General features: G+C 48.5%; 45 protein-coding genes, 1 CRISPR repeat array and 1 riboswitch. Of the genes, 6 read left to right on the top strand and 39 right to left on the bottom strand.

The features are described 5' to 3' along the window. Positions 1-20: 20 nt before the first annotated feature. Positions 21-3,099: direct repeats of the CRISPR family, unit length 29 nt; unit sequence CGGTTCATCCCCACGGTCGTGGGGAACAC. Positions 3,100-3,182: 83 nt separating this feature from the next. The 15 genes from cas2e to MPL1_RS13300 form a co-directional block, all read right to left on the bottom strand. Further along, positions 3,183-3,485: a type I-E CRISPR-associated endoribonuclease Cas2e gene (cas2e, locus tag MPL1_RS09830; protein WP_009726982.1), complete on the bottom strand. Its 303-nt coding sequence runs from the start codon at positions 3,483-3,485 to the stop codon at positions 3,183-3,185. A gap of 6 nt (positions 3,486-3,491) precedes the next feature. Then, complete coding sequence (gene cas1e, locus MPL1_RS09825; protein ID WP_040577067.1) at positions 3,492-4,421, bottom strand: type I-E CRISPR-associated endonuclease Cas1e; 930 nt, start codon at positions 4,419-4,421, stop codon at positions 3,492-3,494. Continuing rightward, positions 4,414-5,244, bottom strand: coding sequence for a KilA-N domain-containing protein (locus MPL1_RS09820; protein ID WP_009726980.1), 831 nt, complete (start codon positions 5,242-5,244; stop codon positions 4,414-4,416). The genes cas1e and MPL1_RS09820 overlap by 8 nt, the downstream gene beginning before the upstream one ends. A gap of 53 nt (positions 5,245-5,297) precedes the next feature. Next, entirely contained in the window at positions 5,298-5,912 is a 615-nt protein-coding gene (cas6e, locus tag MPL1_RS09815) for a type I-E CRISPR-associated protein Cas6/Cse3/CasE (protein ID WP_009726979.1), read from the bottom strand. Beyond that, on the bottom strand, positions 5,899-6,552 hold the full coding sequence (gene cas5e, locus MPL1_RS09810) for a type I-E CRISPR-associated protein Cas5/CasD (protein WP_009726978.1): 654 nt from the start codon (positions 6,550-6,552) through the stop codon (positions 5,899-5,901). Before cas5e ends, cas6e begins: the two co-directional genes overlap by 14 nt. A 9-nt stretch (positions 6,553-6,561) precedes the next feature. Further along, positions 6,562-7,710, bottom strand: a complete 1,149-nt coding sequence (cas7e, locus tag MPL1_RS09805) for a type I-E CRISPR-associated protein Cas7/Cse4/CasC (RefSeq protein WP_040577066.1) — start codon at positions 7,708-7,710, stop codon at positions 6,562-6,564. Positions 7,711-7,736: 26 nt separating this feature from the next. Next, on the bottom strand, positions 7,737-8,180 hold the full coding sequence (casB, locus tag MPL1_RS09800; protein WP_009726976.1) for a type I-E CRISPR-associated protein Cse2/CasB: 444 nt from the start codon (positions 8,178-8,180) through the stop codon (positions 7,737-7,739). Then, entirely contained in the window at positions 8,173-9,663 is a 1,491-nt protein-coding gene (gene casA, locus MPL1_RS09795) for a type I-E CRISPR-associated protein Cse1/CasA (RefSeq protein WP_009726975.1), read from the bottom strand. The genes casB and casA overlap by 8 nt, the downstream gene beginning before the upstream one ends. Beyond that, complete coding sequence (gene cas3 / locus MPL1_RS09790) at positions 9,660-12,365, bottom strand: CRISPR-associated helicase/endonuclease Cas3 (protein WP_009726974.1); 2,706 nt, start codon at positions 12,363-12,365, stop codon at positions 9,660-9,662. Before cas3 ends, casA begins: the two co-directional genes overlap by 4 nt. A 63-nt stretch (positions 12,366-12,428) precedes the next feature. Then, positions 12,429-13,391 carry a helix-turn-helix transcriptional regulator gene (locus tag MPL1_RS09785; protein WP_009726973.1) on the bottom strand — a complete coding sequence of 321 codons (963 nt, stop codon included), beginning with the start codon at positions 13,389-13,391 and terminating at the stop codon, positions 12,429-12,431. Between the two features lie 74 nt (positions 13,392-13,465). Next, complete coding sequence (locus tag MPL1_RS09780; protein WP_009726972.1) at positions 13,466-14,041, bottom strand: hypothetical protein; 576 nt, start codon at positions 14,039-14,041, stop codon at positions 13,466-13,468. Between the two features lie 47 nt (positions 14,042-14,088). Further along, positions 14,089-14,316: a VF530 family protein gene (locus MPL1_RS09775; protein WP_009726971.1), complete on the bottom strand. Its 228-nt coding sequence runs from the start codon at positions 14,314-14,316 to the stop codon at positions 14,089-14,091. Positions 14,317-14,349: 33 nt separating this feature from the next. Further along, positions 14,350-14,967 (bottom strand): beta-alanine-activating enzyme beta-propeller domain-containing protein, encoded by a 618-nt coding sequence (locus MPL1_RS09770; protein WP_009726970.1) that lies wholly within the window; start codon positions 14,965-14,967, stop codon positions 14,350-14,352. Further along, a complete protein-coding gene (locus tag MPL1_RS09765; RefSeq protein WP_009726969.1) occupies positions 14,955-15,455 on the bottom strand; it encodes an outer membrane protein assembly factor BamB family protein in 501 nt (166 codons plus the stop codon). Before MPL1_RS09765 ends, MPL1_RS09770 begins: the two co-directional genes overlap by 13 nt. A gap of 145 nt (positions 15,456-15,600) precedes the next feature. Next, complete coding sequence (locus MPL1_RS13300; RefSeq protein ID WP_152417642.1) at positions 15,601-15,909, bottom strand: hypothetical protein; 309 nt, start codon at positions 15,907-15,909, stop codon at positions 15,601-15,603. An 821-nt stretch (positions 15,910-16,730) separates the two neighbouring features. On the opposite strand from MPL1_RS13300, the gene MPL1_RS09755 reads away from it, so the two are divergent. From MPL1_RS09755 to MPL1_RS09735, 5 genes are all read left to right on the top strand, one after another. Next, the gene (locus MPL1_RS09755) at positions 16,731-18,503 is read left to right on the top strand and encodes an HAD-IIB family hydrolase (RefSeq protein ID WP_009726967.1); all 1,773 of its coding nucleotides are present in this window, start codon (positions 16,731-16,733) and stop codon (positions 18,501-18,503) included. Further along, positions 18,496-19,737 carry a glycosyltransferase family protein gene (locus MPL1_RS09750; protein WP_009726966.1) on the top strand — a complete coding sequence of 414 codons (1,242 nt, stop codon included), beginning with the start codon at positions 18,496-18,498 and terminating at the stop codon, positions 19,735-19,737. The genes MPL1_RS09755 and MPL1_RS09750 overlap by 8 nt, the downstream gene beginning before the upstream one ends. After that, positions 19,730-21,472 (top strand): sugar phosphorylase, encoded by a 1,743-nt coding sequence (locus MPL1_RS09745; protein WP_009726965.1) that lies wholly within the window; start codon positions 19,730-19,732, stop codon positions 21,470-21,472. The genes MPL1_RS09750 and MPL1_RS09745 overlap by 8 nt, the downstream gene beginning before the upstream one ends. A 140-nt stretch (positions 21,473-21,612) precedes the next feature. Further along, positions 21,613-22,461 carry a UTP--glucose-1-phosphate uridylyltransferase GalU gene (galU, locus tag MPL1_RS09740; RefSeq protein ID WP_009726964.1) on the top strand — a complete coding sequence of 283 codons (849 nt, stop codon included), beginning with the start codon at positions 21,613-21,615 and terminating at the stop codon, positions 22,459-22,461. Positions 22,462-22,487: 26 nt separating this feature from the next. Then, a complete protein-coding gene (locus tag MPL1_RS09735; protein ID WP_009726963.1) occupies positions 22,488-23,015 on the top strand; it encodes a diguanylate cyclase in 528 nt (175 codons plus the stop codon). 51 nt (positions 23,016-23,066) lie between these two features. On the opposite strand, the gene MPL1_RS13295 is transcribed toward MPL1_RS09735, so the two are convergent. The 21 genes from MPL1_RS13295 to lepA all read right to left on the bottom strand — a co-directional run bounded on the left by MPL1_RS13295 (position 23,067) and on the right by lepA (position 42,825). Then, positions 23,067-23,282, bottom strand: a complete 216-nt coding sequence (locus MPL1_RS13295; protein WP_161604020.1) for a hypothetical protein — start codon at positions 23,280-23,282, stop codon at positions 23,067-23,069. A gap of 5 nt (positions 23,283-23,287) precedes the next feature. Next, complete coding sequence (locus MPL1_RS09730) at positions 23,288-24,364, bottom strand: HipA domain-containing protein (RefSeq protein WP_009726961.1); 1,077 nt, start codon at positions 24,362-24,364, stop codon at positions 23,288-23,290. Between the two features lie 2 nt (positions 24,365-24,366). Beyond that, positions 24,367-24,621 carry a helix-turn-helix transcriptional regulator gene (locus tag MPL1_RS09725; protein WP_009726960.1) on the bottom strand — a complete coding sequence of 85 codons (255 nt, stop codon included), beginning with the start codon at positions 24,619-24,621 and terminating at the stop codon, positions 24,367-24,369. 169 nt (positions 24,622-24,790) lie between these two features. Then, a complete protein-coding gene (locus tag MPL1_RS09720) occupies positions 24,791-26,023 on the bottom strand; it encodes a DNA polymerase Y family protein (RefSeq protein ID WP_009726959.1) in 1,233 nt (410 codons plus the stop codon). A 5-nt stretch (positions 26,024-26,028) separates the two neighbouring features. Beyond that, positions 26,029-26,643, bottom strand: a complete 615-nt coding sequence (gene lexA, locus MPL1_RS09715) for a transcriptional repressor LexA (RefSeq protein WP_009726958.1) — start codon at positions 26,641-26,643, stop codon at positions 26,029-26,031. A gap of 622 nt (positions 26,644-27,265) precedes the next feature. Then, positions 27,266-28,402, bottom strand: coding sequence for a DNA alkylation repair protein (locus tag MPL1_RS09710; protein WP_009726957.1), 1,137 nt, complete (start codon positions 28,400-28,402; stop codon positions 27,266-27,268). A gap of 82 nt (positions 28,403-28,484) precedes the next feature. After that, positions 28,485-29,189 (bottom strand): choice-of-anchor K domain-containing protein, encoded by a 705-nt coding sequence (locus MPL1_RS09705; RefSeq protein ID WP_009726956.1) that lies wholly within the window; start codon positions 29,187-29,189, stop codon positions 28,485-28,487. 282 nt (positions 29,190-29,471) lie between these two features. Beyond that, positions 29,472-30,194 carry a choice-of-anchor K domain-containing protein gene (locus MPL1_RS09700; RefSeq protein ID WP_009726955.1) on the bottom strand — a complete coding sequence of 241 codons (723 nt, stop codon included), beginning with the start codon at positions 30,192-30,194 and terminating at the stop codon, positions 29,472-29,474. A gap of 258 nt (positions 30,195-30,452) precedes the next feature. Then, positions 30,453-31,154, bottom strand: a complete 702-nt coding sequence (locus tag MPL1_RS09695) for a choice-of-anchor K domain-containing protein (RefSeq protein ID WP_009726954.1) — start codon at positions 31,152-31,154, stop codon at positions 30,453-30,455. 17 nt (positions 31,155-31,171) lie between these two features. Then, a riboswitch (cyclic di-GMP riboswitch) is annotated at positions 31,172-31,249 on the bottom strand. A gap of 96 nt (positions 31,250-31,345) precedes the next feature. Next, positions 31,346-32,677, bottom strand: coding sequence for a 23S rRNA (uracil(1939)-C(5))-methyltransferase RlmD (gene rlmD, locus MPL1_RS09690; RefSeq protein ID WP_009726953.1), 1,332 nt, complete (start codon positions 32,675-32,677; stop codon positions 31,346-31,348). Positions 32,678-32,773: 96 nt separating this feature from the next. Further along, a complete protein-coding gene (locus tag MPL1_RS09685) occupies positions 32,774-33,373 on the bottom strand; it encodes a YdbL family protein (RefSeq protein WP_009726952.1) in 600 nt (199 codons plus the stop codon). A 14-nt stretch (positions 33,374-33,387) separates the two neighbouring features. Further along, positions 33,388-35,460 carry a hypothetical protein gene (locus MPL1_RS13715; protein ID WP_009726951.1) on the bottom strand — a complete coding sequence of 691 codons (2,073 nt, stop codon included), beginning with the start codon at positions 35,458-35,460 and terminating at the stop codon, positions 33,388-33,390. Further along, complete coding sequence (cysM, locus tag MPL1_RS09675) at positions 35,460-36,347, bottom strand: cysteine synthase CysM (protein WP_009726950.1); 888 nt, start codon at positions 36,345-36,347, stop codon at positions 35,460-35,462. Before cysM ends, MPL1_RS13715 begins: the two co-directional genes overlap by 1 nt. Before the next feature lies 1 nt (position 36,348). Next, positions 36,349-36,729 carry a holo-ACP synthase gene (gene acpS / locus MPL1_RS09670; protein ID WP_009726949.1) on the bottom strand — a complete coding sequence of 127 codons (381 nt, stop codon included), beginning with the start codon at positions 36,727-36,729 and terminating at the stop codon, positions 36,349-36,351. Then, positions 36,726-37,457, bottom strand: coding sequence for a pyridoxine 5'-phosphate synthase (pdxJ, locus tag MPL1_RS09665; protein WP_009726948.1), 732 nt, complete (start codon positions 37,455-37,457; stop codon positions 36,726-36,728). Before pdxJ ends, acpS begins: the two co-directional genes overlap by 4 nt. A gap of 8 nt (positions 37,458-37,465) precedes the next feature. Next, positions 37,466-38,200: a DNA repair protein RecO gene (gene recO / locus MPL1_RS09660; RefSeq protein ID WP_009726947.1), complete on the bottom strand. Its 735-nt coding sequence runs from the start codon at positions 38,198-38,200 to the stop codon at positions 37,466-37,468. Positions 38,201-38,277: 77 nt separating this feature from the next. After that, a complete protein-coding gene (gene era / locus MPL1_RS09655) occupies positions 38,278-39,183 on the bottom strand; it encodes a GTPase Era (protein WP_009726946.1) in 906 nt (301 codons plus the stop codon). Beyond that, on the bottom strand, positions 39,180-39,863 hold the full coding sequence (rnc, locus tag MPL1_RS09650; protein WP_009726945.1) for a ribonuclease III: 684 nt from the start codon (positions 39,861-39,863) through the stop codon (positions 39,180-39,182). The genes era and rnc overlap by 4 nt, the downstream gene beginning before the upstream one ends. Continuing rightward, the gene (locus MPL1_RS09645) at positions 39,860-40,240 is read right to left on the bottom strand and encodes a DUF4845 domain-containing protein (RefSeq protein WP_009726944.1); all 381 of its coding nucleotides are present in this window, start codon (positions 40,238-40,240) and stop codon (positions 39,860-39,862) included. The genes rnc and MPL1_RS09645 overlap by 4 nt, the downstream gene beginning before the upstream one ends. A gap of 10 nt (positions 40,241-40,250) precedes the next feature. Further along, positions 40,251-41,012 (bottom strand): signal peptidase I, encoded by a 762-nt coding sequence (gene lepB / locus MPL1_RS09640; RefSeq protein WP_009726943.1) that lies wholly within the window; start codon positions 41,010-41,012, stop codon positions 40,251-40,253. Positions 41,013-41,028: 16 nt separating this feature from the next. Continuing rightward, entirely contained in the window at positions 41,029-42,825 is a 1,797-nt protein-coding gene (gene lepA / locus MPL1_RS09635) for a translation elongation factor 4 (RefSeq protein ID WP_009726942.1), read from the bottom strand. 205 nt (positions 42,826-43,030) lie between these two features. On the opposite strand from lepA, the gene MPL1_RS09630 reads away from it, so the two are divergent. Beyond that, positions 43,031-44,398: an MATE family efflux transporter gene (locus MPL1_RS09630; RefSeq protein WP_040577064.1), complete on the top strand. Its 1,368-nt coding sequence runs from the start codon at positions 43,031-43,033 to the stop codon at positions 44,396-44,398. Between the two features lie 55 nt (positions 44,399-44,453). On the opposite strand, the gene MPL1_RS09625 is transcribed toward MPL1_RS09630, so the two are convergent. Genes MPL1_RS09625 through MPL1_RS09615 form a run of 3 tightly spaced genes read right to left on the bottom strand, consistent with a single transcriptional unit; the run spans position 44,454 to position 47,283 of the window. Beyond that, positions 44,454-45,869 carry a DegQ family serine endoprotease gene (locus MPL1_RS09625; RefSeq protein WP_009726940.1) on the bottom strand — a complete coding sequence of 472 codons (1,416 nt, stop codon included), beginning with the start codon at positions 45,867-45,869 and terminating at the stop codon, positions 44,454-44,456. Then, the gene (locus tag MPL1_RS09620) at positions 45,869-46,291 is read right to left on the bottom strand and encodes a SoxR reducing system RseC family protein (protein ID WP_009726939.1); all 423 of its coding nucleotides are present in this window, start codon (positions 46,289-46,291) and stop codon (positions 45,869-45,871) included. The genes MPL1_RS09625 and MPL1_RS09620 overlap by 1 nt, the downstream gene beginning before the upstream one ends. Next, the gene (locus tag MPL1_RS09615) at positions 46,288-47,283 is read right to left on the bottom strand and encodes a MucB/RseB C-terminal domain-containing protein (RefSeq protein WP_009726938.1); all 996 of its coding nucleotides are present in this window, start codon (positions 47,281-47,283) and stop codon (positions 46,288-46,290) included. The genes MPL1_RS09620 and MPL1_RS09615 overlap by 4 nt, the downstream gene beginning before the upstream one ends. Between the last annotated feature and the right edge of the window lie 172 nt (positions 47,284-47,455).

The following is a 47,455-nucleotide window of genomic DNA, read 5'->3' as shown; positions in this document are numbered from 1 at the left end:
TCAGGGACTCGGAGGGAGTTCGGTTCATCCCCACGGTCGTGGGGAACACAAATGGCCGCAGGTCTCGGAAGCTGCCAGCTGCGGTTCATCCCCACGGTCGTGGGGAACACGTTCTGGTAGGTGCTGGCGAAGCTGCAGGCTGCGGTTCATCCCCACGGTCGTGGGGAACACAAACTGTGCTTACTGGACTTCGACACCAACAGCGGTTCATCCCCACGGTCGTGGGGAACACGGAGGGGTTTCGTGATTTACCTGTAACAGTTCCGGTTCATCCCCACGGTCGTGGGGAACACTATTCCTATTGGCACTACTGCTCCTGTTATTACGGTTCATCCCCACGGTCGTGGGGAACACCAACCCACAAAGGCTATAAAATGAACCCCACACGGTTCATCCCCACGGTCGTGGGGAACACTGTTCCTAATTGATACGAGGACAACTCTTCTTCGGTTCATCCCCACGGTCGTGGGGAACACACATTCATCAGGCGATTATTTCAGTGTAGATTCGGTTCATCCCCACGGTCGTGGGGAACACTTCGTGTTCATTCAATCGTACCGTCTGATGTGCGGTTCATCCCCACGGTCGTGGGGAACACTGTCTTTCAATAATGCCAGGTATTCTGCGTGGCGGTTCATCCCCACGGTCGTGGGGAACACCTGGTAAGTTTCGTAGTCAAGACCCCCAATCTCGGTTCATCCCCACGGTCGTGGGGAACACAGCTGTCCAGGTCGCACATCTTCATGGCACACCGGTTCATCCCCACGGTCGTGGGGAACACTGCGTCATGTCGGTTACCCCTGTATAGGTGCCCGGTTCATCCCCACGGTCGTGGGGAACACTCAAGGCCGTTCGGGTTCACCTGGCGATTGACCGGTTCATCCCCACGGTCGTGGGGAACACTGATGCGTAATCCTCTGGATTCTCCAGCAGTCCGGTTCATCCCCACGGTCGTGGGGAACACATCATAAATACGCTCAGCCATAATGCTGACGGCGGTTCATCCCCACGGTCGTGGGGAACACCCATTTTCCAGAACAAACGTTGCTCGCACTCTCGGTTCATCCCCACGGTCGTGGGGAACACATGAACCACTCGCCTGCTGACTGCCGTTCATTCGGTTCATCCCCACGGTCGTGGGGAACACGTGATATTCGTGCAAGTCGGATTGATAAGGCGCGGTTCATCCCCACGGTCGTGGGGAACACTTGCTCAGGCTCCATTTCTGGTTCTGGTGGTTCGGTTCATCCCCACGGTCGTGGGGAACACTTGGGCAACTCGCTGGGCAAAAACAAATAATCCGGTTCATCCCCACGGTCGTGGGGAACACTTTGTCATTAACTCTAAACCTTAGTTCAATTTCGGTTCATCCCCACGGTCGTGGGGAACACCTCTGGCTTCGCCTGCTCTGGCGCTGGCCCGCCGGTTCATCCCCACGGTCGTGGGGAACACAATTTCATTTATCCTATTGAATATCACCAACGCGGTTCATCCCCACGGTCGTGGGGAACACTGTCAAAGTCATCGAACAGATCACCCTGACCGCGGTTCATCCCCACGGTCGTGGGGAACACAGACTGAAACAAGTTACAACAAAGGCACGAGCCGGTTCATCCCCACGGTCGTGGGGAACACAGTACCGAAAAATCCAGGAGGCGTTCTGCCAGCGGTTCATCCCCACGGTCGTGGGGAACACAGTAACGCCAGGCATTACATTAACTCCTGATTCGGTTCATCCCCACGGTCGTGGGGAACACTGAACGGTATGAGGATGTGCGCGGTTCTGTGCCGGTTCATCCCCACGGTCGTGGGGAACACACTCACGCAGAGAATCAGAAATCACCCAATTACGGTTCATCCCCACGGTCGTGGGGAACACTTGATTCCGGTTTTTCTCTCAGGCGACGTTGCCGGTTCATCCCCACGGTCGTGGGGAACACTCAATCGGCACAGCCACAACTTTTGAGCCGAACGGTTCATCCCCACGGTCGTGGGGAACACTTCATCAGCGAACCAGGATCACTACTCAAAGCCGGTTCATCCCCACGGTCGTGGGGAACACTTACGATGCACATCACGCTCGCCTGTGGCGCACGGTTCATCCCCACGGTCGTGGGGAACACAAGAACAGAAACAGGAAGCAGAGTTTTTAAAGCGGTTCATCCCCACGGTCGTGGGGAACACGGGCAAATCATCCCCCAGTGCATCGGCCAGCCCGGTTCATCCCCACGGTCGTGGGGAACACACCTTGGCTAACCTCTCCCAGTAACGCCTAGCCGGTTCATCCCCACGGTCGTGGGGAACACAGGTGATGTTGAGTGCGTAGCACTCAAACTGGCGGTTCATCCCCACGGTCGTGGGGAACACTGCAACGTGGGTTCCGCCTGAGTCGGCGGCACCGGTTCATCCCCACGGTCGTGGGGAACACCTTGTTATGACGGTGCCATTATTGCCATTTGGCGGTTCATCCCCACGGTCGTGGGGAACACCAATAAATCAATATCTTAATGGACGCATTCCGCGGTTCATCCCCACGGTCGTGGGGAACACGCTACGCGCCCAGGCCAGGAAGCCAATCTGACCGGTTCATCCCCACGGTCGTGGGGAACACGCGGATCGCAGATAATCAGCTGCCGCTTAATGCGGTTCATCCCCACGGTCGTGGGGAACACACAAAGACGATCTGATGCTCAGAGTTCAAAGGCGGTTCATCCCCACGGTCGTGGGGAACACCTCATACACTGGCTGTTTCTCTATAACAGTGACGGTTCATCCCCACGGTCGTGGGGAACACATCACCATCAGTACCGCTACAACACCGCCTGACGGTTCATCCCCACGGTCGTGGGGAACACCTGCTCAGATAAATTCTGCTGGTGAGCTGACCCGGTTCATCCCCACGGTCGTGGGGAACACATGTTAAGACCAGCCAAATTTGAGAATGCATACGGTTCATCCCCACGGTCGTGGGGAACACGTCTGCCAGCTTGAGCTCTTTGCCCGCCATCTCGGTTCATCCCCACGGTCGTGGGGAACACAGCGGTTTCAATAGTGTCAGCAAAGCCATATTCGGTTCATCCCCACGGTCGTGGGGAACACTCTTGTTGCATCCAATTGATTTACCAAATAAATTTTTGCTATTTATTTTCTACCAATTGAAATGCAACAAATTTTTCTTTTTGTTAAAGATCAGTATTGTCTTCGGCTGGTAGAAACGAAACAAGCCTCAAACCGTCCAGCTCTACAGGATGGCGTCTGTTTTTCCCTATGGTTTGAAAATCAAAACCAGACTCCGTATTAGTAGCCCACGCCATAACGATATTGCCTTCATCACAATACGTCTCACATTGCTGCCAGATCATTTCTCTGATCTTCTTGGAAACATCACCCACGTAGACGCCTGCCCGCACTTGTAACAGCCAGATAGCTAGCCGTCCTCTCAAACGATCTGGCACGGTTTCTGTTACCACTACCGTCATTGCCATAATGTATTAATCACTCCGATGTCCTTCATCACCAAGGTTCTCAGCCGGTGGTATAGCCGGTGGGACGGACTCTTTGGGTGGCTTCGGTGGAGAAATGCCACCGGCAGACAGAACCTCTTCAATTAACGGGATAATTCGAGCTAATGTTTTTTGATCCCGAAAAACATCGCGGCAGGCTAACCTCACTTGCTTGTCTGGCTCCGTTGGGTGTTGAGATGCAATTCGAAATGCCAGTGGCACTACCGTATCAAATTTAAAAATGTCGGCAATATCGTAGACAAAAGAAAGTGGCTTACCGGTGTGAATAAATCCCACTGCTGGTGCATAGCCAGCTGCCAGAATAGCGGCCTCGGTGATACCGTATAAGCAAGAAGTTGCGGCACTGATACATTGATTAACCACGTCCCCAGCCTGCCAGTCTTTGGGGTCATAACGTCGACCATGCCATTTCACACCATATTGCTTTGCTAGCAGTTGATAAGTCGCTCGGACCCTGGCGCCTTCTATCCCTCGTAACTGTTCAATACTGCGACGCTGTGGTGCTGATTCGCCAAAACGCAGTTCATACATTTTCCTGACCACTTTCAGCCGTAAATCATCTTCCAGTGCAAGTTTGGCTTGATAAAGCAAACGGTCTGAACGAGCGCCACCAGGCTGACCGGAAGCATACAACCTTACACCCGCCTCCCCGACCCATACCAACAAGGTACCCACCTGGGCAGCCAGTCGAACGGCTGCATGCGAAACTCGCGTACCAGGTTCCAGCATGATGCAGGCAATACCACCCACCGGAATATGTGTGCGCACACCGTTTTTATCTATCAGAACGAAAGCACCATCCTTGACATCAACCTGACCATATTGAAGAAATATCATCGAAACCCGATCTTTCATCGGGATGGGTTTTAATGGAAGGTAAGACGAAGACTCAGCCATTCTTGTTTTCACCCCGGAACATCAACGAGCTTTCGTTCGACACTAGAATCCGCATTTGCCGAATCGCCACCTCGTTCAAACTGACTAGCCTTTCAGTCTGACTTTGGCCCAGTTCAATGAAGTGGGCATTTAATGCCTCCAGATTTGCCAGACACACCAGTTGATGCACATTGGCATGATCACGCATATTGCCACTGGCTTGAGGATTTGCTTCACGCCATTGCTTGGCTGTCATGCCAAACAGTGCCACGTTGAGCAAATCAGCTTCATTGGCGTAAACATAATTAATCTGTTGTGGCGTCAACGTGTCCGGTATCAGGTTTTCCTTGATGGCATCGGTATGAATCAGGTAATTGACTTTGGCAAGATTACGGCGAATATCCCAGCCAAGTTGCTGAAACTCCTGCTCCTTTAACCGCTGAAACTCTATGATGAGGTATAGCTTGAACTCAACCGAAACCCAGCTAGCAAACTCGAAAGCGATGTCTTTTTGGGCGTAAGTACCGCCATAGCGCCCAGGACGAGAGATCAGGCCAATAGCTGCGGTTTTCTCGATCCACTGCTTGGGAGTAAGCGTGAAACTGTTTAATCCAGCTTCTTGTTTAAACCCGTCGAATTCCACGGGTTTAAAATCCGGGTTGTTCAACTGCTCCCATATTCCCAAGAACTCAATGGTGTTGCGATTACGTAACCAGTTTCGAATCAGGTCGTCAGTACGATCACTGTTTTTGTAACGAGCAATATCGGTAATACAGATGTATTCAAAACCGTCCTTGGTAGTGGTCGATATTTCCTGTTCCAATACCTGTAGCTTGGCTTTCATGACTCCTCCCTGAGTGTCCGCTCTGATGTGCACTTATAGTCGGCGAATTAACATCAGGCAGTTGCTAAAGATAGCAATCCACAACCAAAAGACTTGGCTGGGCCGATGCCTTCGTTCATCAGTTTCAGCAATGCTTCTGGACTTTTAACTGTAAATATTCCTTCAAATAACACAGGCTGAATCTTCCCACTGCGTTGTTCTTTCTGTTTACGAAAATTCAAAGGCAATTCTGGTTGAATAGTAACGGTATGCAGCAGAACAGCATCACTCAGTTTCCGCGCAAGCCAGGATTTTTGTTGATCTTCATGAATCAAGGGGACACGAACAGATCGTTTGTAGAGCCTGCCATTTTTTATTTGCTCACCTTTGCGTTCATCTTTAATGGATTTTATCGGGTTAGCTCGCAGGCGAAAACGCAATCGCTGACCTGCTTGAAGTGATAAATGTAACTCTCTGGTCGCCAATAGCTCCACAGCATCACTAGGCTGTGGTTGCCATTGTGACTGAACGATAACATCGGCACCTTGCCCTTTAACGTACTTTTCTACACGAAAGAGAAAGTCACGTGAATCTTCAGATCGGTCAGGAAATAGTAACCATAACGCACGATGTTGTTCATAAGGATTTTTTGCCTGCGCCCAATTCAATTTCACTTTACTCAGGTACATGCGCATCTCCTTTTGCCCGACTCATATACACCATCCGACTGGCAAATTGTCGCGGTTGCTGAATAATGGGCACATCACGCGTTTTCAATGGTCTGGCACCCTCAGTGTTTTCATCCGAATAAATCGTTCCTCCCACAGGGCCAACCAGACTCAATGCATCTAACGCTGTCTTGGCAAGCACTTTTGTCTCATATAGCGGTCTGGTAAGTGGACAACTTCGTCGTCCCAACACTGGGGTGTATTTGGGGTTTTTAAGCGCCCACTCCAGTTCATCTATGGTTATTCTTGCATCATCATCCATCCAGGCAACAACTGTGTATTTCGCATCCTGCCAATATTCTCGCCATGTCTGAATCGTTTCGTGACTTTTTAAACCACTGTATTCGACGCGAGCATCTTTCACCGTGTGGTAGTCAGTTAATTTCTGCCCTTGCTGGTCAACTCTTACAGCAAAATGAATGCAACTTGCCAAACGATATTGTGCTGCTTGGTCATCACGCTCAACACCCAAACAAGCACCTAGCAATCCCAATAAAGCACTTCGACCAGGGTAGAGTTCAGATGGCCTTAACCCTTCAAAACTCTCCCGCCCCCATGCCTGCAACGGACCTTGCAGTTTGAGTACCAAATAATCCTTCATGGCTATACCTTATGCGTTGTTTTCAACGGGGCCATCGTTACGAACCCATTCCTCTAACGCCGGCAATGACTCCTTACGAATCATGCCATCAGGCAGCTCAATAGGTTCCAGCGAGAATTCAGCACATCGCTCATCCAGTCCATAGCCGCGATGAATTTTGTCCCAGTAGTCATTCAGCTCTTTTGCAGACGGCATTCTGAAGCCACCTTGTTGGTCTGCTTTCACTGGTTTTTCAAAAGCATTCGCCAGTGATATAGGCTGGTCAGAAAATGACACCAAGGCCTGATCGGCCAGATTATGTGCAGCGAAGCTTTGTTGTTTGGCACTGGGCACCTCGGTTGCCAGCATGTGCAATACATGAGCTGCTATATCCAATGCCTTTTCACGTGATACATCGCCCAGATTTTTCTGTAATTGAGTAATATTCAGGCTGGCATAGCGATAAAACACACCGGAAGAAAACTCCTGAGTATCAAGGTGGCCAGATCCTTGTTCGCCTTTTCCTTCCTCCAAAGCACCTATTCGACGATGATCTTTTTCCTCCTGAACCAAATCATCTACAGCAGTAAACCAATCAATATCAGCATCAACAGCATGTGTTGTAATCGCATGCGCAACAGCCAAAGCACCATCCACATTTGTCATCAAACCAGATGTTGCCATACGGCCCGAAAGGGCAATATCCAAAGACTGACTGGCAGCAGCAATAAAAGGTTGAGCATCCTTTTCTACCTGTTTCTTCAATTTAGCCAAGTCGATTTCTTCACCCGCGTCTTGAATAGCCTGGCAAAAGCACGCTACCTCTTCTAATGCCCAAGGTGCAACAGCAATCCCTTTGGTCGACAGATCGGGCAACCCCTCTTTACCAGAAATCCACTCCAATGCTTTGACAATAATGTCTTCGGGGAAACGCTCTGATAACCCTTCAACGTACCTAGATTGAACTTTTGCCAAGTCCCTTGTTCGCAACGACGGTTGCCCCAAATTCTCTTTATAGTAATCACCTTGACGCATGGTGCGCTTTAAGCTTTGGCTAGAAACCCGAACCCGACGTTTACCACCAAACATCGCCGACTTCTGCATATTCATATCATCTCGGTTTAAACAAGACGGGCTGTGAGAGATTAATACGTGAAAGTTAATAAAATTCTTATTCATTGGTTCATCCTTAATTTTTCAATCGCTTATGCAGCACTGTTGTTTTGATAGTAAAAGTAATCTTCCAGCAATTTACGTTTACTGCTTTCGCCCCAGTAGTAAATTGTAGGTGCGGCTTTTAGCCAATCCAGTGTTGGCTGAGCCATTTTTAATAGACGCCGAAGTTGAATCAAATCGTTAGGCGTCTCGGAACGCAGCACCATAAATAAGCGCTTTTCACTGATATTGGCTTTTGCCAGTGCCTGTCCAAGGCCATAGCCTTCCGCCTGATGTTTGATAACGGGAAGGCAATACACCAGCCGTTGCATCCGACCATCAGCCTGATGTCCTTTTAACAATTGATAAAACGCAGATACCTCAAGAAGATCAGCAGGTTTGACCGCCCGGCGAAGCTCCGCCTGGGAGCCAGGTTTCAATGCCTGATATTGTTCATAAATCGCCAGAAAGTCCGGCGCTTTTTCATTACTCATGGTTACCTCCGTGTGGTTCCAAGTCTTTTAAGTATTTGTTTAACAGTCGTCGAGAAGAAGCCAGCGCCTTAAGCATTTTGGGCTCTTGTCGGTAGGGGAAGATGGCTTGATCAAAGAGTTGAGTTACTCGTGCTTTTAGGGAAGACGATAGTGAATCTAATGCAGAAGAAGGTTGCGTATAACTGATTTCAGCCAGAGTATCTTGTATAAGTTGCTCGGTACTTTGGTAAAACACCGCCTCGTATTGGTCTGTCAGGTTGACACCAGCACCAGCAAAACTGTCTTTTACGCCTTCGCCGAATAGATACAGCGCTTTTCGCAGTGCCTTTTTATATTCCTGTGCCAGAGTGATTAACTCATCCACTAAACTTGTGTTTTCCTGCCAGTCACTTGCCAGGCTATACATTTCATGGCGGCGCTCCAAAACAGTCGCCTGGTTATTTCGATAACCTCCCACCATCAGGTTCAGGCGTTTGGCACCAAAGGATTTTAATTGCGTAATAACAGGAGCCGGGTGATAACCTTCTTTGCCATTATCTTTATCTACCACCAATTTAGCTAGGTGAACCCAGCTTGGCTGCGAAGTCGTAAAGGATGGAAATTTCTCTTCCTTTTGCCCTGCTTTAATAGTGAAAGTTCTAGCCGAAAGCGGATGAGGCCAAACACCCTCAATGGTGTAACTGAATTTTTCTTTTTTAAACCCGGTATACAGTGGTAGATTTTGGCCACAGCAACTACATACCCCCTCACCCTCAATCGGTGCCAACTCAAAGCGTGCAGGCTGCCAGAATAAGCCTTTTGCTAATCCTATTGTGCTTGCTGATAGCTTGCTGTCTTTACGCAAACCTTCGATATAGTTTGGAAGAGTTATATCGGATGGCTCGTAACATGGCATTTCTCGTTTTAAAGACGCTGCTGTCAGTACGTTATGCCACACTGTCTGACTCAAATTGTCACCACGAATCAACACAGTAATGGGTGTACTGCCACGCATACCAGATTTAAAACCACCGCCCATGCTCGGGCAGTTATAAGCTGTGTTGTAGAGAACAATGGATACACACCCTGCACACAGTCCCTCGATCAATCCCTGAGGGTTAACAAAGGTTTTATTGGTGCCATCTGCCACGCCCGCCATTAGCTTATCCATGGGGGTTAATTCTTTTGCGTTCACACCACGGAACTGCATAAAAGGCGTTTCAGGATGATCAAGATCAAACCAATCCAATTTACCTTCACAACCATCATCATACTCACTTCGAGTCAGCGGCTGCTTGAGACGTTGTACCAATTGCGCTTTATCGGCAGGGGGAAACAATACCTGCGTGATGGCAACCAGAAGTTGCAGGCAAGCAAATTCCATATCATCACGAGGCAGACACAACTCGCCTTGTTTTTCGTTACAGAGCAGTTGTTGCAAGGTGATTTTTTCCATCAACCCCGCTTGCTGAACCGGTATCCAGGCATCTTTTAATAAATTCATTTCATTTCCTTTGGGGCGTTATCCACTCGTTGAAATCCATTCTGACTTGAGTAGCTATACTGCCAAATTCCAAATTCACCACAATAGCCACGATGTTGTTTTTGCATCTCCAGCCAAATCAAACCATTGCTATCCGGCTCTGGCAGTTGACCAGACTTTCTTCCCCAGCTGTGAGGTACAGGAATGGTATTGAGATTGATAGCCTCAAATCGTTCGGCCTCTTCCATCTCATCCACAGCCTGACCATTTAATAAACAACGATTTCCATCGGTACTAACGACATAAGGCACCAAGCTCAGACTCATTTCCCCGTCACGAGTTAACAAACTGACTTTAGCGTCGTCATCATTCAAAGGATTCATACCTGAGTTCATTAAAGCCTTGGCATTGCATTTTGAAGCAAACGCGTTTTCTGAGAATTTTTCATAACTTGCTTTGACAATTTCAGGCTCATCATTCCACTCGTCTTCCTGATACACAGGTTCTATCCAGGCCCGGTAGGCGGTTGGAAATTCGATCTGTCCACCTTGCTGAACCGTTTTTTCCAGCAATTGATGCGTGCGCCATAGTACCCGGCTATTACCATATATAAGCTCATGTAATTGATAATCCAAAGAGTCAGGTACCAATATCGTGCACAGTCGTTGCTCAAAACCAATAGGACGTTTTCTCGAATGACGGTGTAAGCGCCCCATTCTCTGGAATAGCAAATCGACTGGACATAATTGCGTTAACAACCAGTCGAAATCGACATCCAATGATTGCTCGACAACCTGCGTAGCTATTAGCACATGACCCTTATCGCGGGCATTTTCCGGTTTGGGTTTTACACCAAAGGTATCCAGCACTGATTGCTCTTTTTGTTGGCGATCGGTAAAGGTAAATCGCGAATGAAACAAGCTGATTTGGTCTTGATTAATACCAGGGTATTCATCCATTCGCTCAGAGAGTATGCGGTAAATCTTTTGTGCCACATCTACTAGATTACAAACCAGGCATACCTGCGCACCCTTGGACACAGCCTCCATTATTCGCCGCAATAATTCCTCATTTGGTAATAATGATTCGTCCTTAATTAACTCAATACTAACGAACTGCTTTTCTGGTTGGGGTTCAGGCAAATGTTCAAGATCGAAAGTCTTCACTTGATTCTGCTGACAATGGGTGATGAGTGGATAGTGGTTAACAGTCTCATCTAATTGACATTGCCAGGCATCAGCCAGTGCTTGTTTTTGATGGGCAGGTAGAGTGGCCGATAATAATACGGCACTACCTCCTGAAGCTCTTTGTTGTTGCAATACTCCAGTAAGCAAGCCATACATGTAACTGTCATAAGCGTGTACTTCATCCACGATTAAAACACTGCGCCCGATACCGAAACCTCGCACAAATTTATGCTTAACCGGCAGTACTGATACCAACACCTGGTCGACGGTACACACACCAATCTGCCCAAGAAACACGCGCTTTCGGCTTTGCGCCAACCATTCTCCACACTGAACCCAGGCCTCTTCTTTACCTTGCAGGATTTGCCGTTTTCCAATTTGTTTCATGCTTTTAAATAATTCTTGATATCTAGCTTTGCCATGCGCTAACACCAAGTTAGTTTCCTGCCGAAAAATCGTCTCCGCCGCTCTTTCCAATCGTGCGAACATAGCATTAGCCGTCGCCTGAGTAGGTAAGGCGAAAACAATACTATCTGCTAACCCTTGGTTCAGCAGTTTCCAGGCATAAGCCAGAGCGGCCTCTGTTTTACCAGAGCCGGTAGATGCCTCGATTAGCGTCAGGCTTTGCGTTAACGGCAAATCATCAACTAAGCATTGAATTTGTCTTGGCAACTGACCTGCACCTAGTAGTTTTTCTATCGATGGTTTCGGCTGGGTATGAGATAGAACCCCCGCGGCAATTAATGATTTCTCGGCATATTTAAAACGATGCTCATACCAGTCCTTAAGTGTTTTTTGTGGCTTTGGATACTCAGACACATACGGAAAGAAATCCGACGAGCCCAACCAATCACAGACTGAACAAAAGCCTGCCAACATAATTTGGCTTCGCTCATCTAATTCCGGCGGATTGTCCGCTAGACTTAGTCCGGCTGGTTGCAGATATAGTGTTTCAAGTTCTTCCAGCCACGCCAGGCGTGCTGCTTTTAGTAGAGGTTCTGCGTCCTGACATCGAATCGGTAAGCCAGCCTCATCAGGTTGAGACTTCGGTATGTGTCCATGATGACCCGCAACAGCGGCTAACCAACCACACCAATGTGTCCAATCCTCAGAGCCTTTATCCATCCAATCGCTGGTTGAAAAGCGATTCTCATTATCTCGATAAAACCAAGCCAAGCCTTCCGGACCATGAAAATAGGTTTTAATCTCATGCTCTGAGAGAGGCAAGTCAAATACTGCTAAGTCTGGGTTCACCGCATCCCATACCATCGGAGCTTTGCGCTGAAAACGCAGATCCCATTTCCCATAGTCATGCAATGCAACAAAAAATAAGACCCAAGCCTTAATTCGAGTTTCGTCTAGCCCAGAAAGCTGTATAAAAGCATTCTTTATCGCTGAACTTTGAGTCCACCACATATCTGCTACCGCGGCCACATCCAAACAATGGTATGGCAGCAAATGAAAGTCAGGCCCCGACTGTTCAGGATCTTTTCTGGCCTTACCCCAATAACGAAAATAGCTTGGTATTTCGGTCATCTTCGACTCATTCCCCTGTTGTACATACCCATCCTCTCATCCTTAAGTCCCAAAACCTGACACTCAACAATATTTTTTTAATGTTTTTTGCAATTCATTTTTGATTTCTTCACGAAGTGATTCTGGCTTGATGACTTCAATATCGCTGCCGAAGCGCAGGATGTCGCGGATAAGTTCACGGGGGTCGCTGTATGGAACAGATAGCAGATATTCGCCTTGTTCGGTCCAGTTAGCTTGTTGGTCCGGGTGCCAGCTTTCCCGGCTGGTGCGTTTGGAGATGGCTTTGGAAAACTTGAGTTCTGCTATGCCCGTGACATCACCTGCAAAAATCCCGTAACCGGGCATTACGTGGGCATTGAGTTGGTCTGGATCGATATCTTTGGCGATTTCAGATGTTTTTTTGCTTTGGTGGATGGCATCTACAGAGAATGTCCGCAGGGCTTCACGTTTATGGCACCAGGCATCCAGATACCAGTTATCACGGTAGTAAACGAGGCGTTGCGGGCTGATGATGCGTGTTTCGGTGCTGTCGGTTTGCCATTGCCAATAGTCGATTTCCAGTTGTTGCCTTTTCAACAGGGCGTGAGCCACGTTGATAAAGTGTTCTGGTTCGCAGATGCGTTGCCACTGGCTGGCGACTTTGATGCGGCTTTGCCAGTCATGTTGACTGATATGTTGCTTGTCAAGCAGTTGATGCAGACGTTCGGAAACGGGTTGTAGCAGTTGTTTGACGACATCGGGTTGCAGCGTTTCGCTAAGTTGTTCGAGTAATGCGAGGGAGATAATCTCTTTGGCGCTAAACCAGAGGCCCGGCAATTCGTAGCTTTCATCCGATTTCAAATCGTAGATATAACCCTCACCTCGCTGGTTGGTGATGGGTGCTCCCAGATAGTCGGACATATGCTCACGGATACGGTGAAAGGTTGATCTGCTGCACTCAAGTTTGTGCAGGATCTCGTCCAGCGGTATGGGATACCGTCTTCCTTTGAGTAACTTGTGTAGCTCGTAGATATGGGCAAAATCCATCGCCAATGTCCTTAAACCTGAGGGGTCTTTGGGACACTAAATCAATGCTGACCTGTTGTCGAGCTATCAGGTGTTTAACGACTGAATGAATATCGGCGTTGCACAATCAGCATTATCAGCAAAACACAGGCGAATCCAGTGGCGGCAGGAAACAGGGTTGTGGTCACGGAATAATGTTCAAGCGCCAGTACAACCAGCAGATTTCTCAGGGCAAACAAACTGAAAAAGCCGATGTTTTCCTGATATGGCAGGTAGAAGGCTTTTCTAAAGGTCGGGCCAAAGCCCAGCAGGTCAACAAAGGTCAGCAGGATCACCGCCCACAATGGATTGGCCGTGAAATACCACAACGGCAATGACAGTATGGCCATGAGCATGAAGATTTGATCGGTTCGGGTAATGCTGTAATCGGCCCGGTATCGATAGGCCAGCCAGGCCACCAGCAAGGTAATGACACCTGAAACACCAATCGGCCAGGCACCTATGCCAGCCCCATCTTGCAGTTGTGCAAAAAACACAATCAGCGTGGTGCTGCCCCAGATAATCCAGGAAAACACATGCGGCCGGGTATGGCCACTGATGATCGATTTGATATAGGGAATAAAAGCAAAAAAGGTGATGGCGATCGCCAGACCGCTGAGTAAGGTTTTCATTGATAACTTGATGGATGGGACATGGTCAGCTCATGCACAACGCTTATTTATTGAGGCTTAACAAATGTACTTATATATAAGGCCTCAACTTTATCCCGGGCCCATTGTGTCTTGCGCAGGAACTTGAGCGATGACTTGATGGATGGCTCATGACTGAAGCAGTTGATATTGATTTTTTCGTGCAAGCCCTGCCAGCCGTAATGCTCATACAGTCTGGTCAGAATTTTTTCCAGGGTAAGCCCGTGTAATGGGTTATTGGCTTGAGTTTCAGTCATCACGCATCTTGTTCCATGTGGCCTTGGACTTGCTCAACGCAAGGCAAACAGCTCACCATCGTCAGTGTTGAAATACAAGACACCTTCCGCCAGGAACGGCGATGCCACAATCGGCCAGCCAGCATCAAAACTTGAGAGCAAAGCGCCATCTTGCAAACTCAGGTTATGCAATTGTCCGCTCATGGTGCCGGCATAGACCATATCGTCAGCAATCGCGGGCGATGAAAAAATCGCACTGCCCAAATCTCGTTGCCAGATGACTTGTCCGGTCTCCAATTCGATAGCGTGGATTTCGCCACTGGTCGAGGCGATGACCACCTGCTCATCAAATACTGCAGGCGAGGCAAATAGCTGTCCCGTCACTTGAATCTGCCATTGCAGTTCACCTTGTTCAAGGGATAACGCCGTGAGTTTTCCTGCTTCATCGGCGATCAGGATCTGATCATTGTGAATTGCGGGTGCGGCATCAATTGCAGCGCCGGTTTCAAACTTCCAGCGTAATTTGCCTTGAATGCTGTCCAGTGCGTAGAAATAGCCATCATCACTACCGAAATAAATCACACCATCCACAACCGCTGGCGATGAATCCACTGCCGCACCTGTTTCAAAATGCCAGAGTTCACGGCCTGTCGATTCACTCAGTGCATACATATTGCCATCAAGCTACCCACATAGACCGTGCCACCATAAACCAGTGGAGATGAAAATACTTTATCGTTGGTTTTATATCGCCAGCGTTGTGCACCGGTGCTGATATCGAGTGCATAGACAAAACTATCGTCACTGCCTATATAGACACTGGTAGCCGTCACCGCAGGGCTGGCAAATACACCGGCACCGGTTGCAAATTGCCAAAGCAAGTCACCTGAACGGGCATCAATGGCATAGACGTCGCCTTCATAAGCCCCGGCAAAAACAACGCCGGCATTCACAACAGGAGAAGATGCCAGTCCCTGATCGCCTTCAAAACGCCAGACCAGCGCTTGTTTGTCGAGTTGAACCGGGCCATGACTGACAAAATATCCGGTGCGAAACAAATCACCCCGAAACAGTGAGGCTTCGCCGTTGCTTGACGACTGGTGACAACCAGCAAGTCCTGACAACAGCAAAACACACAGCAACCCGAAGACTTTGTGCATATTCATTCCTTAAATGGATGCTCACATAACGAGCAGATCAATGCATGTTTTCTGTGAGACACACGATCATCAGCAGGCAACAGCCACATTCAAGCGGACAATGCTATCACCCCTGCCCCGGTTTCTGCCAAGTACCACAGACGATTCAGTCGTCAGTAGTTGCATTTAACAGCCACTGGCGAACATCGGCATTTTGTCCCGAAAAAATGAACGGCAAAATGACTCGCTGAGATTGATGAATGAAAGGCGAAACGGGATATCCTTCTACGAACAACTCAGCACTGGCTCCACAGATTCGCTTGATGGCTTCGACATAGCTGGGCATATCAGCGACTCGGGCAGCATCTTCACCCAGTCGCCAGTCACGCGTTTGCCATTCCTGAAAACAATCATTTGTCAGTTGCTTGATTACAAAATCATCTTCAACGGCCACGACAACTGTCAGCGGCGACATCAAAACCCAAATCAGTAAATGTTGTATTAATAAGTGCTTTGCTTTCATTAGGCTATTGACACGTCCAGCAGACAAAATATTCCTGTTTGCCAAAACGCGCGATACCAGTGCAGCTGCACCAAGAGAACGTTTGTTTTGGTGCAGGATTCCCCATAAAAATCATTTCAAATCAACGCAAAACACACTAAACCATTGTTTTTGATTGAAAAATAAATATTGGCATCATTCCTGCTAAATCATATCTGTACATTCAGTTGCATGTTGTTCTCTCTCGTCTGCGTGCTGAGCCTTGGGCAAATCTTCGGATTTGCCCTTTTTTGCCTCTGTGAAATAAGCCCCCAACTTGTGTATCTCTGATTTGACGTGCTGATTCAGTGCAAACCACTGTTCAAAGCGCAGCCCTTTGGTGCAGTTGCTTATCTATATAATCACCTACTCTTGGCCATAAACACCCTATATCATTGTTTATAAATGAATAAATAATATTGGCATCAATAGTGCAAGTACCTGTTTGCGATTTAATGTTGCGTGTTGTTCTCTCTCTCGTCTTGATACCAAGACTTTGGGCAAACCTCCGGGTTTGCCCTTTTTTTTTTGCCTCATCCCAGCATCTATGCAGACAACTCACAGTCATTGTCTATGAATTGGATATTCCAGCTGGTCTGTTTGTCCCAGTTTAGATAAAGGCTTGTGCGGTATAGGATTCCTGCCAAATTCCCGTTTTTTTGCGGCACTATTTCCCGAAAGATCGCGTGGTTTTTCAGTGACCGGTACGATAATTGCGTTACCCCCTCGGAGTTTGTTTTCAGGTTTTTATTTTTATGGTCCGCAATGACAGCGCCATCCAACAATTTGTCGTGCAAAACCAATTACCCGCCAGTTATTCAGCGGTCATCGAACAATACTTTGCACCGCTTGCAGAAGCGATAATTTCGCACCATAACAGTGCAAAACGTCCATTTGTGATTGGTATTCATGGTGCACAAGGCTCGGGCAAAACTACGCTGGCGTCTGTGCTGGTGATGTTGTTCAAGTCGTTCTATCAGAAATCAGCGGTCGATATATCACTGGATGATTTTTATTTGACCAAGGCTGCGCGAGAGCGGCTTGCCAGGACTGTGCATCCCCTGCTGATGACTCGGGGTGTGCCTGGGACTCATGATGTCAGACTGGCGGTAGATACCTTGCGAGCTTTGACACAACATCAGGGACTGGTGTCTGTTCCCAGATTTAACAAGGCCACAGATGACCGCTTCTTGCAGGACAAATGGACACAACTGCAAACACCTCTCGACGTGGTGGTGATTGAAGGCTGGTGTCTGGGTGCTTCGGCACAGACTGACACACAGTTGCAATCACCTGTGAATACACTCGAAGCTGATGAAGATGCCGACGCCACTTGGCGTAACTATGTGAATCAGCAACTCAAACTTAACTATCCGGCTTTATTTGACTGCATCGATGTCTGGGTGATGCTGAAAGCGCCTGATTTCTCCTGCGTATTTGACTGGCGTATGGAGCAGGAAGACAAGTTACGCATGGCCCTTGCTGATGAAGTTTCCCGTCATTCAGGCGTAATGAACCCACAGCAAATGCGCCGATTTATTCAACACTATCAACGTATCAGTGAGCATTGTATGAGCAGTTTGCCGCAAAAGATGGATTATCTCATCGAACTTGACCAAGACCGCAACATCATTCAGATGACCGAACAGCCGCGCCAAGGGTTGAAGACCGCGCCGCAGCTGTTGATTTTTACCGATCTGGATGGTTCATTGCTGGATCATCACAATTATCGACACGATGAAGCTGATGAACTGCTGAGCCGGCTGGAAAACCAGGCTGTTCCGGTAATTCCGGTCAGCAGCAAAACACAGGCTGAGATTGAGCTATTGCGTGACAGTTTGAGTAACCAGCATCCCTTTATCGTCGAAAACGGTGCTGCGGTGTTTATTCCCGTTGGTTATTTTGCACAGCCACCCGAGGATGTCACCACCATTGGTGGCTACTGGGTTAAACAATTTGTTGAACCTCGCAGTCACTGGCAACAACTGATCAAATCTATCAGCGATGATTTCGCTACTGACTTCACCACTTTTGCTGAAGCCGGCATCGACGGCATCATTGCCATGACCGGGCTGAATGTTCATGCCGCCGCCAGAGCCGCCCGACGTGGTTATGGCGAGCCTGTGGCCTGGCATGGCAGTCCGGGTCGACAAAAACAATTTATCGAAGCCCTCGAACAGCAAGGTGCACGTGTGTTGCATGGCGGTCGATTCATGCATGTTTCCGGTGATTGTGACAAAGGTAAAGCCCTGCAATGGCTGGTTTCAGAGTTTCGACGCAATGATCCTGAACAACGATTTATCAGTCTGGCTGCCGGTGATAGCCAGAATGACTGCGCCATGCTGGAACAGGCGGATCTGGCATTGCTGATTCGCTCACCGGTGCATGGTCTGCCAGAGCTGCATCGTCAATATGGCGTTTATATTTCAAAGGACACCGGACCCAGAGGCTGGTCACAAGGTGTCCGGGACATTGTTGTGTCCAATGATATTCAAGTAAATCTCAACGAGGAGACTCCCGATGGCTGATTTTTATCAGAACGGCATTATTACGACCCTGCATAACCTGACACACCGGCATCTGGCCGATTTGGAACAGGATCTGACTCAATTCAGCAAACGTCGCCCAATGGGCTTGCTGTTACCCTCGTTATATTCTGAATTACAAGGCGAGGCGCTTCCCAAAATCATTCGTGAACTTAAATCAGTGCCTTATCTGTCTGAGATTGTCATCGGGCTGGATCGGGCTGATGAAACCCAGTATCGACATGCGTTGCAATTTTTCTCCGAACTGCCGCAAAACCACCGGGTGCTCTGGAATGATGGCCCGAGACTGCGCGCTATAGATGAAGAACTACAAGCCCTGAATCTGGCCCCCAAAGAGGCAGGAAAGGGTCGAAATGTCTGGTATTGCATGGGTTACATTCTGGCTTCAGGCAAAGCTGAATCGGTCGCTTTACATGACTGCGACATCACAACCTATACCAGTGAAATGTTGGCACGGCTGATTTATCCGGTCGCTAACCCAACCTTTAATTACGAGTTCTGCAAAGGCTTTTATGCCCGTGTGGCAGGCGGCAAACTCAATGGTCGAGTCAATCGCTTATTGGTGACACCACTGATTCGTGCACTTAAGTCAGTCCTTGGCCACAGCGATTATCTGGACTATATGGATAGTTATCGCTACCCACTGGCTGGCGAGTTTTCATTCCGGCGAGATGTACTCAGTGATATTCGAATTCCCAGTGACTGGGGACTGGAAATTGGCGTGTTGTCGGAAATGCACCGTAATTTTGCCAATAATCGCCTGTGTCAGGTTGATATTGCTGACATTTATGATCATAAGCATCAGGAACTGTCACTGGATGATCAGCAAGCCGGATTGTCCAAAATGTCGATTGATATTTCCAAGGCCTTATTCAGAAAACTGGCCACCAAGGGCACGGTTTTTAACGCCGAATCATTCCGCACCCTCAAAGCCACCTACTATCGCATTGCACTGGATTTTGTCGAAACCTATCGAAATGACGCGATTATGAACGGTCTGCAGTTTGATATTCACCAAGAAGAAGCCTCGGTTGAAATGTTTGCCAAAAACATTATGGATGCGGGGCAGATGTTTCTGGAAAACCCGATGGAAACGCCATTTATCCCCAGCTGGAATCGTGTGCAAAGCGCCTTGCCAGATATTTTTGAACGCCTTTATGAGGCCGTAGAAGCCGATCATCGTGACTTCCAAGCACAGGATGCCCAACATGGCTGAACAGAATCCGGTGCGGCAAGCGGTGCTGCATCATTTGCATAGCATCTACAAAGACAGTCTGGATGACGATGGCTATGCACACTTGCTTGAACAACTGATCGAGCTGATGCGACTGCCCGACGATACCCGGCCGATGACGCCCTATCAGAACAAATGGGATCAGGCCGATATTGCAGTGATTTGCTATGGCAATAACTTGCTGAGCACTGAGCAACTGCCTCTGCAAAATCTCAAACAGTTTCTTGATCAGCATCTACACGAATGCATCAATATCGTGCATATCTTGCCATTCTTCCCCTTCTGTTCCGATGATGGTTTTGCTGTTAAGGATTATTTTCAGGTGAACCCTGAACTGGGCGACTGGACCCACATTCAGGAGATTGCCGGCCAGTATAAAGTGATGGCTGATCTGGTGATCAATCATGGCTCCAGCAGCAGCCAGTGGTTTGCCAACTTTATGGCTGGTGAAGGTGAAGGACACGATTTTTTCTACACCAGCCATGCCAACGCGCCAATCAGTGATGTGGTTCGACCTCGCACATCACCTCTGCTCAGACCCACTGAAACAGCCCATGGACTGCAACATGTCTGGTGTACCTTCAGTCATGAACAGGTAGATTTCGATTTTCGTAACCCGGAGGTTTTAAAAACCTTCGTGCGAATTATTCGCTTCTATCTGGATCAGGGCGTGCGGCTGTTTCGCCTGGATGCCGTGGCTTTTTTGTGGAAACAACCCGGCACCAGCTGTTTGAATTTGCCAGAAACTCATGAGGTGGTTCGGCTGCTGCGATTATTGGTCGAACAGGCGCAATCTGACGCCATCATCATTACCGAAACCAACATCCCCAATCGTGAAAACCTGAGTTATTTTGGTAATGCCAACGAGGCGCACTGGGTGTATAACTTCTCATTGCCGCCGTTATTGCTCAACACCATGATCACCGGCAATTGCGGTTATTTAAGACAGTGGTTAATGAGCATGCCTCCCGCACAAAATGGCACCGCTTACTTTAACTTTATCGCCTCGCATGATGGTATTGGCCTGCGACCGGCTGAAGGCTTGCTGAGTGACTCTGAGATTGCGGCGCTGATCACCACCATGCAGGGGTTCGGCGGCGAAATATCCTGGCGAGCCGCAGAAAATGGCATTAAAAAGCCTTATGAAATCAACATTGCCCTGTTTGATGCTTTGCAAGGCACGATTGCCGGGCCGGATCAATGGCAAATTCCACGCTTTCTCTGCGCACATGCAATCATGATGGCACTGGAAGGCATACCGGCATTTTATATTCATAGCCTGCTGGCAACAGGCAATGACTATGAACGTTTGCAACAGACCGGTCACAGCCGGGCGATTAACCGCCACCAGTGGCAGATGGAAACATTGGAAGCAACGCTGGCAGCGCCGCAGTCAGCAAACTCACAAGTGTTTCGTCAGTTACGCAGCCTGATCGAACTCAGGCAACGCCAACCCGCCTTTCATCCCAATGCCACGCAATTCACATTGCAACTTGGCGAACATTTATTTGGCTTCTGGCGGCAGAGCATGGATCGCCGACAGAGTATTTTCTGCATTTTCAACGTTCACAATCAGCCTCATGCTTTACGAGTGGCTGATCTGAACCTGGTGTTGACCGATAACTGGCACGATCTGGTGTCCGGTGACGTACTTGAACCCATGACCGAAACCATTGAACTCTCACCTTATCAGGTGCTCTGGTTAAGCAATCGCTAGCTGATTTTAACGGGTAGTCATGATAATTTAATGATATTCACATAGGGTCTGCTTATCTTTCAGTGGCTGCAAGCACAGCCGTGAAAAATAAACAGACCAGAATATTTAACGATTGAACACAGATTGAGGATAAAGCACTTATGTCAAGGAACGCCCCGCTTCGCAAATGTCTCTTTCCAGTCGCCGGTTACGGCACTCGCTTTTTGCCAGCCACCAAGGCAATGCCCAAGGAAATGTTGCCCATCGTTAATAAACCATTGATTCAATATGGTGTTGAAGAAGCGCTGGAAGCCGGTTTGACGCAAGTAGGCTTTATTACTGGTCGGGGAAAACGGGCGATTGCCGATCATTTTGACACCAGCTATGAGCTTGAACATCAAATTAAAGGCACCAGCAAGGAAGCACACCTGCAAGATATTCGTAAACTGATGGATAGCTGTGATTTTATGTTTATTCGCCAACGTGAAATGCTGGGTCTCGGCCACGCCATTTTGACCGGCGAACCCATGATTGGCGATGAGCCCTTCGCAGTCATTCTGGCAGATGATCTCTGTGCTGCGCCTGTCGAAGCAAAGTCACGCAGAGCCCTGTCACAGCTGGTCGACTTGTACAACCAACACCACTGTACGATTATCGCTATCGAAGAAGTCCCACCTGAAAATACCAGCAGTTACGGTGTAATTTCCGGTGACGAAATCGAGCCCGGCGTTTATCGCATCACCGACATGGTTGAAAAACCAGCTCCCAAAGATGCCCCTAGCAATCTGGCCGTCATTGGCCGGTATGTGCTGACACCCGACATTTTTGAGTACATTCGCAACACCCCGCCTGGTGCCAATGGTGAAGTACAGATCACCGATGCGCTTAAAGCGATGGCACAGGATAAAAAAGTACTGGCCGTTAAATTCAAAGGCCAGCGCTTTGACTGCGGCAGTATCGGAGGTTTTGTTGACGCTACCAATTATTACTATCAGCGTGATTTTAAATAAATTTTAGCCGTCATCACTATCCAATCATGAGCAGACGCAGCGATACTGAGAATCTGTCACCACACCATGGTGTGGTGACGCAATCAGCGTTTATCGAGTTGCTGGCATCACACTGGCAAAACGCGCAAAAGGCACAGTACTCGCTCAGTCTCTTTGTCATCGACATTGATCATTTCAACAATCTGACCGACAAAGCCAGCATCTCACATCAGGTGTTCGAAACGCTCGGGCAATTGTTTCACAGGAAAACAGATGCTCTGACACGTTTTGGTCGCAACAAAATACTGTTAATGACCACCGAGCTTAGCTTCAAAGAAGCCGGCCTGATGGCACAACGTATTCACCAGGCTATTCAAGCATTAGCGCTGACCTCACCGCAAACCCCGTCAGGGCAAGTCACGGTCAGCATTGGCCACACAACCTATACTCCAGCACAGGAAGATGATTTTGGTGTGCTGGATCAACTGTCCGAAACGCTTAAACATCAACAAGCAGCCAGCGACCAAGGTGGCAATACCAGTCATACACGTCTTTACAGCCAGATCCTCAAATAACTCTGCTTAGAGTTGTGCTTGAACACAAAACCGGTCGCGCAGCGATTGCTGCTAAAGACTCGCGATCACTGGCTTAAACTCGGCCACTTGCTGCTCAAACCAGTCATTACGTTTCAGGATGAAAGCAATGAGTGCGTTGGCGTAGTCTTGTTCGGCCTCGGTCAAGCCATCAAAACTCAACAGACCTGCCAGCTTTTTCACTTTGCCACACATCAAAGCCAGTCGACGTTTGAGCAGATTCCGGTCTATGCCAACCTCATCAGCCATCGTGATCAAATGGTAGGCGGTGATTTTATCTGCATCGAACTCATCACCAATGGCCATTGCCAGATTATCGTCAATATCCGTGGTTTGTCTGGCTTCAAAACACACTGACACCAGATCATATAAAGGCGCCATCTGAAAACCAGTCCTATCAGCCTGAAACTCACATTTTTGCCGTGCGCATCGCTGTTACCGATAATCAAATTAAATAGAATCATGTCGAGCAACTGCATTCTTGCCTTAGCCGGTATCAGGCTCTTATTAATGGCCTCAAACAACAATGGAATGCTTGCACCATCACGAATATGTCTTACATCTCTGCCCACACCATGAATCTGCTCATATTTGTATTGCGGTGGCAGATCCAGCAACTGGCAACCATCAATCACATGAAGCCTGCGCTGCTGACCGGTCAGTGTGCCATCTGCGAGTTCCCGGTCAAATCGTCTGACCATTAATGATCGATGTGCACCGAATTGCAGACACTCGACCTCGGCAACTTCAAGTCCCACGGCCTGAGCAAGACGCATGCAAACAAACTCATTGACTATCAGGTAGCGATGTTGAGGTTTGGCAAACTTCAATAGATGCGTACTTGCCAGGCTGCCATCCGCCAGAAAAAAATTATCTTCCGCTAGCACAATGTTCAATTTCATCTGAACACCGGCCAGGCTCAAACGGTATTTACCATCCCAGACAAGGATTTGTGCTGGATCGCCGCTATCAAGCTTAGCTGCGAGTTCTTCACTGGTGACGCGCCGTAAATGATTTTCACCAACATGCTCCGCGCCATAAGCCATTGCTCCAGGGGCATCCATGCCAATCACTGAGAGTATTGCCATCATGTTGCTTTTGCGGATTTGCATACTACGCAACAGCACGTCCAGCTGATCGCCTTCAGGAAACAAGTTACTCAGAAAATATTCGATAGAAAGTGGTCGGGCACTGCCATCAAGTGGAATATGGGGAGACAGTGCGAAGCCTGTCTGAAGCCAGCGCTCATCGTATTCGACAAAAAACTCATGATCACGCACACCGATGGTGCCGACAGGTTCATCATTGAATGTAATCGGTAATGAAACCATGCTCACAGCCCAGGTAATTCAATTTTGAGTTTGATGCCAAGGCTTTCCATGACTTTGAACATGGTCTCCATTCGCGTCCCCGGTTTTGCTCTTTCCAGATCGTTTAATGTTTGCTTGGAAACACCCGCGAGTGCCGCCGCATCTTCAATGGTTAAGCCCGCGGATGTTCGGACAAAACGTACCGCTGCTCCAAGTAATTTTGGGTCTGTGGCTAAGTCTGTTTCTGGTTTATCTGAGAGCACAATGCGCTTTGCCATACATTTAATCCTTTTAATTTAGGATTATTATAGTCGCAACACATGAATATTTGAATAGTCCTATTTTTCTAGGATATATAATTGAATAATGCTAAAAACGAATATTAATCCTAGAAATATAGGATATTTAAATTGGCCGCTGTTGCACGCAAAAAAGTTCATCCTGTAACTAAACCGTTTTTCGATGTCCGGAAGGCTGCCAGGCAGGGGCAATCACATTGGGCATTTCGGAGCGCTCCAGCAAACTAGCCGGGGCAACGGCAAACTCACCAAAGCGCTGATTAATACTATCGATCGCTTCATTGATTTCATGGCGTGCCCGCTGTTCGTCAAAATTCATAAACAAATCATATTGCTGACCCTGTCTGGGTGATAGGGCAGTGACTTGCACCTGCCATACGCCCTGACCTTGCCAACACTGATGGATAAACTGCCGACACATTTTGTAGATTAGTCGACCGTCATCAGTATAAAACCCACTGCTCAGCGTCTGTTTTAACCAGCCATTGCTGGTTTTGATGCCGATAAAAAACCATTCTGCCTGCATCTGGTGTTGACGCAATCGCCCCGCCACTTTCTCTGACATATGTTGCAAATAAACCAGAATCAATCGTTTGTCTTTGGTCTCCGGCGGCATCACCTTGCCATGACCGATAGATTTTGGTGCACGATTTTGTGGCTGTACCTTGTCCGGGTCCAGTCCCTGTGCCATCAGCCAGATTCGGCGTCCCGGATTACCGTAACGTTGAGCCAGAATCGAAATAGGGATCTTGTGCATATCACCACACAGCACAACACCGTATCGACGCAAAAAACTGGCAATGCCTTTATTGATACCGCTGAGTTCAGTGACTGGATACGGCGCCAGTACTCGCGCGGCATCTTCAGGGTGAATGATTGTCAAACCATCTGGTTTTCGCCGTTTAGCCGCAAACTTGGCCGTTGTTTTATCACCACTGATTCCGACCGAACACAACAAACCGCCCGAGGCCTGTTTGACCAGCTGTTTGATACGCTGGCCTATATCTCTGGGGCCTTGGTATAACTGCTGACACCGCGTTAAATCCAGAAAGGCTTCATCGACACTGAACACTTCCAGATCCGGCGTGATCTGTTGCAAGGCATGCATGATAGCCGTGGATGTTGCCGCATAGACCTGCGGTCTGGAAGGCGCTTGAATCAAGCCAGGACAATATTGCCTGGCTTCACGCAAACGCATACCAGTATGAACACCAAAGGCACGTGCTTCGTATGAGCAGGTAATGATCGTGCTACCAAGACGGCCATTGGTCACAGCCACAGCCTGACCACGCCACGCATGATGATCTCGTTGCTCAATCGCGGCAAAAAAGCAGTTCATATCGACCAAAGCAATCATCTTTGGCCAGATACTGACATTCATGCCCGTCACTCAAGGTAAGTACGCAATTGCCCAACCACGACGCCCTGAATACTGACACGTTGGGCAGGCAAGGTCACAGGTTCGTAATTCACATTGGCCGGCATCAGGGTAATCGTGCCATCATCATTGAGCAGCATGGTTTTTAATGTGGCATCGTAGCCATCCACCAATGCCACCACGATATCACCATGTTTGGCATGACGTTGTGACTGCACCACCACATAATCGCCGGACATAATGGCTTTATCGATCATTGAGTCACCGTTGACCTTGAGCACAAAGCGCCCAGATCCACTGAACATTTGTGACAGATCAATTTCAGACTCGTCGGCAACAGCTTCTATCAAGCGTCCCGCAGCAATCCGGCCCATCACCGGTAACACAACTGGCGCAACATCATCATAATCGGTCAACGACTCTGCCAGCTTGATGCCGCGAGTGCGTCCCACCAGTCGTTGCAGATGCCCCGCATCCACTAAGGCCTGTATATAACGATGAGTCGTACCTGGAGACTGAATTCCCAGCCCTTCGGCAATTTCAGTCAGTAATGGTGAACGTCCATGTTCTCGTACATATCGTCGAATAAAGTCCAGCGTATCCTGTTGACGTTCTGTCAGCATCGCAACACTCCTCAATTAATACGAGAAAAAACCGAGAAGAGAAAATATAGAGAAAATAATGACGCCTGGCAAGCACAAATCTACATCGGCTTTGTTTCGCAGATGACCGACTGGCAGGAATCTTCCGTGGACGTGAATATTGCGCGTCCAAGCCCAGATTGCCGACCATTCATAGGAACTTTTTGCGCACAAATTAGCCAGATAATGGACAACCTGAAAACAGGAAATCTGGCCGGAATGGCTCAATCCTGTTATTATTTTCGGTGAAACCTATAACAATTGTTTTAATTTGCGAGAGACTGAGTTATGTGGAAAAAACTGGATAAATTGTTGGTCGAAAAATTTCCTTACGTGATTTTTGCCTTCACCTTTTTTTGGTTAGGCATTGTACTGTTTGGCTTGATTGCTTCACGCTAAAGTATCAGCAGAACAGACCATAAAAAAACCGGTCCTTGACCGGTTTTTTTATGGTCTCGAGTTTGATCCAGATCAATGCCAATCCTGTTGAGCAGGCGGAGAATAGTTTCCGTAAGCATTTTGAATGTAGCTCGAACAGGAGGCCAAAATGAAAAAACTGGAACAATTTATCAGTGACCGCTTTACTGAAATTACTGTTGTAATGTCAATCGCCTGGATTGCCTTGATCGCCTTTGGCTTTATCATGTCGTAATTCAATTTCTGCCCGGCCTGTCACCTGCCCATTGATTAACACCTCCAACAGGTGCGGGCCGGGATAGTATTTACGGGTCGATAATGTTTTGAAGGCGTGTGTTTTGCTTATCTGCAAACATTGCTCTGCCGCCAGCGTCAGTATTTTCCATTTAAAAACCTTGCGGCTATGACTGCCATTGGCCTTGACGTGCCACACGGCATAATCAATGACCAGATCCTGTGCTGACGTTGCTTCTGACTGTAAGCTTAGTGTGATTTCAAAGCTGTCGCCCAAAGACACCTCCGCCTTATTCAGCTGCAACTGACTTTGCAAGGCAATTGTTGGCGAGTAATCCAGCAACTCAAAGACTTCCGGAACACCTTGCTTGATGAGACTACGCAGTCCATGACGTATGATCCAGCGCCGTTGTTTACTGGCCTTTGGCAACCACTGACGTACCAGCGCTAATACCCTGTCCGGATTATCTTTACTGATATCGTTCAGATTATTGGCAACAGACTTTTGCACATAGACTGAAACATCATCCTTGAGCAATTCAAGCACCTTCAAAACCGGCTCAGGGTCGCGTTGAAAACGTTTCAAGTGTCCACCCCACGGTAGCCGGGGTCGAATGCATTCAGAAGCCAGGCGGCGCACATGAGGATGAGGGTGCTCGGTCCAGCGGATAATCCTGGGATACACCACCTCAAACTGCCGATCTAAATAGGGTCGCATGGCAAATTCGGCAGTAAACAAGGGCGTTAATCTTTCCAGCACGTCCAGTGCTCGTAATGGACTGGACCAGCCCGCATGCCCTGCATAATCAATCAGCGGCCATGCCGAAAAACTGTGCCAGCTTGATTTGTCATCCTCATCCACAGGCCAAACATCGGCAAGTCGTATCAGAATATCAGCACTCTCGGAAAAGTCCGTCGGCAAATGTTTGTGCAATTGTTCGGCAATATGAGTAACGCGCTGTTTCAGCTCCATCGCCTCAAGCCCCTGACAGGCACCGCGAGTAAAACCTTCTTTATCAAATTCGGGCCATGCGGCTACAAGGCTGTCGGCAAGATAACTAATCGCGTCAGCATTCAAATATTGTTTCATTAACAATCACCTGTTTTGCCATTTCAGCCATAAAAAAAGCCGCAGTATACACTGCGGCTTTTTTGTCGGACTTGATGCCAAATTAGGCAATTGCGTTCATTTTGGCGCGTCTTCTGAAAGCCATGAAGCCCATCAGACCAGAACCAAACAGCCAAACAGCGGCTGGCAGCGGTACTTCAGAAGGAATTGAAGTGAACTGTCCCAACAATGTGACTGTTTTATCTTCCAGCTCTTTAGCAAAGACGGTGTCTAACACTTGGCCATCATAGCTAAAGCCGAGCAGTTCAAAGTAGTAATGATTACCGGCAAAGCTGTAAAAGTACTCTGGTGCTGTCGTCAGAATGGTCACAGTTTCACCATCTGAGTTGAATGTGTTTTCCAAAGAGAAATTGTAGCTAAATGTTTCCTGAAAAATGTTTGGTGCTGCGAAATCAAACGTCAGGATAAAATCAGCGGCAGACACTCCGGTGCCGTCATAGATAGTACCGTTGTAGAAGTACATGCTTCCAACCTGGAACTGTTGATCAACATCAGTGGCAAAGCCTTGTCCGTTAAAGCTCAATTGACTTGGGTCAGAAGTTGACCCGAAGCAAAAACCCGGAAATAGACAACTACCCAGAAAAACACCTTCGCCCCACTGCAAGGCATTGGTATCAACACCCGTGACTTGCATATTTGCAGCACCTGCTGGATTGGTAAAGATTCCCGAGGTTGAACCTTCGAAGAAGGCTGCATTGGCCGTCAGACTCGTGACAAGCAATGACGCAAACATAAAAACTTTTTTCATAAAACATCCTTTTTGGCACTACAATCCCGACCTCTCTACCAAAGAGGTGTGGCTTTCCATCGCTTGACTCACATCAAGGTTGGCACAATCTAACTATCGAGTTTTACTGATCGTCTGCTGCTTCAATCAGTTATCAGCATATTTATATACAAGTCCAAGTGACACAATTGTACTTTGGTGCAGGACATTAAAGTTTTTTATAAATCAAAGATCGTGATTGCTAAATATAAAAAAACCGCAGTATTGCTACTGCGGTTTTTCAGGTGCATTAAGCTGGTGCGATTAAGCAGCAGCGTTAGCTTTTGCGCGTCTTCTGAAAGCCATGAAGCCCATCAGACCAGAGCCAAACAACCAAACAGCGGCTGGCAGCGGTACTTCAGAGGGAATTGAAGTAAATTTACCCAGCAACTGAACGGTTTTGCCTTTCAGTTCTTTAGCAAAAATTTCGTCGAATACTTTGCCGCCATAACTAAAGCCCAGCAGCTCAAAGTAATAATCATTACCTTCAAAGCTGTAGAAATATTCAGGCGCTGCAGCCGCCAGTGTTACCGTATCGCCTTGTGGGTTGACGGTGTTGTCCAACGCAAAATTGTAGGTGAATGTTTCATCAAAGCTGTTAGGTGCTGTGAAATCAAATGTCAGTGAAAAATCTACGCTAGTGGCTTCTGTACCTGCATAGATAGTACCGTTATAGAAATACAGATTACCGACCACAAAAGCACTGTCTACATCGGTATTAAAAGACTGACCGTTAAAAGTCAGGCTGCTGGGATCTGAGTAATGGTGCTGTTTATATGGAAGACAGAAAAAGCAGTTTTTCGCCCAGCTGTAACCAAGATAAGCGCCCTCGCCCCAGCTGAAAGAATTAGTACCTACGCCTGTCACCTGCATATTGGCAGCGCCGACCGGGTTTTCAAATGTTCCAGAACTTGAACCTTGGAAGAATGCAGCATTGGCAGAAATAGATGCCGTCATTAACGATACAAACAACAACAAGTTTTTCATGATATGTCCTTATTAATAAATCTCGGCACCACTTTTGGTTATCCCGCCAGCGTTCCGTGGTTAACTTCATCAAGCCGGTAAAAATGAAACAGTAGACCTGACCTGTTGATGCTAATAATACGGAGACTTGATAAAGCAAACTACTGTACTTTGGTACACAATATTAAAAATTTTTATAAACTGCTGCCCAGAAATGCTAAGCATAAAAAAACCGCAGTATTGCTACTGCGGTTTTTCAGGTGCATTAAGCTGGTGCGATTAAGCAGCAGCGTTAGCTTTTGCGCGTCTCCTGAAAGCCATAAAGCCCATCAGACCAGAACCAAACAACCAAACAGCGGCTGGCAGTGGTACTTCAGACGGAATTGAAGTGAACTGACCCAACAGTTTAACTGTTTTGCCTTTCAACTCTTTAGCAAAGATGGTGTCGAATACTTGGCCACCATAGCTGAAGCCCAGCAGTTCGAAGTAATAGTCATTGCCTTCGAAAGTGTAAAAGTACTCTGGCGCCGCAGTCAGAACGGTTACCGTATCACCTTGTGGGTTGACAGTATTATCCAGGGCGAAGTTATAGCTGAAAGTTTCTTGAAAAGCATTTGGCGCTACAAAATCGAACGTCAGGTTAAAGTCAACAGATGAAGCTTCGGTACCGGCATAGATGGTACCGTTGTAAAAGTACATGCTACCAACTTGGAACTGTTGATCAACATCTGTGGCAAAGCCTTGACCGTTAAAGCTCAACAGGCTCGGATTAGAAGTTGGCCCCCAGCAAAAACCCAAGAAGCAACTACCCAGAAAAGCACCTTCACCCCACTGCAGGGTATTAGTACCTTCACCAGTGACTTGCATGTTTGCAGCACCTGCTGGGTTAGTAAATGTTCCGGAAGTGGAACCTTCAAAGAAAGCAGCGTTGGCAGTCAGACTTGTAGCAAGCAATGACGCAAACAAAAGAATTTTTTTCATGAAAACATCCTTTTCGAAACTGCAACCCGGCCGTCTCTCCCAGAGACCCGTGGCTTTCCGTCGCTTGACTCGCATCAAGGTTGGCACATTATCAATTATTGTAATGAAACTGATCTGCCTGCAGCTTCAATCAGTTATAAACCAGTCTATACACAACTAAAAGTGGCGCAATTGTACTTTGGTACATGAATTCAAATTTTATTGAAAACCGCGATGGATTCTACGTGTGCCGTGTGTGGAAACATATCCATCACGCCGGCAGCATCAAGCTGATAGCCATGTTTATTGACCAGTTCACCGGCATCTCGCGCCAGCGTTGCAGGGTTGCAAGAGACGTACAACAATCGCTCTGCACCCAGATCGGCAAGTTGCTCAAGCACTTCAAAGGCTCCACTGCGGGGCGGATCCAGCAAAATTTTATTAAAACCTGCTTTTGCCCAGGGATAATCTTTGAGGGCCGTTTTTGTCAGATCCGCCTGCTCAAACTCGGCATTCTCCAGTTGATTGAGCATGGCATTACGTCGTGCATGACTCACCAGTGAGGCATCACCCTCCACTCCGATGACCGAAGCGACTCTGCTAGCCAGCGGCAAAGTAAAATTACCCAGACCACAGAACAGGTCGAGTACACGATCTTCAGCTTGAACATCAAGCAATTGCATCGCCAGCTGGATCATCTTTTCATTGATACCTGAGTTCACCTGGGTGAAATCGCCCGGCGCAAAGTCCAGCGTTAAATGCGGTTCGGGACGATAACGCAATTGTGGCGATTCAGGCCACAAAGCGCTGACGGTGTCTGGCCCACCTGGCTGCAGATAAATCCACAAATCATGCTGTTGTCCATAGCTGATAAGTGCCTGCTGATCGGCTTCGGATAAAGGATCAAGGTTGCGAAATACCAGAGCGACATGCTCGGCATCCATTGCCACTTCGATTTGTGCGATTCGTTGAAAGGCTTCCAAAGATTCAATTAAACGACCCAGCTCATCCAAACGTTTGCCTACACGTGGGTCAAGCACTTCACACTGATTAAGTTCGGCAAGGTATGGAGAAGCTTTTTCACGAAAGCCAACCAGTACCTTGCCCTTTTTAGTGACATATTTGACACCCAGTCGGGCTTTACGACGATATCCCCATAATGGTCCGGTCAACGGCGGCAGCCACTTTTTCGGCGATAGCTGACCAAAGTGCTGGAAATGCTCAGCCAATGTGGCTTGCTTATGGCGTAACTGTGCACCTGGGTCCATATGCATCAAACTGCAACCGCCGCATATGCCATAGTGCTGACATCTTGCTTCGACTCTGTCTTGCGAAGCCGTCAGTACCTGGATGGTGCGTCCTTCATCGTAGTTCTTGTGCTTTCGAGTGTAGACAAACTCAATCTGTTCTCCGGGCAATGCCCCATCAACAAATACGGTCTTGCCTTCAATACGCGCTATTCCCCGCCCATCATGCGATAGTGATTCAATGAGGCTGTTCACCGGGGTGGTAGGAAGTTGTGCGCTTCGTCTGCGTCTTGCCATGTGTTTCTCTAGATTGTGTTTGTCTGCAATAAAAAAGTCCGGCCATGTTTCAGCATGGCCGGACTCCAGGGCCTGTTGACCTTTCGATGATGATTGTTATTTTTGTTGCCAGTTGCCACCTTGCTGATACCACCAGCCAGAAGCTGCATTGCTAATCCAGCGGCGGGCAAAAGTCTCCTGAATATCTGACTGCCACTCGGGTCGGCCATTGGCACGGGCAATTTCAGCATACAGTGCATTACGGTCTTTGTTTTCATCAGCGACCAGGGAGTTGACAGCATTTCTCTGCGCCAGTGGAATGCTGCCAGCATCGCGGACTGTCACCAAGCCGTTGGCGGTGAGGCCCACTGCACCACTATCATAATGAGGACGCAGTTGATCATGACGGCTGCGCATTCTGCTTTGAATGGCACTGATGGCAGGTGAATTCACGTTCAAATCAGCCTGAGCCTCGGCAGGTGAAACTACCCACTCAAGCATTCTGACGAATACCGGTCTGTCGGTTTCTATCATTGATTGCGGTTCTGATGACGCAGGCTGCTCAGAACGCTTGCCATCCGGTCCCCAGACATCTTCAATGATACGGTCCGCGGCTTGCTCAGCCGCCGCTGCAGGAAAATAAATATTAATTGTCACGCATGACATCAAAAACAACGCCATTGCCGCTACCGAAATTTGTTTATATCCATGCATCATTTTGTTTACCCTCATCACTCAATCACAGGTCCACTGCTGTGCCGAACGGCTTGCAATCTTTCCAGCAAATCTGGCCAATCAACGCGCCGAGTATACCCCACCACATTAATCCAAGGCGGTAAAATCCCGCCGCCTTGCACAATATAATAGCCATGCTCTGCATCTGCGACACCGGACATCTCGCAAACAGAATTGCGCAGTCTACAACTTAGACCCAGTTGCTGATAGGAAAAGTCCTCGAAAAACCGCAAAAAACTCCGTGATAATACGCCACTGGCACCGCCACCAATTTGTGACAGATTATCCACTGCCTGCTGACTGATGCGTCGCCGACTGCGATCACCCTGCGGTGTTGCAAACTGCGCATCGAACTGCACCGCTTGCCAGCCAGCCAATCGCAACTCATGAATGCGCCCATCGAGTCTGCCGCTAATCATTCCAAAATCAAACGCCTGGGTCAGTAACTGCAAATCCAGTCCGGTAATATCAACATTGGCTGACAACTGCGGCAAGGCACCAAAAGGATCTTGCAAGCGTAAATCCCTGATGACGGTGATGCCGTCAAACAATCTCAACATCAAAGCACCATCTACTTGGACTTGCTGATGTTGATAGCGAACCTGGGGGATCACACCAGACAACCGACCATACAAAGTTGGCCAGCCAAGCGCTTCGCTCACCGCCTCCATAGACACTGGCGTCAGCAATCCATCAAATTGCCAACTGACGGCCTGCTCTTGATCCAGCGCTAATGAAAAATCATGAATCTGCAAGGCTCCATCCATCACCGGCAATACAAACGGTTGAGTTAATCTGAAACCTGAACTTGTCGAAACGCCGTCGATTGCCGAGGCTCCCAGCGGCAGTGCATAGAAATAGATCTGTTGCCACGATAAAGCCGTGTGTTGCGGCTCAACCGATCCTGTCCAGGCAAACTCCCCGGTTAATCCCGCTAATGAAAAGCGCTGCTGTTGATCATCGATATCTACGTCAGAGAATGACAGGCTTAACTCTGGAGACTGGCCGTACTGATAATCAATGTCAGCACTCAACGAGCCATCCAGCGTCAGACTATCAGCTGCTGTGCCCAGCAAAAACGGTTGCAACCAGGTGTTATAAACATTGTTCAGTTGTGCTTTGACCAGCCTGATTTGCAATGAAGTGACTTGCTGTTGCTGGTAGTGCAGACTGACACTGCCCTGCAAAGTCCCGCTATGATCAAACTCCGGGATATTCAAAGTGATGCGGTCATTGTCGGGTGACCAGTGGCCGTCACTTTTCCAATGCATGCCAGACTGTTCAAAATCGAGAAAAACTGGCTCAAAATAAGCTTGACCGCCATGCAACGTCATAATGTTTGACCAGCGCCATTCGCCTGCTTGCTGTCGCGCCTTCAGTTGCACTCTGGCATTGGCTGCCTCGGTCACATAGCGGCTTTGTGGATCACTGACCGACCACTGATGCAACGCCAGATCAGTCTCAATGCGACTGATATTGGAAGCATCTCCAGCCATCATTAACTTGCCGTTCAATTCACCTTGCAGTTGCCAGCCTTGTGCCAATTCGATGAGGTCTTCTGTCAACATCGACAAGGCCAGGGATTCCAGCGACTCAAGTGTGACTGAGTGGCTTTGAATATTCGCTTGCCACACCTCGCCATCCAACTCGGCTTGAATATCCAGTGTGCCATCAGCCAAGCTGAGGCCTGAGACCTGTATTTGGTAATGCTCTTCTTCATAGCGTGCTTGCAGTGAAAATGTCACTGTCTGATCGCCCAAGTGGGCATGGGCAAAACTGACCTGACCTTTGGCACAACTTATCTGTCCAGATTGAAGCCTGGCTTGTTGGCAGTGCAGCTGGATATTGTTCACTTCGCCAAAAGGCTGAGCAAGCTGCAGTGTGGCGATGCTTAATTCAACCGCCAAACCATTTGCTGTCAGCTGGAGTTTTAGCTGAGAATCTTTGGCTGATATGTTGGCGTATTGCCAGTCACCTGCCAGTAGCTGCAATTTTTCGATTGCGTGGGCAGGGCTGACAATCAGTAGAAGTATTGCCAGGCACCAACGTCTGAAGAGTGATGAACGCATCACTCAGCCGGAAAAACACCTGTGGACAGATAACGATCACCACGATCACAGATAATGCATACGATGGTGGCATGACTCACTTCAGCAGATAATCTTAATGCTGCCGCCACGCTGCCGCCGGAGGAAACGCCACAAAATATGCCTTCTTCACTGGCCAGCCGACGCATGGTGTCTTCAGCAACACTTTGCTCCATATCGATGATTCGGTCGACTCTTTCCGGTTCAAAAATATCTGGCAGATAGGCTGCTGGCCAACGACGAATGCCGGGAATACTGGCACCCTCAACTGGTTGCACCCCCACAATTTGCACCTGACTGTTTTGTTCCTTGAGATAACGCGACACTCCCATAATGGTGCCTGTTGTGCCCATGGCACTGACAAAGTGAGTCACCTGTCCATGGGTATCACGCCAGATCTCAGGACCCGTGGTTTCATAATGAGCCAATGGATTGTCGAAATTGCCAAACTGGTTCAACACTTTTCCCTTGCCATCAGCCTGCATTTGCAAGGCCAGATCTCTGGCAGTCTCCATACCATCGGTGAGAATAATTTCTGCGCCATAAGCCCGCATTGAAGCGCGTCGTTCCACACTCATATTGCGAGGCATGATCAACACCATTTTGTAGCCCAAAATGGCCGCCACCATGGCCAGTGCAATTCCTGTGTTGCCACTGGTGGCTTCAATCAGGGTGTCTCCTGGCTGTATTTCACCCCGCTGCTGAGCATGACGAATCATGCTGACAACGGGTCGGTCCTTGACTGAACCGGCAGGGTTGTTGCCTTCAAGCTTAGCCAGAATGGTATTGCTGGTATTGCCCGGCAATCGCTGTAATCGAACCAGTGGGGTATTGCCAATACAGCGGTCAATGGTCGGATAATCAGTCATTTTAGCGTTCCGTTAAAATCACATACGCACTGGCATAGTCGCCATCATCACTCAGACTCAAAAACGCCCGGCTTGCCTTCAATTCAGACATCCTGTGTTGAGCGACCTCAATCAATTTTAGCTCTGGTTTACCAAGTTCATCCTTGCGAACAGCAATATGTTGCAGGCTGAGTCCATCGCGAAAGCCGGTACCCAGCGCTTTGGCAGCCGCTTCTTTAGCAGCAAAACGCTTGGCCAGAAAAGCCGCCGGCATACTGCTCTGTTGAAATGCCAAAAACTCTTGTTCATCCAGAATTCGTCTGGCCGCTTTGTCGCCAAATTTTTCCAGCATCTGACTGATGCGAGGGATAAACACCAAATCAGTGCCAATACCACAAATCATTGCTGTCTGGCTGCCAACATCAGCTGTTTCATTTCTCTAACCGCAGCCTGAAAACCGGTAAACACCGAACGCGCGACAATTGCATGACCAATATTTAACTCTCGCAGTTCGGGAATCGCCGCAATCGCCGTCACATTATGATAGTTCAAGCCATGTCCGGCATTGACCTGCAAACCTTGTGCATGAGCATATTGGGCAGCTTTGCAAATAATCGCCAACTCGTGTTTTGCTTCGGCAGCTGTCTCGGCATCGGCATAGCGTCCGGTGTGCAACTCAACCACCGGTACTTTGCAACTCACGGCCGCATCAATCTGATCCTTATCGGGGTCGATAAATAATGAAACTGTGACATTGGCTGCAGCCAGACGAGCACAGGCAGCTTGCATACGTTCAAGTTGACCGAGCACATCCAGGCCGCCTTCAGTGGTCAGTTCCTCACGACGCTCTGGAACCAGACAACAATCAGCCGGACGATATTTCTCGGCCATGGCAATCATCTCATCGGTCACAGCCATTTCAAGATTGAGTTTGGTCTGACTTATCTCGGTAAGCAATGCCAGATCGCGCTCCTGAATGTGTCGGCGGTCCTCGCGAATATGCAGCGTAATACTGTCAGCTCCGGCCTGTTCAGCCTCTATCGCGGCTTGAACCGGATCTGGATAACGAGTCCCCCGTGCCTGTCGCAAAGTGGCAACGTGATCAATGTTTACCCCTAAAAAAATCGACATACTGCTGTTTACCTTTCTGTTTCTGATGTAGCCGGGTTTGCATAAAGTTGCATCTGGGCAAACAACTGCCGGCTTTTAAGTGGTTTTCCGTCCAGATAATAATTTAACACCGTTCGCATCATCTGCTTGATTTCAGACAAGCTGACAAGGTCAAAATCGCTTTCCTGTTCAAAATGCCTGAGGCTTCGGCCAGAAATAGTCTGACCTGGAATGGCCTTATCACTGACTATCAGTCCATGCTCTGGCAAATAGCGATAATAGTTGTCATCCGTGACCGGCAGCCCACTGCTCGCTTCATGGGTCAGCGCCAAGCCATAGCCCATGGCTGCCAGTAAATGCTTTTCAAATATTCTCAGAGTAATTTCACAGGAATCGCTATGCTCGAGTTCCGATAGCGCCTGCTGATAGGCATCAAATATCATCGGCTCGCTTTGGTGCAAACCTGTCAGCCGAATCAGTAATTCGTTGATATACAAACCACATAACGCCGCGTGACCTTTCAGCCAATAACGTGGTTGGTGGTGCTCAACATCCGTCAGTGTCTGCAATTCACCTCGGCCAACCCAACTGAGCCAGAGCGGCTGAAACAATTGCAGCTGATGTCCACCACGCTTGCGCTTTTGCCTGACACCTCGTGCCACCAGGCTGACTCTGCCATAGTCACGACTGATCACATCCAGTAACAGACTGGTTTCCCGGTAGGGTCGCTGATGCAGCACAAAAGCCTGTGTCAGACTCATCATTTCAGATCAGCCTGTCTGACTGGAGGCTGTTGATGTTTTCATAGCCGCCTCTGTTGTGACTGAAAATGCAACAAGCCCTAAAGATCGTCGTTATAACCCAGATTTCTGAGCATACGCTCGTTGTCTGCCCAACCTTCGCGTACCTTGACCCACAACTGTAAGAACACCTTGCAGCCAAACAGGTCTTCCATATCTTTTCTTGCATCCTGGCCGACCTGTTTCAGTAACTCGCCCTTCTTGCCGATGACAATGGACTTTTGGCCACTTCGTTCGACGTAGATAACCGCGCTGATTCTGAACATGCCGTCATCGTCTTCAAACTGTTCGATATCAACAGTCAATGAATAGGGCAATTCCTGTCCCAGATGACGAAACAATTTTTCCCTGACCATTTCAGCAGCCAGAAAGCGAGAGCTTCGGTCAGTCAGTTGGTCTTCATCAAAAATCGCTTCGCCTTCGGGCATCAGCTTTTCAACTTCTGCTTCCAGTTGTTCGATGTTAATGCCTCGTCGTGCTGAAACAGGCACCACCGCAGCAAATGGATATTTGGCGGCAAGTTCTTCCATTTGTGGCAGTAAGGCCGCTTTGTCTTCCGCCTTGTCCACTTTGTTCAACACCAGAATGACCGGTTTGTCAGCATCATTTTGCAGGCGTTTCAATACGCGTTCGTCGTCATCACTCCATCTCAGGCTTTCGATGACAAACACAATCACATCAACGTCATCAATAGAGGCGGTTGCGGCGCGATTCATGTAGCGATTCATGGCACGTTTGCCATCACTGTGCATGCCAGGCGTATCGACATAGACCAGCTGAGCATGATCGGTGGTTTTGATACCCAGAATCCGATGACGTGTCGTTTGAGGCCTACGCGAGGTAATACACAGTTTTTGACCCAGAATACGGTTAATCAGCGTTGATTTACCGACGTTGGGACGACCGATAATGGCGACATAGCCACTACGATAGGGCTTTTCAGTCATAGCTTGCCTTCAATCAGGGTGAGTGCACGTTCAGCAGCTTTCTTTTCGGCCTTGCGGTGACTGCTGCCTCGGGCCACGACCACTTTATCCAGTAATTTGACCTGACAGGAAGCTTCAAACTCAGGTTGTTCCTTGTCAGACTTCACTTCTTTGACGCTATAGATGGGGAGTGGCTGTTTTCGGCTTTGCAGTAATTCCTGTAGCCGTGTTTTGGGATCTTTGACCGTTTCAGTAACGTCAATGGCTTCAATTCTTTCTTGATAAAGCTGCACAATCAGCGCTCTGGCAGGTTCAAAACCGCTATCAAGATACAGCGCACCAAACAGTGCCTCCAACGCATCCGCCAGAATTGATTCACGTCTGAAGCCGCCGCTTTTCAGCTCTCCTGGCCCCAACACCAGTACTTCTCCCAATTGCAGGGCACGTGCGATTTCCGCCAGTGTCTCCCCCTTAACCAGAGAAGCTCTTAGTCGGCTCAGTTTGCCTTCTTTAACTTGTGGAAAACGAGTGAACAGCGCCTCGGCGATGACAAAGTTGAGTATGGCATCACCCAGGTATTCCAGTCGTTCGTTATTTTTGGGGTCGGCACTGCGGTGCGTGAGTGCCTGAATCAATAGCGCGGTATCGTTAAACTCAATCTGCAGTGATTTGCAGAGCGCTTTTTGTCGGGTGGTCATCATCGCGTGGGCGGCTCTACATCTATTTCCTTGCGGAAGTGGCCAATCAAATCAATATGTGCGATGAAGGGTTTACGTACTTCATAATCAACGACGATGCGTGTGACATAAGCCGTATCTCGTCCGCGGCCGATTTCAACATTTTCCGGTTTGACGCTACTGATATAGCCGGTATTGAAGCGACGCTGCATCATCACCATGACTTGTTGACGGGTCATCTGATTGTTGCGGATTTCATGTTCCATGGAGTTCATGATCTGCACAACGGCGTAATATTCCTGATACATCGGCACCAGGCGCATTGCAATCGTTGCAAAAAACGCAATCAAGCCGAGCACAAAAACCCAGCTGATTAAAGTCATGCCTTTTTGGTGTTTCATGACGCGCTCCTTATTCAATAGTCTGACCTACCCGACCCCACATAATGCCACCAGCATTTCGATTCCAGCTCATCCATATCAGGAAAGCTCTGCCGACCAGATTTTCTTCAGGTACTGTACCCCAGAAACGGCTGTCATTGCTGTTATCCCGGTTGTCGCCCATGACAAAAAAATGTCCCTCTGGCACAACGGTTTCACCTTCGATCAGGTTACGCCGTGGATCAAGCAAAATGTTATATCCCTGTTGATGCAGGAATTCTGTGCGCATGTCTGCGCGGGCGCTCACCATACCGGTCAGATCATCATTTCGTTCGGCATCTTCTTGTTCGATTGCCTCACCGTTGATGTAGATGACCTTGTCAAAGTAACCGACCCGATCGCCGGGCAGACCAACCACTCGTTTGATGTAATCAATTTCGGTGTTCTCAGGATAACGAAATACGATGACATCACCCCGTTCAGGTGTACCGGTTTCAAAGATTCGGGTATGTGTTACTGGCAGCCTGATGCCATAAGAAAACTTATTGACCAAAATAAAGTCACCGACATGTAAGGTCGGCAACATGGAGGCTGACGGAATACGAAACGGTTCTACTACAAACGAACGAATCACCAATACCAGCAAGATAATCGGAAAAAAAGAGCGCGCGTATTCGACGATGACCGGCTCCTTGCTGTCCATGCCTCTTTTGGGCGCCCACACCCATTTATCCATCAACCAGATCAAACCGGTCAGAACGACCAACAACACCATCAACGCCGGAAAACTCACCGCACTCTCCTGTTATTTATGACTTCTTGGATAACTGCAATACCGCCAGGAACGCTTCCTGAGGCACATCCACTTTGCCTACTGACTTCATCCGTTTTTTACCGGCTTTTTGCTTTTCAAGCAATTTACGTTTTCGGGAAACGTCACCACCATAACATTTGGCCAGTACATTCTTACGCATAGCCTTAACCGTTGAACGCGCAATGATGTGTCCGCCAATCGCCGCCTGAATCGCAATATCAAACATCTGTCGGGGAATCAGCTCCTGCATCTTCTCGACCAGTTGACGACCACGAGACACGCTCTGCTCTTTGTGCACGATCATCGACAAGGCATCCACACGCTCGCCGTTAATCAACACATCCAGTTTGACCAGATCCGCAGCCTGAAAACGAATGAAATGATAGTCAAGCGAGGCATAACCCCGACTGACCGACTTGAGCCTGTCAAAGAAATCAATCACCACTTCATTCATTGGCAATTCGTAGCTGACTGCGACCTGTTTGCCCATGTATTGCATGGTTTTTTGCACACCACGCTTTTCCACACACAGCGTAATAACCGCACCGAGATAATCTTGCGGCACCAGCATGTCCGCCATCACTATCGGTTCTCTGATTTCGGCAATTGAACCCGGATCGGGCAACGCTGCCGGGTTTTCGACCTTGATCACCTCGCCTCGTTTGTCCAGTACTTCAAACACAACGGTAGGTGCGGTGGTGATCAGATCAAGATCATATTCTCGCTCCAGTCGTTCCTGGATAATTTCCATGTGTAACAGACCAAGGAAACCACAGCGAAAACCAAAGCCTAGCGCCTGTGAATTTTCTGGCTCGTAAAACAACGAAGCATCGTTCAGACGCAATTTACCAAGCGCCTCGCGAAAAGAATCATAATCATCACTACTGACAGGAAATACACCGGCATAGACCTGAGGAGTCACTGACTTGAAGCCGGGCAGCATTTCTGTGGCGCCCCGATGTGCATGGGTCAGGGTATCGCCAACAGGTGCCCCATCAATTTCTTTAACACCTGAAATCACATAACCGACTTCACCACAATTCAGTGCAGGTCGCTTGCTGCGTTTGGGAGTAAATACACCCACTTCATCGACTTGATACTCATGGCCGGTAGACATGACTTTAATTTTGTCTTTGGCCTTGAGACTGCCTTGTTTGATGCGTACCAGTGAGATGACACCCACATAACTGTCAAACCAGGAATCAATGATCAGTGCCTGTAACGGGCCTTCAGGGTCACCTTCTGGCGGCGGCACTCTTGCCACCAGTTCCTCCAGCACTTCATCAATACCCAGCCCGGTTTTAGCGCTGCATCGCACAGCATTCATGGCATCAACGCCGATGATGTCTTCAATTTCCTGAGCGACCCGGTCCGGTTCAGCGGCAGGCAAATCAATTTTATTTAATACCGGCAGCACTTCCAGGCCGAGTTCAATCGCGGTGTAGCAGTTGGCAACACTCTGCGCTTCTACGCCTTGCGCCGCATCAACCACCAGCAATGCGCCCTCACATGCCGCCAGTGAACGTGATACCTCATAAGAAAAGTCCACATGGCCGGGCGTGTCAATGAAGTTCAACTGGTAGGTTTCGCCATTTTTGGCGGTGTAATTAAGCGAAACGCTTTGTGCCTTGATGGTAATGCCTCGTTCCCGCTCGATATCCATCGAATCCAGAACCTGTTGTGACATTTCCCTTTCTGTTAAGCCACCACATATCTGGATGAAGCGGTCGGCAATAGTGGATTTTCCGTGATCAATGTGCGCGATGATTGAGAAATTTCGTATGTTTTTCATTTAGTTATCTGCAAGTGGCATATCTGAACATGCCGATTAATATGTGATTCTCTGCAAAATCATGGCGTCGATAGAAGAACTTCACGCCGCGCAGGCTGCAAATGGTGTTGTATTATACGCACTTCAGCAATCTAACACGATAAACCATGTTGCATCGCTGGTCTGTAACAAACACAGACCATTGCCTTAGTTTAAAGTCACCCTGATGTCTCAACACACTCATGACCCCGCCATTCTCAACGGGCCAATTCCAGGCACGTTTGTGCGTTATATGATTCCATCGATACTTGGTTTGATGGCCATCACCACAGCAAGTGTGGTTGATGGCATGTTCGTTGGTCAGTTTGTCAGTGCTGAAGGTCTGGCCGCCATCAACCTGCTAATCCCCTATCTGTCCCTGTTATTTGGTCTGGCGCTGATGATTGCCATTGGTGGGGCTGTGCGTGCCGGTCATTATCTTGGTGAAGGCAATCATTCAGCGGCTTCAGGGCTAATGGGCCTGTGCCTGTTGGCCATCACGATCATCGCGCTGGCTTTCATGAGCATGAGTTTGCTGGCCGGGACACATATCCTGCGTTTTCTCGGAACTCCTGATTCACTACTGCCATTGATCCAGCCGTATTTTCGCATTATCAGTGCCGTGCTTGTTTTGCAGACATTAACAATGGTGCTTTATTACTTCATTCGCCTGGATGGCGGTCAACGCCTGGCAACCACGGCACTGACCATTGGTGCATTGGCAAATATTCTGCTGGATGCATTACTGATTATTGTTTTTGAAATGGGCTTGCTCGGCGCGGCCTTTGCAACCGCAGTATCGCAGACGGTTCAATTGATTATCTTGTCAGGTTTTTTCCTGCGTAAACATCGCCGGCTGCAATTGCAGTTCCCTTGGGCTCAATGGCGTCAGCTCATCAAAGTGGCCTTTAATGGGCTTTCCGAGTTGGCCAATGAAATCTCTGCTGGCGTGGTTATTCTGGTACTCAACCTGATTTTGGTCAAACAACTTGGCGTAGAGGGCGTCGCCGCATTTGCCGTAGTGAACTATCTGATTTTTGTCAGCCTGATGCTCTACTACGGCATTGCCGATGCGCTGCATCTGCTGGCGAGTCAGAATCATGGTGCAGGACAGTTTTTGCGCATTCAGGGATTTGTTCGAACAGCACTCACCATGGTGTTGATCGTCAGTGCCTGCATAACAGCCATGCTGCTCATTTGGCCTGAAAAAGTAAGTGGTATGTTCATCAGCGATGCTTCTGAAGATGCGTTGCAGTTGTCTGCAGCTTATATTTCGCTGGTCTGGCCCTTGTTTGTGATAAATGGCATCAATGTAACACTGGCGATTTATCTCACAGCTATGCAACAGCCGGTTCCCTCGATGCTGATTGCTTTAAGTCGCGGCCTGGTGCTTCCGGTGAGCCTGTTGTTGAGCCTGTCTGCCTTATTGCCGCAACCCTTGTTTTTGGTCGCCTTGCCTATCGCCGAATGGCTGACTTTTATTCTGGCAAGCCTGCTGTTTTGGCAGTACCGGCCATTACATCGTCGCTGGCAGAAAACAAAAAACGCAGCCTGAGCTGCGTTTTTTTGTTGTTTCTTATTTGGCCTTAATCAAGCCACTACTGATCTGATTACTCTTCATCTATGCGAAGTGCCAGGAACTGCGAGTTACCTTCACGATGAATCAGCACAGGCACCGATTTTCCTGCTTCCAGTGATTTTGCGACTTCAAGAAACTGCTGAACACTTTCGATTTGAACATTGTTCAGATTTGAAATCACATCACCCGGACGAATACCGGCGCGCAGCGCAGGACCTGTTTCAACTTTCATGACGTAAACACCGCCGCTATCCAGACCTGCTTCCTGACGTTGCTCGTAGGAAACCTCAATAACTTCGATAGCAAGACGGTTGTCCGTACTACGCTGAGGGCCGACGCGAGACAATGCAACCTGATCTTCATCTGGCAACTCTTCAACGACCACTTTGATGGTTTGACGTTTTTGCTCGCGCATGATCTGCACATTGGTTTCTTTACCGACCGCAGTTCGACCAACAATCGGTGGCAGATCAGAGCTTGTAACAACATTTCGACCATCAAATTCGAGAATGACATCACCGGCTCTGAAACCTGCTTTTTCGGCAGGGCTGTCAGGAATAACTCGAGACACCAGTGCGCCCTGTGGACGACTCAAACCAAAAGACTCTGCCAGTTCACGAGTGACATCCTGAATCACAACACCCAGCCAGCCGCGGCTGACATAGCCTTGAGCTTTGATTTGCTCAACGACGTTCATGACGACATCAATGGGAATCGCAAAAGATACGCCCATGAAACCGCCATGACGGCTGTAGATTTGAGAGTTTATACCAATGACTTCGCCATCAAGATTGAACAGTGGGCCGCCCGAGTTACCCGGGTTGATGGCAACATCTGTCTGGATAAACGGTACGTAACTGTCACTAGGCAGGCTACGGCCGAGCGCACTGATAATGCCGGCAGTAGCTGAGTAGTCAAAGCCAAATGGTGAACCAATTGCCAGCACCCACTCACCTACTTTCAGATCATTCGAGTCACCAAGCTGCAATGTCGGTAGCCCAGTTGCTTCAACTTTCAATAAAGCAACATCGCTGCGCTCATCACCACCCAAAACTTCAGCCACCAGTTCAGTTCTGTCACTGAATCGGACGATGATTTCATCGGCATTTCTGATCACGTGGTAGTTAGTCAGGATGTAACCATCTTCTGAAAGCACAAAACCAGAGCCCACGGAGTTGTGTGGACGTGAACGAGGTTGGTTGGGATTCCCAAAGAAGCGACGAAAGAAATCGTCAAACGGTGTGCCTTCAGGCACTTCCATACCAGGCGGCAGCATCTGCTGAGATGGGGCGTCGCGCTGAGTTTTGGTGCTGATATTGACCACGCCATCAGCATTTTTTTCTACCAGGTCGGTGAAATCAGGAAGGCCTCTGGCATGAGCGCTTGCGCTTAACAAGAACCAGGCGAGAATGACACTCATCAAAGACCACGTTTTCGTATGTATCATCATTTTTCCTCTATGATTTGCGTGTCCAGCTGAACAGCATGTGTTTTTAACCTGAATCGCACCCAGTAAAACCCTGCAGCAAGCCCGGCTATCCCTGCACCGATTTCTGCCAATTCGCCCCATCCCAACGTTCTTATTGTCACTACTGCGGCAAACATAGACAGAAGCGGCAGCATGTACATCAATGCAGCGCCCTGCAGAAGTGCTTCTTCGGGGATTGAGACATTTACCTGCTGACCCGGTTCCATGTTTTCGGTTCGAGGTACAGCAATTCTTGAAAACTTTTTGCCTACATGTTTTGCAAGTAAGCCGGTACCACAACCTTGTCTGACGGCACACTGACTGCAAGTGGACTGGCGTTCAGCCTGAACCCAGGCAATTTTGCCTTCGAGTTCAACGATGGTCGCTTTTTGTTCGATCATGGCTGATCGAGATCAACAAACTGGATCGATGCGCCGATTTTCTCGACTGTTCGGCCTGGCACTTCGCCTACCACCGTGATGAAGTGAGAATGAATAATGTTGCCATAGGCGTTGATGCCGCCCATTTGGGTCGCACCTTGCAAATGACGATGCTTGGAAAGGATCTTTTCGATAAACACCGAGACTGAACTCATACCGTCGCTGTAGACACGCTGTTCGACTTCGGCTCCGTTGCTTGCTCTGAGTCTGGTCTGAAGCGCAACCAGGGAAAACCCCTCAGGCAACCAGGTGACATCCCAGCGTGACAGACGGCTTTGCTGCTCAATATCAGATGATGATTGTTTGTCTGTTCGGTTCAGAACCATTTCATCGCCATCGAGTCTTGATTGCAACTTTTCATCAGCGATCTCGACATCAGTTTGAATCGAAGAAAAGGCAAACATTTCGAGCACTTCACCATCGGTTGCCAATAGTTGAGTCTTCAGCAACAGATCAGTTTCAGTGTCTACCCACAGCCGGTAGCCGTAGCGGTACTCGTCAACAGGGGAAATTAACAGCTCGCGAGCATTGCGACCGGCAACACGGCTTTCTCCTTGGAATGACAGCTCGTAGTAGGGCAAGGCGGAGCTGACTTTGCGTGGCAAATCACTGGGGAATCCGCTGCCTAGTGGTCGTGGACTGATATTAATCTGGCGACCTTCAGGATTGATACAAGTGACCTTATCATTTGTTCGAATGACCTCACGAGCAGGGCCATTCAGTGCAATCAAGCGCTCGAGTTCACCGTCCTCGTCTGCACGATGATAAATTTTTATTGATTGAAGATTGCGACCGGCCTGATAAGAAAATACACCTTGGTAGTTGAGAGTGCGTGCTGCATGATTCATACGCTCAAGCAGCTCAACGGCCTCATCAGCGGCATGTGCTGTCGGCAACAACATCATCATGCAAACCGATAACCAAAACGGTATCAACTTGTGTATCAACTTCATCACTCAGTACCGTAGGAAACAACCCGACCATAAGAGAACACGCCCGAAGTTCCGGCATATTCATTGTGGTCAACGAGATAGGTATTCAGACGATCTTCAACTTCCTGCTCGGCAACCGTCCAGCGGTTGCCTGTGACCGGTGCAGTTTGCTCGGCAAGCGTGGTCACACCCG

Origin of the sequence: Methylophaga lonarensis MPL (genome assembly GCF_000349205.1) — a bacterium.
Taxonomy (GTDB): Bacteria; Pseudomonadota; Gammaproteobacteria; order Nitrosococcales; family Methylophagaceae; genus Methylophaga; species Methylophaga lonarensis.
Note: the sequence above shows the minus strand (reverse complement) of the source record. Positions and strands in the feature narration are given on the sequence as shown.

What these genes read in the sequence shown, in the direction of transcription:
- MPL1_RS13715 (WP_009726951.1), bottom strand. Translation starts at nt 35,460, where the DNA reads ATGCGTTCATCACTCTTCAGACGTTGGTGCCTGGCAATACTTCTACTG.
- recO (WP_009726947.1), bottom strand. Translation starts at nt 38,200, where the DNA reads ATGATGAGTCTGACACAGGCTTTTGTGCTGCATCAGCGACCCTACCGG.
- cas6e (WP_009726979.1), bottom strand. Translation starts at nt 5,912, where the DNA reads ATGTACCTGAGTAAAGTGAAATTGAATTGGGCGCAGGCAAAAAATCCT.
- cas1e (WP_040577067.1), bottom strand. Translation starts at nt 4,421, where the DNA reads ATGGCTGAGTCTTCGTCTTACCTTCCATTAAAACCCATCCCGATGAAA.
- MPL1_RS09720 (WP_009726959.1), bottom strand. Translation starts at nt 26,023, where the DNA reads ATGAATGTCAGTATCTGGCCAAAGATGATTGCTTTGGTCGATATGAAC.
- MPL1_RS09615 (WP_009726938.1), bottom strand. Translation starts at nt 47,283, where the DNA reads ATGAAGTTGATACACAAGTTGATACCGTTTTGGTTATCGGTTTGCATG.
- MPL1_RS09820 (WP_009726980.1), bottom strand. Translation starts at nt 5,244, where the DNA reads ATGAAAGCCAAGCTACAGGTATTGGAACAGGAAATATCGACCACTACC.
- MPL1_RS09770 (WP_009726970.1), bottom strand. Translation starts at nt 14,967, where the DNA reads ATGTATGCACTGAGTGAATCGACAGGCCGTGAACTCTGGCATTTTGAA.
- MPL1_RS09745 (WP_009726965.1), top strand. Translation starts at nt 19,730, where the DNA reads ATGGCTGAACAGAATCCGGTGCGGCAAGCGGTGCTGCATCATTTGCAT.
- MPL1_RS09780 (WP_009726972.1), bottom strand. Translation starts at nt 14,041, where the DNA reads ATGAAAACCTTACTCAGCGGTCTGGCGATCGCCATCACCTTTTTTGCT.
- cysM (WP_009726950.1), bottom strand. Translation starts at nt 36,347, where the DNA reads ATGACTGATTATCCGACCATTGACCGCTGTATTGGCAATACCCCACTG.
- MPL1_RS09755 (WP_009726967.1), top strand. Translation starts at nt 16,731, where the DNA reads ATGGTCCGCAATGACAGCGCCATCCAACAATTTGTCGTGCAAAACCAA.
- pdxJ (WP_009726948.1), bottom strand. Translation starts at nt 37,457, where the DNA reads ATGTCGATTTTTTTAGGGGTAAACATTGATCACGTTGCCACTTTGCGA.
- MPL1_RS09750 (WP_009726966.1), top strand. Translation starts at nt 18,496, where the DNA reads ATGGCTGATTTTTATCAGAACGGCATTATTACGACCCTGCATAACCTG.
- casA (WP_009726975.1), bottom strand. Translation starts at nt 9,663, where the DNA reads ATGAATTTATTAAAAGATGCCTGGATACCGGTTCAGCAAGCGGGGTTG.
- acpS (WP_009726949.1), bottom strand. Translation starts at nt 36,729, where the DNA reads ATGATTTGTGGTATTGGCACTGATTTGGTGTTTATCCCTCGCATCAGT.
- MPL1_RS09620 (WP_009726939.1), bottom strand. Translation starts at nt 46,291, where the DNA reads ATGATCGAACAAAAAGCGACCATCGTTGAACTCGAAGGCAAAATTGCC.
- MPL1_RS09775 (WP_009726971.1), bottom strand. Translation starts at nt 14,316, where the DNA reads ATGACTGAAACTCAAGCCAATAACCCATTACACGGGCTTACCCTGGAA.
- cas5e (WP_009726978.1), bottom strand. Translation starts at nt 6,552, where the DNA reads ATGAAGGATTATTTGGTACTCAAACTGCAAGGTCCGTTGCAGGCATGG.
- MPL1_RS09630 (WP_040577064.1), top strand. Translation starts at nt 43,031, where the DNA reads ATGTCTCAACACACTCATGACCCCGCCATTCTCAACGGGCCAATTCCA.
- casB (WP_009726976.1), bottom strand. Translation starts at nt 8,180, where the DNA reads ATGAGTAATGAAAAAGCGCCGGACTTTCTGGCGATTTATGAACAATAT.
- MPL1_RS09785 (WP_009726973.1), bottom strand. Translation starts at nt 13,391, where the DNA reads ATGGATTTTGCCCATATCTACGAGCTACACAAGTTACTCAAAGGAAGA.
- lexA (WP_009726958.1), bottom strand. Translation starts at nt 26,643, where the DNA reads ATGCTGACAGAACGTCAACAGGATACGCTGGACTTTATTCGACGATAT.
- rlmD (WP_009726953.1), bottom strand. Translation starts at nt 32,677, where the DNA reads ATGGCAAGACGCAGACGAAGCGCACAACTTCCTACCACCCCGGTGAAC.
- MPL1_RS09765 (WP_009726969.1), bottom strand. Translation starts at nt 15,455, where the DNA reads ATGCACAAAGTCTTCGGGTTGCTGTGTGTTTTGCTGTTGTCAGGACTT.
- cas3 (WP_009726974.1), bottom strand. Translation starts at nt 12,365, where the DNA reads ATGACCGAAATACCAAGCTATTTTCGTTATTGGGGTAAGGCCAGAAAA.
- lepA (WP_009726942.1), bottom strand. Translation starts at nt 42,825, where the DNA reads ATGAAAAACATACGAAATTTCTCAATCATCGCGCACATTGATCACGGA.
- MPL1_RS09725 (WP_009726960.1), bottom strand. Translation starts at nt 24,621, where the DNA reads ATGGCAAAGCGCATTGTGCTCTCAGATAAACCAGAAACAGACTTAGCC.
- MPL1_RS09700 (WP_009726955.1), bottom strand. Translation starts at nt 30,194, where the DNA reads ATGAAAAACTTGTTGTTGTTTGTATCGTTAATGACGGCATCTATTTCT.
- galU (WP_009726964.1), top strand. Translation starts at nt 21,613, where the DNA reads ATGTCAAGGAACGCCCCGCTTCGCAAATGTCTCTTTCCAGTCGCCGGT.
- MPL1_RS09685 (WP_009726952.1), bottom strand. Translation starts at nt 33,373, where the DNA reads ATGATGCATGGATATAAACAAATTTCGGTAGCGGCAATGGCGTTGTTT.
- MPL1_RS13300 (WP_152417642.1), bottom strand. Translation starts at nt 15,909, where the DNA reads ATGTCGCCGCTGACAGTTGTCGTGGCCGTTGAAGATGATTTTGTAATC.
- MPL1_RS09625 (WP_009726940.1), bottom strand. Translation starts at nt 45,869, where the DNA reads ATGATACATACGAAAACGTGGTCTTTGATGAGTGTCATTCTCGCCTGG.
- MPL1_RS09710 (WP_009726957.1), bottom strand. Translation starts at nt 28,402, where the DNA reads ATGAAACAATATTTGAATGCTGACGCGATTAGTTATCTTGCCGACAGC.
- era (WP_009726946.1), bottom strand. Translation starts at nt 39,183, where the DNA reads ATGACTGAAAAGCCCTATCGTAGTGGCTATGTCGCCATTATCGGTCGT.
- MPL1_RS09705 (WP_009726956.1), bottom strand. Translation starts at nt 29,189, where the DNA reads ATGAAAAAAGTTTTTATGTTTGCGTCATTGCTTGTCACGAGTCTGACG.
- rnc (WP_009726945.1), bottom strand. Translation starts at nt 39,863, where the DNA reads ATGATGACCACCCGACAAAAAGCGCTCTGCAAATCACTGCAGATTGAG.
- MPL1_RS09645 (WP_009726944.1), bottom strand. Translation starts at nt 40,240, where the DNA reads ATGAAACACCAAAAAGGCATGACTTTAATCAGCTGGGTTTTTGTGCTC.
- MPL1_RS09695 (WP_009726954.1), bottom strand. Translation starts at nt 31,154, where the DNA reads ATGAAAAAAATTCTTTTGTTTGCGTCATTGCTTGCTACAAGTCTGACT.
- MPL1_RS09730 (WP_009726961.1), bottom strand. Translation starts at nt 24,364, where the DNA reads ATGGTTTCATTACCGATTACATTCAATGATGAACCTGTCGGCACCATC.
- MPL1_RS09735 (WP_009726963.1), top strand. Translation starts at nt 22,488, where the DNA reads ATGAGCAGACGCAGCGATACTGAGAATCTGTCACCACACCATGGTGTG.
- cas7e (WP_040577066.1), bottom strand. Translation starts at nt 7,710, where the DNA reads ATGAATAAGAATTTTATTAACTTTCACGTATTAATCTCTCACAGCCCG.
- MPL1_RS13295 (WP_161604020.1), bottom strand. Translation starts at nt 23,282, where the DNA reads ATGGCTGATGAGGTTGGCATAGACCGGAATCTGCTCAAACGTCGACTG.
- cas2e (WP_009726982.1), bottom strand. Translation starts at nt 3,485, where the DNA reads ATGGCAATGACGGTAGTGGTAACAGAAACCGTGCCAGATCGTTTGAGA.